Below are 49,655 nucleotides of genomic sequence, written 5' to 3' on the forward strand. Positions count from 1 at the left end.
GCCGTGGGAGGGGTCGGGGGGGAGGGGGAAACGGTCATGACTTTCATGATCGGGGGTGCCTGGAAAAGTCATGACCGTTGGCGTCGGGAAGTTCGTGCAATCCCCAGGGTCAGCGCCGTACCGACCAGGATGATGGCCCCGCCAAGCAGCATCGGCGGCGTCACGACTTCGCCGAGGAAGATTCCGCCCCAGCCAGCCGCAAACACCGGAATCAGGAAGGTGACCGTCGACGCCCGCTGTCCGCCCAGATGGGCAATCAGCCGGAAATACAGGATGTAGGCCAGCGCCGTCGAAAGCGTCGCCAGCAGGATCAGCGCCAGCCAGGCGTATCCCGACGGGGTCGCCGTCGGCCAGAAGGCCAGGGTCAGCGGTGCCAGTGCGATGGCTGCACAGGTCTGACTGCCGGTGGCGATGGCCAGCGGCGCGACGCCGGCCAGCGTTTGCCTGGCGAAGTGACTGGAAAAACCGTAGGACAGTGTCGCGAGCAATCCGGCCATGATCGCCAGAGCGCTGCCGCCCTCCCGGAAAGTCACTTTCCCCCAGGTCAGCACCGCCATGCCGATGACGCCGAGCAGCAGGCCGATCCACTGCCTCGGCGTCAGGCGGTCACGCAGCCAGAGCATGCCGACGAGCGCGGCCCACAAGGGCACCGTCGCATTGATCAGGGCGGTGAACCCGGCGGTCAGGGAAAGCGACGCATAGGCCAGAAGAACGAAAGGTAAGGCCGAGTTGCAGATTCCGACCGTCGCCATCGGCAACGCATGGCGACGCAGCGAGGCCGCCTCCGAACTGGCCAGCCACAAGGGCCACAAGCACAGCGCCGCAATCGCCACCCGCAGGCCGATCAGGGCAATCGGACCGAACTGTGGTGCGCCGACGCGCATGAACAGAAACGAGGCGCCCCAGAGCATGGCGAGCAGGACGAAATCGCCGAGGTCACGGGTTTTCAGGGTTGCCTCCCCGCGGTGGCCGCGCCGACACGCAGGCTGCGGCGGGTCAGGGGCGCGATCAAGCGGCGCCCTCTTCGAGTCGCAACAGCCATGCCTTGTTGTGCAGCCCGCCGGCGTAACCCGTCAAGGCGCCGTTCGCCGCGATCACGCGGTGACACGGTACGACGATGGCGATCGGGTTGCGGCCGTTGGCGGCAGCGACCGCGCGAACCGCCGCCGGTCTGCCGATCGCTGCCGCCTGCTGGCCATAGCTGCGCGTCTGTCCGTACGGAATCCGGGTCAGCGCGAGCCATGCCGCTTGCTGGAAGTCGCTCCCCGCGGGCGCCAGTCTGAGCTCGAACCTTCGTCGCTGACCGGCGAAGTATTCGCTCAGTTCCTGCCGCAACTGCAGGAACACCGGCAGTCGAGGCGAATCGAGCCAGGGCTCGGCGGGCACTGGCGGATGCTTGCCGCCCAGGATATGCAGGGCAATGATCGCGTCGTTGGCGGCCAGGGCCAGCAGGCGGCCGACCGGCGAGTCGAAATGCGTCGAATGAGTCGTCATGCGGTTTTCTCCCGAGAGTTCCACAGGTGCATCAGCGCATAGCTGCGCCAGGGTCGCCACGGCTCGGCGATCGCTTCGGCTGCGCGCCAGCCGCGGGCGGTGTTCGGCAGGCCGAGCGCCTTGAGCAATCCGGCATCGTGCGGCGGCCACGCATCCGGCCAGGACAGCGCCCGCATCGCGATGTAGTGCGCCGTCCACGGGCCGATGCCCTTGATCGATTGCAAGGCGGCGCAGCTCGACTCGAGGTTCGCGGCGGGCGACAGGTCGAGTTCACCGGCGACCATCTTTTGCGCCAGGGCAATCAGCGCCTGCGCACGCGCGGCCACGATGCCCAGGCGGATGAGTTCGGCCGGCATCAGCGCCGCCACCCGACTGGCCGTGGGAAAAGCCACACTCAGGTCGGTGAAGGGTGGCGTGACCTCGAATTCGATCGGCTCGGCGAAAGCGGCCACGAAGCGCGTCGCCAGCGTGCGTGCCGCGGCGACCGTGATCTGCTGCCCGAGGACGGCTCGCACCGCGAGTTCGAAGCCATCGAAGGCCCCAGGCAGGCGCAGGCCGCGCGATCCCTGCGCGAGCCGGCCGAGCGCCGCGCCGATTTCCCAGGGGTCGGCGTGCACATCGAAGACGCGTCTGACCTGGCTCAGCACACCTGCGATCACCGGCGCGAAGGCGGGCGACAGCGTCACTTGCAGCGCATTCCTGTGTGCCTGGTCGGCCACTTGCAGCCAACTGCAGATGGCCTGCCCATCGCGGCTTCGCACATGACGCAGGATGCGTCGATACCTGCCGTCGCTGACGGCCTCGACGCCCGCGATGGCGCGCTGCTCAAGAAAGGCGAGCAGCGCCGGCCAGTCCAAGGGGGCGCGATACGCCAGGCTGAAGGTGAAGCAGCGCGCATTTTCGGCGACGGCCGCGCTCGCCCCACCCGCCTCGGCCAGGATGTGACGCAAGCGCGTCGGCGCAAATCCATAGCGCTCCGAAAACAGCGCATTCATGCGTCGGACACTGGAAAAACCGCTGGCGAAAGCCACCTCGGCAACCGGCAAGGCCGTATCGGTCAGCAATCGCTTGGCCAGCAGCAGGCGATGCGTTTGCGCATACTGCACCGGCGACACGCCGAACTCGGCCTGAAAAATCCGCCGCAAGTGCCGATCGCTCACTCCGACGCGCGCGGCAATGGCGCTCAAAGGGTGATCCGCATCGCACTTGGCTGCTCCACCGATCCCCGCGATGGCGTCTTCGATGAAGCGCGCCGCGGTCTGTGCCAGCTTCGCACTCGCCTCGCTGGCGGCGAATCCGGGCGCGAGTTCCGGCCGGCACTTCAGACAAGGCCGATAGCCGGCTGCTTCAGCGGCCGCTGCGCTGACGTAGAAACTGCAATTCTCGAAGCGCGGCAACTTCACCCGGCAGATCGGCCGGCAATAGATGCGCGTCGAGGAAACGCCGACAAAGAATCGGCCATCGAAGCGTATGTCATGCGCCTTCATTGCCTGGTAGCAGGCAGCCGGGGTGAACCGGCCAGCAGGGGCTGGCATCGTTACGGGAGGGTCGTTGGCTTCAGGCATGCTGCCAGTCTAGCGGCAAGCGTTCGACAGAGCTGGCCGTTTTCGGACATTCAATTACCCGGTCGGAACAGACTGCGTGCAACGGGCAGGCCGGGCAGGCCGTCACTTCGATACAATGGCAGCCTCCAACTTTCTCCAGCAGGGACCGCCATGACTCAGGATGAACTCAAGAAAGCCGTCGCTCGCGCGGCGATCGCGCAGGTGATCGAGGGAGAAATCGTCGGCGTCGGCACGGGCTCGACCGCCAACTGCTTCATCGATGAGCTGGCCCGGATTCGGGACCGGATCCGGGGAGCGGTGGCAAGTTCGGAGGCGACGAGAAAGCGACTGGAAGGCCACGGCATCGTCGTCTTCGAACTCAACGACGTGGCCTACCTGCCGGTCTACGTGGACGGCGCCGACGAGATCAACACGGCGATGCAGATGATCAAGGGCGGGGGTGGCGCTCTGACGCGCGAGAAGATCGTCGCTGCCGTGGCACAAAAATTCGTCTGTATCGCCGATGCCTCGAAACTGGTGCCGGTACTTGGCGCTTTCCCGCTGCCCGTCGAGGTCATCCCGATGGCGCTTGGCCATGTCCGACGCGAACTCGCCCGGATCGGTGGCAAACCGCAACTGCGCGAAGGTTTCGTGACCGACAACGGCAACCTGATCCTGGACCTCGGCGGACTCGTGATGGCCGACCCGGTTGAACTGGAAAGCCGCATCAACCAGATCGTCGGCGTGGTCAGCAACGGCCTGTTCGCCCGTCGTCCGGCGGATATCTGCCTGCTCGGTACGGCTGCCGGAGTGAAGATGCTGACCGCCGACCGAACGGTCGAAACCGAAGCGCACGGGCCGGCGGCTGTTCAGCCGCCGTCAAGCAGCGCGACCTCTCAGGCGCGAGGCGGCACGTAGCCCTGCACCTTGTCGGCGCCGCTACCGAAGAAATGCCGCTCCATCTGCTCGGTCAGATATTTGCGATGCGCGGCATCGGCCAGGTTGAGGCGGTTCTCGTTGATGATCATGGTCTGCATGCGCACCCATTGCTGCCATGCTTCCTTGGCGACCGATTCATAAATCCGCTTGCCCAGCTCACCGGGAACCGGGGGAAAATCAAGACCTTCAGCCTCGCGACCGAGCTTGACACAATTGACCATTCTTGCCATTCAAAACACTCCTTAACTTCTTGGGAAATTCCGCCGAGGCGAACCCGAATGTGAAAGTCGCTGCAGCGCCTCACGAATCCGACCCGCTGCCGGCAGCCTTACAGTTCCTTCATCAATACGATCGAGCGGCGTTGCAGGTTATACACCAGCCGCTTTTCGGCCGGTAACTCGTCAATCGGGCGGACGCTGAAACCGCGTTCCTTGAACCACTGCGAAGTCGCCGTGGTGAGGACAAACAGACGCTTGACGCCGGCTGCACGCGCTTGCGTCTCGATCCGCTTCATCAGCAGCGCACCATAGCCCCAGCGACGATAGTGCGGATGCACGGCCAGGCAGGCCAGTTCGGCCTGGTCCTCGCCGTAGGGGTATAGCGCGGCACAGCCGACAATCACGCCGTCGTGTTCAACCACCGAGAATCGTGTGATCTCGCGTTCGAGCAACTCGCGCGAGCGACGTACCAGTGTGCCATCCTCTTCGAGGGGCTCGATCAGCGCCACCAGGCCGCCGATATCGTCTGGCCCGGCGTCATGCATCTGCTCTAGCGATTTCTGGGTGATCACCGTGCCCACGCCGTCGTGCGTGAAGAGTTCACGCAGCAGCGTGCCATCCTCGTCGTAACCGATCAGGTGCACGCGCCCGACGCCGGCCCGGCTGGCCCGGACCGCGCAGGGAAGGTAGCGCTTGAGGTCGGTCGACAACCAGTCGCCGAGACTGATCAGCCTTTCGGCGGCCTCGACGGTCAGTTCATCGAGCAGGGCGCCGTCGATATCGGTGGCGCCTCGGCTATCGCTCAGAAAGATCAGCTTGTCGACAAGCAGCGAGGTGGCCACCGCCTCGGCCACCTCCTCCATCGCCAGGTTGAAGATTTCCCCGGTCGGGCTCGAACCGATGCACGAAAGCAGGACGATGTTGCCCAGGCCGAGCTGCGCACGGATGCCCTCGGCGTCGAGCTTGCGCACCTGCCCCGAGTATTGCAGATCGACGCCATCGACGACCCCGACCGGCTTGGCGGTAATGAAATTGCCGCCAACGACGCGAATCGTGCTGTTGGCCATGGGCGTATCGGCAAGACCCTGCGAAAGCAGGGCCTCGATTTCGACATAGATGCTGCCCACCGCGTCGATCACGCAGGCGATCGCCTTGGCATCGGTAATGCGATAGTTGCCATGGTAGACCGACTGCAGGCCACGCTCGCGCATCAACTTCTCGATCTGCGGCCGTGCGCCGTGCACCAGTACCAGGCGCACACCGAGCGCGGCCAGCAGATTCACGTCATAGGCCAGCGTACGTGCCAGTTGTCCGGCGATCGCCTTGCCGCCGAAGGCGATGAGAAAGGTCTTGCCGCGAAAGAGATTGACGTACGGCGCAACCGATCGGAACCAGGCGACGAACTGGCCAGCGCTCAAGTCCTTGGACATTTCAAACGGCAGGTCTGTCCTTGTCCTCGGTCTCGACGACAGCTTTCGCCTCTTTGGCAGACCTCGCCTTCCCGGCTCTCGACGCGTGCGCCGGTCGGGTTTTTGACTGCTTGGCCTGCTCGGACTTCGACGCGTGTTCGTGCTCTTCCTTGACTTCCCTGGCGTCTGCTTCCTTCGTCACCTCGGTCTTGGGCGCTTTTGCAACCAGGACCCTGGGCTCTTTCATCGGCTCGACCTTGAGTTCTTTCTCCAGACGCTCGCAGATCGTCCGCAGAACCTTGATCCGGGCAAACAACTTGTCGTTGGATTCGACGATCGTCCACGGCGCGGTGCCGGAACTGGTGCGATCGATCATGTCGCAGACCGCTTCATGGTAGGCCCCGGCCTTCTCGCGGTTGCGCCAGTCTTCCTCGGTAATCTTGAAGCGCTTGTGCTCGACCTTGGCGCGTTCATCGAAGCGTTTGAGCTGCTCATCGTCGCTGATCTGCAGCCAGAACTTGATGACGATTCCGCCAGCATGCCAGAGGTCATGCTCGAAATCGTTGATCTCGGAATAGGCACGCAACCAGTCTGCCTCGCTGCAGAATCTCTCGACCCGTTCGACAAGCACGCGCCCATACCAGGTGCGGTCAAATATGACCACGCGTCCGAGCCGCGGCATGTGCCGCCAGAATCGCCACAGATAGGGTTGGACACGCTCCTCTTCGGTCGGAGCAGCAATCGGGATGATCTGATACTGGCGTGCATCCATCGCCGACATCACCCGCCGGATGGCACCGCCCTTGCCGGCCGCGTCCGAACCTTCAAAGGCGAGGATCAGGGCCCGCTTTTTGAACTCGGGGTGGCGCATCAGCTCTGCCAGACGCCCCTGCCAGGTCGCCAGCTCGGTCTCGTACACCTTTTTCGTCAGGCTTTGCGTCATGTCCAGCGAACTCAGCACGTCGAGACGGTCGATCCGTGGCGAGAAGGGCGGGGCCACCGGCGAATTCTGGTCGCGCTTGTCAGCCAGTCGCTTCTGCACCGAATCGAGAATCGTCTTGCCAACGGTCAGCGAACGATAACGATCGTCGGTTCCCTCGACGATGATCCACGGCGCCCAGGGGGTATTCGTCGTGCGCAACAGGTGGCCGGCTACTTCCTGCATCTTGTCGTAGGTCTTCAGGCGATCCCAGCTGGTCTTGGTGACCCGCCAGCGGGTCAGCGGGTTTGCCTCGATCGCCTTCAGGCGCTCGCGCTGCGCGTCCTTGGAAAGGTGTATCCAAAACTTGAGCACCAGCGCACCCTCGTTGACCAACATCGCCTCGAAGCGGTTGAGCTGGTCCATGCGCTGATCGAAATCGGATCGCGACAGGTCGTTGCTAATCCGCTCGGCGATTGGATGCGAATACCATGAACCGGCGAAGATCCCCATTCGCCCTTTAGGTGGTAGCGCCCGCCAGTAACGCCACATCGAGGGGTGAGCGCGCTCTTCGGCAGTCGGCGCATAAAAAGCGTGTGTCGACAGGTAACGGGGATCCATCCATTCGTAGAGAACGTTGATGGTTTCCCCTTTTCCGGACCCGTCGACGCCGCTGATCAGGATGATTACCGGAAAGCTGCCGTTCTCGCGCAGCAGTTGCTGCGTTTCGAGCAGCGCCGCGCGCAGCTTGGGCTCCTCTGCCTTGAACGTTTCCTTGTCGATCTTGTGTCCCAACTCTGCTGATTCAAACATCCGTCGTCTCCTCTTTCAAGTCACCCCATAAAAACTGGATTGCTGCCAGAGCAGCCAGACCAGCGGTTTCGGTACGCAGGATGCGCGGCCCAAAATGCACCGGCAAAAAACCGGTCAGGGACGCCAACTGCGCTTCCTCGGGCGTGAGACCGCCCTCGGCACCGATCAACAGCTCAACCCACCCACCCGCCGGCGGTCCCGGCAACGTGGCCAGTGAACGCCGCGCGCCTGGCGCCAGCAGGAGGCGAAGGACACCTGCCGCGGGTTCCCGGGCCAGCCAGTGTTCAAGGCTTTCCGGAACCGTCACTTCCGGCAGCCGGTTGCGCCCGCATTGTTCGCAGGCTGCGGCTGCGACGCCGCGCCAGTGCTCAAGCCGGCGTAATGCGCGTTCGCCTTCGAGGCGCAGCACACTGCGTTTCGAAACGACCGGAACGATGCGCCGGACACCCAGCTCGACGGCCTTCTGTACCGTCCAGTCCATTTTTTCGCTGGCCTGCAACGCCTGCACCAAGGTGACCGACAAGGGCGATTCACGCTCGTGGCCGACCCACTCCAGGACATCGACGCTGACCCGCGCCCGTTCAATGCCAACGATCCGGGCAGGATATTCCCCGCCGGCACCATTGAAGAGGGTCAAGTCATCGCCAGTGCGCAGGCGCAAGACCCTGATCGCATGCTGCGCTACCCGTTCAGGCAAATCGACGCACGCGCCGGCCACCAGCGGCATCGGGCAATGAAAGCGGGGACCATTCACCGTGGTATTATAAGAGTTTCCTTGCTTGATGGTCGTTGTTTGGAGGCAGCCCCCTGTATGGCGCTCAATACCCCTGTTTGTGACTTTGGCTGGCAAGCGCCTGACTTCGAGCTCGAGGATACCCACGGTTCCCGGCAGACGCTCGCCAGCCTGCGCGGACCGAATGGCCTGTTGCTGATGTTTATCTGTAACCACTGCCCCTATGTCAAGGCGATCATCGACCGCATTTGCCGCGACGCGCGCGAACTGCAGGCCCAGGGGATCGGCGTCGCGGCCATCATGAGCAACGATCCGGCCGAATACCCCGAGGACTCCGTTGAAAACATGCAACGCGTGGCCCGGGATCTGAATTTTTCGTTTCCTTATCTGCATGACTCCACCCAGGGGGTGGCACGCCGTTACGGTGCGGTGTGTACGCCGGACTTCTTCGGCTTCAACCGCGACCTGCAATTACAGTACCGCGGACGTCTCGACGCCAGCGGCCGCATGCCGGCTCCCCCCGATGCCCGACGCGAGCTGGTCGAAGCCATGCGCCTGGTCGCCGAAACCGGTTGTGGCCCACACGAGCAGACCGCCAGCATGGGTTGCTCGATCAAGTGGCGCGACTGATCCAGAATGCGCAACGAAGAAGGCGCGGGTACGCCGGCGATCACTGACGCCCATCTGAAGCGCATGCTCGACGCCAGCATCGCGGTGGTCCGCGAGGTTGCGCAGCGAGAAATCACTCCGCGCTTCCTGCGGGTCAGCCATGGAGAACGCAAGGACGACGGTTCACTGTGCTCGGAAGCCGATCTCGCGGCGCAGCAGTTTCTTGTCGGGCGCCTGACCGAGATCCTTGCCTGCCCGATCATCGGTGAAGAAATGTCCCCGGCAATGCAACGCGCCGGCTGGCACGAGGGCAGCACCGACGAACACGGTCTGTGGTGTATCGACCCGATTGACGGCACCACCAATTTCATCAACGGGCTGCCCTGCTTTGCCATTTCCATCGCCTGGATGAGTGCGCGGCGAGCACGCCTGGCGGTGACCTACAACCCGATCACCGACGAAATGTTCTATGCCCGCGAAGGCAATGGCGCCTACCTCAATGGCCGCCGCCTGCCCTTGCGCCAGGTGACCGCGGATATCCGCCGTGCCGTCGGCGGCGTCGATTTCAAACGGATCCCGAAGCCGCTGGCTGACCGAATCGCCGTCAGCCCGCCTTTCTACTCGCAGCGCAATTACGGCAGTTCGACGCTCGACTGGTGCAACCTCGCCGCGGGCCGACTCGACCTCTACCTGCACGGTGGCCAGATGCTCTGGGATTACGCCGCCGGCAGCCTGATCCTGCGCGAGGCCGGCGGCCAGATGTGCACCCTGACAGAGGATGACTACGACGCCGATGACGTCTGGCGGCGCCCGGTCATCGCGGCCTTGCACCCGGCCGTTTTTGCTGCCTGGCGGGACTGGGTTCGACAGTCTCGCCAGCCGGAAAGCGTCTGACCAAACTAGATGACGCAGCTATCCACTACAGGAGCTTTTCACCATGGCAGTAACGACTGAAGCCGTACAGGCGGCACTCAAGGAATTGATCGATCCCAATACCCAAAAGGATTATGTCTCGACACGTTCCGTCAGGAACATCAGGATCGATGGCGCCGACCTCTCGCTCGATATCGAACTGGGCTATCCGGCAAGAACCCAGCTTGACGACATCCGTCGCGCGGTGATCACGAAACTCCGGGACCTCCCCGGAATCGGTAATGTCAGCGTCAATGTCACTGTCAGGATCGTCGCCCACACTGTCCAGCGCGGCCTGAAGCCACTGCCCGGTGTCAAGAACATCATCGCCATCGCCTCCGGCAAGGGGGGCGTCGGGAAGAGCACGACGGCGGTGAATCTGGCCCTGGCGCTGGTCCAGGAAGGGGCCACTGTGGGTCTGCTCGACGCCGATATCTATGGGCCTTCGCAGCCGCAGATGCTGGGCCTGGTCGGTCAGAAACCGGAATCGCAGGATGGTACGTCGATGGACCCGCTACAGGCGCATGGCCTGCAGGCGATGTCGATCGGTTTCATGATCGACATCGATTCACCGATGGTCTGGCGTGGGCCGATGGTCACCCAGGCGCTCGAGCAATTGCTCAAGCAGACCAACTGGCAGGATGTCGATTATCTGGTGGTTGACATGCCCCCCGGAACCGGCGACACGCAGCTGACGCTGGCGCAGAAGGTACCGGTCACCGGCGCGGTCATCGTCACCACCCCGCAGGACATCGCCCTGATCGACGCGCGCAAGGGACTGAAGATGTTCGAGAAGGTCGGCATCCCGATTCTCGGCTTGGTGGAAAACATGAGCATCCACATCTGCACGAAGTGTGGCCACGAGGAATACATTTTCGGCCAGGGCGGCGGCGAGCAGATGTGCCGGGATTACGACACCGAGTTCCTCGGTGCCCTGCCACTGGAACTCTCGATTCGCCAACTGACCGACTCCGGCAAGCCGACGGTGATCGGCGCACCGGAATCGCGCGCCGCCGAGATTTATCGGACGATTGCTCGCCGTCTGGCGATCAAGGTTGCCGAGCGTGCCAGGGACATGAGTGCCAAGTTTCCGAGCATCGTCGTCCAGAACACTTGAGACAGGCGGCTGCCTCTCGCTCTCGACGACGTACCGGATAGTTCCTTCCCTGGCCCGGACACCGTAGAATGGATGCCTTTCCTGCGCAAGCGGTGTTCGGATGACCGGCAATGTCAATCAAATCGGATAGGTGGATCCGCCGCATGGCGGCAGAGTACGGCATGATCGACCCTTTCGAGCCGAATCAGGTGCGCGAGATCGATGGCCGCCGCATCGTTTCCTACGGCACTTCCAGCTACGGCTACGACATTCGCTGTTCGAACGAATTCAAGCTGTTCACCAATCTGAACTCGACGATCGTTGACCCGAAGAACTTCGATCCGAATTCGTTCGTCGAGGTCAAGAACGATTTCTGCATCATTCCTCCGAATTCCTTCGCCCTGGCGCGCACCATCGAGTATTTCCGCATTCCGCGCAGCGTCCTGACGGTCTGCCTCGGGAAAAGTACTTATGCCCGTTGCTTCCGCGGCGATACCCGCGTAGCCCTGCTCGACGGCACGGCACCAACCCTGGAGGAGATGGCCCGCCGAGCGGAAGACGGTGAGTTGTTCTGGGGCTATGGGATCGGCCAGTTCGGCAGGATTGGCGCAGCAATGCTCGAAGCACCTCGCTTCATCGGACGGGATTCATTGCTGGAAATCACCCTCGACAATCGAACGGTCATCCACTGCACGCCCGACCACGAATTTGTCCTGCGCGATGGCAGGCTCATTCCCGCGTGTCAGTTGCGTCCGAACGATTCCTTGATGCCCCTCTATCGCCGCTTGGTGCGTGGTTACGAAGCTGTCTATCAACCCTTGAATGGCCATCTCTACCCCACTCACCGCCTTGCTGATGAATGGAATATTCGGCATGGTATCTATGAAGACATCCTGGCTACGCACCGGCACCACAAGGACTTCGACCGCCTCAACAACTCTCCGTGGAATATCGGGCGCATGCCGGCCGCCGAGCATATCCGCATGCACAATGCCAAAGGCTACGGGGCAGACTTCGACCCAGACGAGCACAGCTTGGCAATTCGGGAAGCCTTCGAGTGCTTACGAAGCAGCAGGCCGGGGTGGATTGAACACTTCTCAAAGGTCCAGCGCGAGCGCGCCAGACAATTCTGGAGCGACGAAAGGTACACACAGGCGCGCGCGCGCTTGCGTGAAAAGCAATCGGAAAACTGGACCGAGGAGCGCCGTCGCCAGCAGCGGGAGTCCATGGTACGACACTATTCGGATCCACATGCCAGGCAAGCACAGGGAAACAGTTCGCGCGAAGCTTGGGCAAGAGACACAGGCGAACGCCGACAACGCCAGGCGGAAGTCGCGCGGGACATCAATCGGCGTGGGGAGATCAACGCGGACCGGGTACGTTGGGCACTCGACAGCACCGGTTCGATCCGTGGCGCCGCACGTCTTCTGAAATGTGACCGATCGGTATTCCATCGCTTCCCGGAGGTTCTCGCCGCGTTTCGGGGACAAACACCGTATAACCACAAGGTTGCCGGTATCCGGGAATTGGCAGGAGACCACGACGTCTATTGCCTGACCGTGCCTGAAGCTGGAAACTTTGCCCTTGCCTCCGGGATATTCGTCAGCAACTGCGGCATCATCGTGAACGTCACGCCCTTTGAACCGGAGTGGGAAGGTCATGTGACGCTCGAGTTCTCGAATACGACACCTCTGCCCGCCAAGATTTACGCCAATGAAGGCATCGCGCAGGTTCTGTTCTTCGAATCCGACGAGGAATGTGAAACATCGTACAAGGATCGTGGCGGCAAGTATCAGGGCCAGATGGGCGTGACCTTGCCGAAGATCTGATGGGCATGCGAGGCCACACCCTTACCAGGTACCGAGGCAGGCAAATCAAGTACGCTGCGTGGGTCGCCGCACTCCCGCCCTCTCACTCTTGATACGGGATCCCTGAATGCATTTCAATTTTCCGGTCATCGTCATCGATAAGGACTACCGTTCGGAAAACACCGGCGGGCTCGGGATTCGCGCGCTGGCCAAGGCGATCGAGAAGAAGGGTTTTGAAGTCTTTGGAGTGACCAGCTATGGTGACCTGACTTCGTTTGCTCAGCAACAGAGCCGCGCCTCGGCCTTCATCCTGTCCATCGACGACGAAGACTTCAGGAACGGCAAGGCCGACCAGACCGTCGGCAGCCTGCGCGCCTTCGTCAAGGAAATTCGCTGTCGCAACGAGGATATCCCGATCTTCCTGTACGGCGAGACGCGTACTTCGCGCCACATCCCGAACGACGTGCTACGAGAGTTGCATGGCTTCATCCACATGTTCGAGGATACCGCCGAATTCATCGGCCGGTATGTGGTGCGCGAGGCCAAAGCCTACCTGGAAAGCCTGGCGCCGCCCTTCTTCCGCGCCCTGACACACTATGCCGAGGATGGGTCGTATTCGTGGCACTGCCCCGGTCACTCGGGCGGCGTCGCTTTCCTGAAGAGTCCGGTCGGGCGAATGTTCCACCAGTTCTTCGGCGAGAACATGCTGCGCGCCGATGTCTGCAATGCCGTCGAGGAACTTGGCCAGCTACTCGACCATACCGGCCCGGTTGCTGCCTCGGAGCGCAACGCGGCCCGCATCTTCAATGCCGATCACCTTTTCTTCGTCACCAACGGCACCTCGACCTCGAACAAGATCGTCTGGCATTCGACCGTCGCGCCGGGCGATGTCGTCGTCGTCGATCGGAATTGTCACAAATCGATACTCCATTCGATCATCATGACCGGCGCCATCCCCGTTTTCCTGATGCCGACCCGCAACCACTATGGGATCATCGGGCCGATCCCGAAAGAAGAGTTCCGCTGGGCGAACATCCAGAAGAAGATTGCGGCGCATCCTTTCGCGCGCGCGGTCGCCGCCAGACCGCGCGTACTCACCATCACCCAGAGTACCTACGACGGGATTCTCTACAACGTCGAAGAAATCAAGGAAATGCTCGATGGCGTGATCGATACCCTGCACTTCGACGAGGCCTGGCTGCCACACGCGGCTTTTCACGATTTCTACGGCGATTACCATGCCATCGGCGCCGACCGCCCGCGCTGCAAGGATGCGGTGATTTTTTCGACGCAGTCGACGCACAAGCTGCTGGCCGGTCTCTCGCAAGCCTCGCAGATTCTCGTTCAGGATTCCGAAGGGCGCAGGCTCGACCGCGATGTCTTCAACGAAGCTTACCTGATGCACACCTCGACCTCGCCGCAGTACGCGATCATCGCCTCCTGCGACGTCGCGGCAGCGATGATGGAGGCTCCCGGCGGCACCGCACTGGTTGACGAGTCTATTGCCGAAGCGCTCAACTTCCGCAGCACCATGCGCAAGGTCGAAAAGGAATGGGGGGCCGATTGGTGGTTCAAGGTCTGGGGCCCGGAAGACCTTTCGGGAGAAGGCCTCGCAGACCGCTCGGCGTGGATCCTCAAGCCCGGCGAACGTTGGCACGGCTTCGGCATGCTCGCCGAAGGCTTCAACATGCTCGACCCAATCAAGGCGACGGTCATTACGCCGGGTCTCGATGTCGACGGAGACTTCGCCGATTGGGGAATTCCGGCGGCAATCGTCACCAAGTACCTGGCTGAGCACGGCATCATCGTCGAGAAGTGTGGTCTCTATTCCTTTTTCATCATGTTCACCATCGGCATCACCAAGGGTCGCTGGAACACGCTGGTCACCGAACTGCAGCAGTTCAAGGATGGCTACGACCAGAACATGCCGTTATGGAAGGTGATGCCGGAGTTCCTGGCCAAGAATCCGCGCTACGAGAAGCTCGGGCTGAAAGACCTCTGCAAGCAGATCCACGGCATCTACGCGGCCAACGATGTCGCGCATCTGACCACCCGCATGTACCTCTCGGACATGGAGCCGGCGATGAAGCCGACCGATGCTTTTGCCCGCATGGCGCATCGCGAGATCGACCGCGTTCCGATCGATGATCTGGAGGGACGGATCACCAGCACCCTGCTGACTCCTTACCCACCGGGAATTCCCCTGCTGATCCCGGGCGAGCGCTTCAACGCCACGATCGTCCGCTACCTGCAGTTCGCGCGCGACTTCAACGAACACTTCCCTGGCTTCGAAAACGACGTCCATGGCCTGGTCAAGGCAATCGTCGATGGCAAGCCAGTCTACTCGGTCGATTGCGTTCGCTAACGGTCATGACTTTTCCAGGCACCTCCCGATCATGAAAGTCATGACCGTTTCCCTCCCTTGCAGGGCGCATTCCAGCTTGCATACCGCGGAGCATCGTTCGATGGGCACAGAGCATGCTCTGCGAATTCCCCATCTCATCCCCCGACCCCTCCCCACGGCCCGCGCTGCATCGCGGGCCGGCTACGGCGGCGCGGAGTAGTGCTCCGGGAGACCCCGCCTGCGCCCCCGCAACAAGTGGGGGGGAGATTCGTGAGTCCCTGACGCGACTATCACATTAGCAGCAGCGTGTCGGAAGCGCCGCGAGGCGCCCTGGCAAGCCGCCGCTAGCGCGTTGTGTGCGACTCTTCGGCGGAAGGTGCATTGATATCTGCTGCCGAAGAGTTTTCGACGAGGCGCACGACCCCATCCTCTCCGACGGCGGTATCTTCGAACTTCAAAAGGGTGATCCGATGGTTATCCATCTCGAGCACCGTCAGTTGCCCGCCATCCAGTTTGACGGTATCGCCGACCTTCGGTACGCTGCCGTGCTTCTTGTAGAACAGTCCCGCCAGGGTGACGTAATCGTCATCGGTCGGGAACGGAAAATCAAGCAGGACGTCGAGGTCGGAAACCCGCATCGAGGCGTCGATCTCGTACTGACTGCCAATCAGTTTCCTGACTCGCCTCGCCTGACGAGTGAATTCGTCCTCGTAATCGCCCACGATTTCCTCGAGGATGTCTTCGAGCGTGATGATCCCCTCGGTTCCGCCATACTCGTCGATCACCACCGCCATCTGCTGCCGGGTACGCTTGAAGTCCTTGAGCAGGTCGCTCAGCAATTTGCTGTTGGGAACCACGTACGGCGCCTGCACGAAATCGGCGACTGGACGGTGACTGACTTCCTGGAGCGTCTGGCCGGGGCTCTCGGCCATCGCTGTCAGCAGTTCCTTGATTGCCACCACGCCAGTGATCCGGTCCAGGCTCTTGTCGTACACCGGAAAGCGCGCGTGCGGCACGTCGCGAAAAACACGCAAGGCGTCGGCCAGGGTATCTTCCTGCGCCAACGCCCGGATGCGCGTGCGCGGGATCATGGCCTCGCGCACCGTGTGCTCGTCGAGTTTGAACACCCCGCGGATCATCTCCGTTTCCTCCGGCGCCAGCGTCCCGTCCTTCTCGCTCGCCGAGAGAATCATGCGGATTTCCTCGACCGACATCGTGAAGTGGCTGTGACCCTCGCCTTCGAGATTCCGCTGCCCGAAAAGCCGCAGCAAGGCGTCCGAAGACATCTTCATGATGAAGATCAGCGGCCGGAAGGTGAGGTAGAGAAGGTTGATCATGCCGCCCACCGCCATGCTCATCTGCTCGGCCTTGTGGAAGGCCAGCACCTTGGGCGCCAGTTCGCCGGCAACCACATGCAGAAACGAAATGACGACAAAGGCGAAGACATACGAGACCGTGTGTGCCGCCTTGAGGAGTGCTTCGCTGTCGCCGAACAGGGCAAAGATCGACACGAAGGTCGAATCCGTCAGCGTGCTGATGGTCTCCATACCGACGGCGCCAAGTCCGAGCGAAACCAGCGTGATGCCGACCTGGGTCACCGAGTAGAAGCGTTCCGGCTCATTGTGCAGCATCTCGACCCGCGCTGCGCGCTTGTCGCCTTCCTCGGCCAGCTGCTTGATACGGCTGCGGCGTGCCGAGGAGATGGCGATCTCCGAACCGACAAAGAAGGCATTGCCGGCAACAAAAGCCAGGATCAGACCAAGGTTGATGTAAAGATACGGGTGCTCCATCTGTGTGCTCCTCCTGTATTTTTCGTCGGCCATGAACCCCGCTTGCTCTCGGGAGAGAGACAACCAGAACCAGCGCCATGGTGACCGCGTACGCTTGATCACTCTTGCTTTTCTGCAGGTTTTCCCTCTGCTTTGGCCGCGGCGCCCGAATAATACGCCATTTATGCCCAAACTCTAGCACTTCGTCGTGACACAACACGCTTCGGGAAGGCGGTGAACCGCAGCTTGCCCAGCCTTGCCGCGCCGGACGACGCATGCGTGGACCGCCGCAGCAGCCTCATTGCGGTAGAATGCGGGCTTTGTCGCGCAGGGAAAAGGTCGTGAACGGCATCACCATTGCTCTATCGAAAGGCCGGATATTTGACGAAACCCTGCCACTGCTGGCCGCCGCCGGGATCGAGCCGCTTGAGGATCCCGAAACCTCTCGTCGCTTGATCATTCCAACGAATCGGGAAAACGTTCGTGTGGTCATCGTCCGCGCGACCGATACCCCAACCTATGTGCAATACGGGGCGGCTGACCTCGGTGTCGCCGGCAAGGACATTCTCCTGGAACACGGCAGTGAGGGCCTTTACCAGCCGATCGACCTGAAGATTGCCAAGTGCAGGATGATGGTCGCCGTTCCCGCCGGTTTCGACTACGCGTACGCGGTGCGCCAGGGCGCGCGTCTCAAGGTGGCGACCAAGTACGTCAATATTGCCCGCGAACACTTCGCGGCCAAGGGTGTGCATGTCGACCTGATCAAACTCTACGGATCAATGGAACTCGCGCCACTGGCCGGCCTCGCCGACGCCATCGTCGACCTGGTATCCACCGGCAGTACGCTGAAAGCCAACCATCTGCTCGCCTGTGAGCACATCATGGACATCTCGTCGCGATTGATCGTCAATCAGGCCGCGCTCAAGCTGAAACGCGAATTGCTGGCACCGATTCTCGAAGCCATCGCCGGAGTGGTGGCCTCATGATCGCAATCAAACGCCTTTCCAGCACCGATCCCGACTTCAATGAGCGACTCGATGCCCTGCTAGCCTTCGAAGCCGCGCAGGACGCCTGCGTCGAACAAGCTGTCGCCGACATTCTTTCCGAAGTGAAGGCACGTGGCGATGCCGCGGTGATCGAGTACACCCGGCGTTTCGATGCCTTGAGCGCCAACTCGATGGCTGAACTCGAACTCTCGCAAAGCGAACTGCAACAGGCACTCGCCGCTCTGCCGCCGACGCAACGGCAGGCACTCGAAGCCGCCGCCGAGCGGGTGCGCAGCTACCACCAGCGACAGCCGCTACAGAGCTGGCAATACGAAGACGAAGGCGAGAAGACGCACGGCACGATGCTGGGCCAGAAAGTGACCCCCCTTGATCGCGTCGGCCTCTACGTTCCCGGCGGCAAGGCGTCATACCCCTCGTCGGTGCTGATGAACGCGATTCCGGCGCGTGTCGCCGGAGTCAGGGAACTGATCATGGTCGTACCGACGCCAGCCGGCGAGCACAACCCGCTGGTTCTCGCCGCCGCCGCGCTGGCTGGCGTCGATCGCCTATTCACCATCGGCGGTGCGCAGGCGATCGCCGCGCTGGCCTACGGCACACAGACCATTCCGCAGGTGGACAAGATCGTCGGCCCCGGCAATGCCTATGTCGCTGCCGCCAAGCGCCGTGTCTATGGGGTCGTCGGTATTGACATGGTTGCCGGTCCGTCGGAGATCCTCGTCATTTGCGACGGGCAGACCAACCCCGACTGGGTGGCCATGGATCTTTTCTCGCAGGCTGAACACGATGAACTCGCGCAGTCGATCCTGATCTGTCCGGATACTGCCTATATCGAACGCGTTGCCGCTGCGCTCGACGACTTGCTGCCGACGATGCCGCGTCGACGGGTCATTCGGGCCGCACTTGAAAATCGCGGCGCGCTGATCCAGGTGCGCGATCTCGACGAGGCCTGCCATATCGCCAACCGCATCGCCCCCGAACACCTCGAACTGTCGATGGCCGATGCCGAAACCTGGGTGGACAAGATTCGGCACGCCGGCGCGATCTTCATCGGCCCTTACACCTCGGAGGCGCTCGGCGACTACTGTGCCGGCCCCAACCATGTCCTGCCGACGTCCGGAAGCGCCCGCTTCTCTTCACCGCTGGGGGTCTACGACTTTCAGAAACGGACCAGCCTGATCCGGGTATCGCAGGCCGGTTCGCAGACCCTCGGACGCATCGCGGCAACGCTGGCTTATGGCGAGGGTCTGCCGGCGCATGCGCGATCCGCCGAGTATCGGGTCGAAAGTTGAGCCGACCTTTGAAAGTTGAGCCGACCTTTATATCCAGTCAGACAGCGCGAGCCTTCTGCTCCCGATTCTCTATCGCCTCCGAGCGCCTGAGCGTAAGCCGGAAGCCCTCCTGCGGGCGAATCATCTCCGCCGTGTCGTCAATGAAGAGGTCGCGGAGCAGGAAATTGACCTTGGCGAGCATGAAGGGAGAAAGCGCCTCACATTGTTCGAGAATCAACTCCTCGCCACCTTTCATGGCCAGTGCCAGTGGACCGTAATGAAAACACAGGTGTTGCCCGCTCCAGTATTGGTTACCGATCAATTCGTCGAGATCGGTTCGCTCGGTGCAGATGTGCATCATGAGATTTCTCCGCAAAGTGAAGCTCTTGCATTGATTAACGGCTTGCTATCGATCCAGGTTGAGTGATTTTTGTGGTTCTGTGGTGAGAAAACAGCGATGTGGGTTTGCGCCCCTGCCGCAATCCGCAGGAGTACCCCGGCAGGCGGCATCTCCGCGCGCCTTGAGTCAAGCACAAAAAGGACAAAACGGCAGAACCTACAGCACTTTGGGCTTCTGCACATGGCATTTCCGGGTGAGCGCATCAGTCTTCCCCTTCCCTGTCGTTGACCCCATACTCCCGGTCGAGATGGTTCATGTAGCGGGCGTACCACCAGATGATCAGCACGTAGATCACCGGCGCACCCTGGGCTCCCATGTAGAAACCGAGCGGCAGACCCAGCAGGGAGATATCTGCCAGGTCGCGCGCGAAGTAACTGACGACAAAGGTCACGACAAACCAGATGGCCAGCAGCAAGGCCGTCATCCTGAGGTTGCACCGCCAGTACTCCTGCTGCTTTCGTCCGCGTTGCACGTATCGCTCCGTGGTTACGGAAGACTGCCCCGGACCCCGGCGAACTCGTTGCGGGTCGCCCCATGAGCAGTGATCAACAATGGTCAAATTCCGGGTAACGGACACTTTCGACAAAATCCTGGGTTTCCTGGCTGGGCGGCCGTCCACACAGACTGACCACGATGATCGTCAGAAAGCCGGCAGCGACGCCCCATACGCCGGCCGCAGTTGACTGAATCCCCAGCCAGGGTTCCATGCCGATACCGTGGATTCCCAGCCACGGAATGGCATCGAAATGGACGCGCACCATGTAATAAATGGTTACCAGCAGGCCAACCACCATACCACTGACCGCGCCTGACGATGTCGCCCGCCGCCAGAAGATGCCGAGAATCAATGCCGGGAAAAAAGCTGATCCTGCCAGCGAGAACGCCCAGGCGACCATGAACAGGATGGTCGCCGGTTTCTGCGAGGCAACGCTGGCCGCCAGGACTGCAACCACCAGCAGCAGTGACTTGGAAACCACCAGCCGCCATTGCGTACTCGCCTGAGGGCGAAAAATCTTGTAATAGACGTCGTGCGCCAGAGCACTGGCAATCGTCAGCAGCAACCCGTCTGCGGTGGACAGCGCAGCGGCGAGCGCACCGGCGGCCACCAGACCGGAAATGACGTAGGGCAGACCGGCAATTTCCGGGGTTGCCAGCAGAATCACGTCGGGATTGAGTGACAGCTCGGCAAGTTGCAGGATGCCATCGCCGTTGATGTCTTCGATCGAAACCATGCCGATCTTGCCCCATGAATTGACCCACACCGGCAGTTGCGCCATCGATGAACCCACCAGACTCGTATAAATCTCATACTTGGCAAAAGCCGCGTAGGCCGGGGCGGTGAGATACAGGGCCAGGATGAACAACAGCGACCAGAATACCGAATTGCGCGCTTCGCGTACGCTGGGTGTCGTGTAGTAACGCATCAGCACATGCGGCAGGGCCGCCGTGCCGACCATCAGGCAGAACACCAGACTCAGGAAGTTCACGCGCGCACCGTCGTTCACCGCCTCGCCTTGCCCGGGATAGGGGGTCAGATGGTGATCGGGAGCTGTGCCACGCTGCGCTGCCTGATGCATCAGGCCCTCCCAATAACTGCGCGCCTCATCGCTGCTCTTGGGCAACTCCCGGCGCTGCCGCTCGAGAGTCGCCACCTCGCGCATTTGCGCGTTGCTGCCTTTCAGATCGTCGATACGCACGCTCAGGCTGCGCTGCTCTTCCTCTAGTGAGTCCGGCAGCGCCAGGATGCGGTCGTGGTAGCCATCGGCACGTTCGCGGAAGCGGTGGCGGGCGTCGATTTCGGCCGGGTCATCGAAGATCCTTTCCTCCATTTCCTGCACTTTCTGCAGCACCTGGCCGTAGGTCAACTGCGGCACTGGAATTCCGCTGACCTGGTACGAAAGAATGGTCACCGGCACCAGATAGGCGACAATCAGGATGGCGTATTGGGCCACCTGCGTCCAGGTGACCGCGCGCATGCCACCCAGAAAGGAACAGACCAGGATGCCGGCCAGGCCGACAAATACCCCGACTTCGAACTGCAGGCCCACAAAGCGGCTGGTAATCAAGCCGACGCCATATATCTGCGCAACCACATAAACAAAGGACGCCAGGATGGTCGCAAAGACACCGACCAGCCTCGCCAGATTGCCACCATAACGCGCGGCGAGGAAGTCCGGGATCGTATATTGGCCAAATCGTCGCAGGTAAGGCGCCAGTAGCAGGGCCACCAGAACGTAGCCGCCGGTCCAGCCCATCACGTAGGCCAGGCCCTGATACCCCGTCAGGTAGAGCGTGCCGGCCAGACCCATGAACGAGGCCGCACTCATCCAGTCGGAGCCGGTGGCCATGCCATTGAATACCGCCGGCACACGCCGGCCGGCAACGTAATACTCGGAAACGCTGGCGGTTCGCGCCAGCACGCCAATCGTTGCGTACAGGAAGATGGTCAGGAAAAGAAAGGAATAACCGATCCAGCGCGGCGGCATGCCATGCTGCTCGAGTACCGCCAGAGTCCCGATGAAAATGAAGAAACCAACCGTGTAGTAAGCGTAATAGCGACGCAACTGGACAGGGTAGTCGGCCATCGTTCAGTGCCCGCCTACGCGCTCTGGTGCAAGTGGCGACGCGCCTTCTCAAGCTCGAGCAGGCTGGCTGGTGTCATGAAGCCTTTGCGCGCGCCGCTGGCAATCGTGATCTGCAACAACTGAGCCGTCGCATAAGCATCAGAAACGGCGTGGTGACGACGGATGCTGGCAATGGAGAAGTGGTCCAGCCAGGCGTCGAGCCCTCCCCCCGTATGCTCGACATCGCGAAAAAGATCGGGCATCACCCACGCCAGATCGATCCACGCCAGCCCCCACTCGATACCGAGGCATTCTGTCAGCGTACGTTCGATCATCGCGGCAACAAACGGCACATTGTATGCAATCAGTGGCGCCTTGCCGACAAAGTGCAGGAAGGAGATCAACGCGTCGACCGACGAATGACCGGCTGCCGACTCCGAATGCGGGCGCACCGGCGAGCCGGGCACAGGATCGGTACTAAGCTCGGCAGGTCCTAAGAGCAGATGGCAGGCATCCTTGAAGCCGATCTGCCCGTCGACCACGGCCAAAGCCCCTATTGCGTAGAGGTGATCGGTCTTGACGTTGATGCCCGTCGTTTCGACGTCGACGACCACATAGCGACAACGATAGTGCGAACACTGCAAGTCCGGCGCAGGCAATTGGCGCCAGGCGGCGATCAACTGCTGTTGTCCGGCGGTCAATGCCGGGTTAGGCGTTTCCTGGCCACTGAACAATCTGGAAAACCAGGCCATGGTCAGAGCTGATAATCGAGTTTAAGGCGTGCCTGCAGCTTGCGCGCCTGTCGGAAAGCTTCTTTGAGAATGCGCCGTTCAATCTCGTTGAGTTCATCGGGCCGGATGAGATTGTCGCCCTCGCGTCCATGTTCCTGCTCAAAATGCTGGTGCCGCAAGCGCAGCAACTGGATGAAATTGAACCCTTCGAGGCTTGCAGCCACCTCCTCTGGAGAAAGGTTCATCAGGACGCCAGCGCGTTTGATGCGCGTCGCCGTATTCGTTGCCTCGACCTGACGGGCCAGTGCAAAAACCCGTGCTGCATCGGTGAACAGGCGGACTCCATACTTCTTGAGGTCGATGCTTCCCGGATGCTCGGGATCGTCGCTGGTCACAAAGTCACGTATCCTGCCCAGCGGTGGCGACACGCTGAGTGCGTTCTGCGCCAGCATGCGCAGGAACAGCGGATTGCCGCTAGTCTGCCGGAACAGTGACAGACGCATCCTGTGCGCCAGATTGAAGCGTCCGTAGAGCGGTCGAAAATCGAAGAAAATCGTGGCGTTGAGCAAAGCCTGCGGTTCCGGTGTGCGTACCCACTGGGCGAATCTTTCCTCCCACTCCTCGAGCGTCAGGCACAGGCTGGGGTTGCTGGCCATGATGTTGCCCTTGCATAGCGGAAAACCGCAGGTGTCCAGGTCAGCATTGACGTCGCGAGCGAAATCGAGAAAACGCAACTGTGTCTGCTCGCGATCCATGATGTCGGTACAGATATAGACGATGCCGTTGTCCTGATCGGAAATGAAGGTCTGTTCGTCACGCCCCTCCGATCCGAACGACAGCCACGCCCAGTCAATGCCATAGAGGTCATGCCGCTCCAGATTCATTTCGATGATGCGGCGAGTCACGGTATCGTTGAGGGTCGAGATGAACTGCGTGATCTCCTGCCCGCCGACCCCTTCGGCAAGCATTGTCAGCGACAATTGTCGGATATCCTCACGGGCATGCTGCAGCACATCGAGACTGCTCGCCGCGTCGATCGCGTGCCGGATCTGCCGCAGTCCGGCACCCTGCAGTTTGAATAGATCACGCTCTGAAACCACGCCTCTGAGTCGTCCGCCTTCGTCCACCGCCAGCACATGGCGGATGCCGTGCATGGCCATGGCCAATGCCGCATCGTGGGCGTTGGCCGCCAGCGGCAAGGTCTGTGGAGTGACCGACATGACCGAGGAGATCGGTTGCTCCAGCGAGGTACCCGGCAAGACAATCCGCTTCAGCACATCGGAAAGCGTAAAGATGCCCACCGGTTGATCACCATCATCAACGACCACCATCGAACCCAGGTGGCGATCAGCCATCAAGGCAACAACCTGGCGAATCGACGTATCCGGTGCCACCGATACCGGTTCCCGCTTGACAATCATTGCAAGCGGCGAATTCATGGTCTTCTGCTCGGCGGCGCGTTGTGCAAACTGCAGTTGCAACTGCTGCTGCGACTGCCTGAGCAGGCCGGCGATGTACTGGCTGCAGAAGAGGTTGAAAACGGTACTCTTCTGGGTCAGGGTAAAGAAGTCGTCGGCCGGCAATTCGTAGCAAAAAACCTCTTCGCGTGCCACGTAGGCACTCGAAGTCGGTCGCTGCGCCATCAGCGCCGAAATCGCGAAAATCTGCCCCGGACCGAGCGTGTTTGGCGCAGGCTCGACATTGCTACTGGCCGCGCCACTGGCCCGGACTTGCACCTTGCCATGCTGCAGAATGTAGAGGGTACGCGCAACCCCCATCTCGCTCGAAAGGATCCGCGCACCCTTGGGGTAATGGGCCAGCCGGACATGTTCTGTGAGAAAGCGCAGCGCCTCCGCCTCCATTCTATCAAAGGGCGGATGGGCCTGCAGGAACTGGAGGCAGGCCGCAACCAGCATCTCCGTTGCACTGTTGCTCATACCCGCTCCTCGATCACAACAATTCAACAGGCCGGCACCTCCTGGCGCCGGCCTGGAAGCCTGCTTTACGACCGGGCGCTCAAGCGCGGCGCCAAGTCAGCTGTGGGTGTCCGTCTGTCTCGATCAACCGCGGAGTTGCTCCAAAATCGCCGGGTTCTCGAGCGTCGAGACATCCTGCGCGGTCGTTTCGCCTCTGGCGAGAGAGCGCAGCAGACGACGCATGATCTTGCCTGAACGTGTTTTTGGCAGGTTTTCGCCGAAGCGCAGATCCTTCGGCTTGGCAATCGGACCGATCTCGCGGCCGACGTGGTCCTGCAACTCCTTGACCATCTTCCTCGCCGCTTCGCCGGTCGGCCGCGCGCCCTTCAGCACCACAAAGGCACAGATCGCTTCGCCGGTCAGATCATCAGGGCGACCGACCACAGCCGCTTCCGCCACCATCGGGTGCGAGACCAGGGCAGACTCGATCTCCATGGTCCCCATGCGGTGACCGGAAACATTCAGCACATCGTCGATACGACCGGTGATCGTGAAATAGCCAGTGTTGATATCGCGGATCGAACCGTCACCAGCGAGGTAGAGCTTGCCGGCGAAATCATCGGGGTAATACGATTTCTTGAAACGCTCAGGATCACCCCAGATGTTGCGAATCATTGCCGGCCAGGGCCTTTTCACGACCAGCAGCCCCCCCTTGCCCCAGTCGAGTTCGGTCCCGGTTTCGTCGACGACGGCCGCCTCGATCCCCGGGAAGGGCAAGGTGCAGGAACCCGGCACCAACGGAGTCGCACCCGGCAGCGGCGTAATCATGTGGCCACCGGTCTCTGTTTGCCAGAAGGTGTCAACAATCGGGCAACGAGCACCGCCAACACTGTCGTAGTACCACTGCCAGGCCGCCGGGTTGATCGGTTCGCCAACGGTACCGAGCAGGCGCAGCGACGACAGGTCGTACTGGGTCGGCGCAACCGACGGATTGGTATCGGCCGCCTTGATCAGCGAGCGGATGGCGGTCGGTGCGGTGTAGAAAATGTTGACTTTGTGGTCCTGGATCATCTTCCAGAAACGGCCGGCATCCGGATAGGTCGGGATGCCTTCGAAAACCATCTCGGTGCCGCCGCAGGCCAGGGGGCCATAGGTGATATAGGTGTGGCCGGTCACCCAGCCGATGTCTGCAGTGCACCAGAAAAGATCGTTCGGCTTGAGGTCGAAGGTCCACTTCATGGTCAGAATGGCATGCAGCAGGTACCCGCCTGTCGAGTGCTGCACCCCCTTCGGCTTGCCGGTCGAACCCGAGGTATAAAGGAGGAACAAGGGGTGCTCGGCACCGACCCACTCCGGTTCGCAAACGTCGGACTGTCCGGCGATCACGTCGTGCCACCAGATGTCTCGGCCGGCAACCATATGGCAGGCACCGCCGGTACGCTGAAAGACGATCACGTCCTTGACCGACTCGCACCCACCCAGCGCAATGCCCTCGTCGACGGCCGGCTTGAGCGGGATCTTCTTGCCGCCTCGGCATTGCTCGTCGGCGGTAATCACCGCTACGGCACCGGCGTCGTTGATCCGGTCGCGTACCGACTGTGCCGAAAAACCACCGAAAACGACCGAGTGAATGGCGCCGATGCGCGCACAGGCCTGCATCGCGACGATGCCCTCAACGCCCATTGACATGTAGATCAGCACCCGGTCGCCCTTCTTGATGCCACGCGCGCGAAGCCCGTTGGCAAACTGGCTTACCCGTGACAGCAGCTCATGGTAGGTTACCCGCTTGACTTCGCCGTCATCGGATTCGAAAACGATCGCCACCTTGTCGCCGAGACCGGCCTCGATGTTGCGATCGAGGCAGTTGTACGAAACATTCAGCGTGCCATCGGCAAACCACTTGAAGAAGGGCGCATTGGAATCGTCAAGCACCTGCGTAAACGGCGTTCTCCAGGATACATGCTCGCGGGCCAGGCGGCCCCAGTAACCGGTGTAATCGCTTGCCGCCTCGGCGCACAGCGCCCGGTAGGCATCCATGCCCGAAATCGTGGCCTGCTTGACAAATTCAGCAGAGGGCTCAAAAAAATTTACGGCCTCGTTCAATGACATGTCCGGTCTCCTGTTTAGGTATTGGTAGAGAATTAAAGAAAGCGATGCTACAAGTCACGAAAAACTCGTTGTTCGCGCCCCCCGCCTAGCGAAAGGCAGATCTAGATCTTATAAGCAGCTGCTCCTCTCTCTATAAGCGGCTGCTCCTGCCTCTTGTCACGCCAAGTGGGCCAGATTAGACGCTGCCAATCTTACATACCACTTACGGCATGGCCGCAACACAACGGAAACAGGCCTTGATGCTAGAATCTCGCTTCCTCCCTCTTCATCGTGAAGCAAATGGCCTCCCTGAAACCCGCTGTTGACAAACTCGAGATGTTCATCTTCTGGAGCCGCTGGCTGCAGGCACCGCTCTATCTGGGTCTGATCATTGCTCAGGGCGCGTATGTGTATCTGTTCATGATCGAGTTGTCACACCTGATTCATAACCTCTTTTTCAGCAGCACACGGATTAGCGAGACCGAGGTGATGCTCGTCGTCCTCGGCCTGATCGACGTGGTGATGATCGCCAACCTGCTGATCATGGTGATCATCGGCGGCTACGAAACCTTTGTCTCCCGACTCGACCTCGAAGGCCACCCCGACCAGCCAGAATGGCTCTCGCACGTCAATGCCGGGGTGCTCAAGATCAAACTGTCGACGGCGATCATCGGCATCTCGTCGATCCATCTGCTGAAGACCTTCATCAACGCAGCGAATTTGAGCGAGCATACGATCATGTGGCAAGTCATGATCCATGCCCTTTTTCTGTGCTCGGCGCTGGCCATGGCCTGGGTAGACCGCATCATGACCCAGACCATCCTGCTCGGAAAGTCACCGCACGCCGCGCGGCACTGAACAGAGACCCGCCGCGGGGAAGGGCCCCGCGGGCCACCCACGAGAGAGAAGCTGAAATGACCACGATCAAGCAGGAAGATTTCATCCAGAGCATAGCCGACGCATTCCAGTACATCAGTTACTACCATCCGCTTGACTACATCAAGGCGCTCGGCGCCGCTTACGAGCGCGAGCAGAGCCCGGCCGCCAGGGATGCGATTGCCCAGATCCTGACCAACAGTCGCCTGTGTGCCGAGGGACACCGCCCGATCTGCCAGGACACGGGGATCGCGGTGATCTTCCTCAAGGTCGGCATGGACGTCAAATGGGAAACCACCCTGTCGGTCCAGGAAATGTGCGACGAGGGCGTGCGCCGCGCCTACAACCATCCGGACAACAAGCTGCGGGCCTCGGTGCTGCTCGACCCGGCCGGCGCACGCAAGAACTCGCGCGACAATACGCCCGCAGTCGTGCATTATGAGGTCGTTCCCGGACATCATCTCGAGGTCATCTGCGCCGCCAAGGGCGGTGGTTCGGAAAACAAGTCCAAGTTCTACGCGCTCAACCCCTCGGACTCGATCGTCGACTGGGTTCTCAAGACCGTACCGACGATGGGTGCCGGCTGGTGTCCACCGGGAATCCTGGGCATCGGCATTGGCGGCACACCCGAGAAGGCCATGCTGCTGGCCAAGGAATCGCTGATGGCGCCGGTCGACATGCACGAGCTAATCGCCCGTGGCGCGCGCAATCGCGTCGAGGAACTGCGCCTGGAGCTTTACGAAAAAGTCAATGCGCTGGGAATCGGCGCGCAGGGCCTCGGCGGACTGACCACTGTCCTCGATGTCAAGATCCTCGACTACCCGACGCATGCGGCCAGCCTGCCAGTGGCGATGATTCCCAATTGTGCCGCGACGCGGCACGCGCACTTCCATCTCGACGGTTCCGGGCCAGCCATTCTGATACCACCGGACCTCAGTGAGTGGCCCGAGGTCAACTGGACGCCCAATACCGAGACCTCGACGCAGGTCAACCTCGACACCCTGACACCGGCCGAGGTTGCCTCCTGGAAGCCCGGTCAAACCCTGCTCCTCAACGGCAAGATGCTGACCGGCCGCGACGCCGCCCACAAACGCATTCAGGACATGTTGGCCAAAGGCGAAAAGCTGCCGGTTGACTTCACCAACCGCGTCATTTACTACGTTGGTCCGGTTGATCCGGTTCGCGACGAGGTCGTTGGCCCGGCCGGCCCAACGACCGCCACGCGGATGGACAAATTCACCGAGATGATGCTGGCCCAGACCGGACTGATCTCGATGGTCGGCAAAGCAGAGCGTGGCCCGACCGCGATCGAAGCGATCCGGAAACACCAGTCGGCGTATCTGATGGCCGTCGGTGGGGCAGCGTACCTGGTCGCGAAAGCGATCAAGACCGCCAGGGTGGTCGGTTTCGCCGATCTCGGCATGGAAGCGATTTACGAGTTCGATGTCAGGAACATGCCGGTCACTGTCGCCGTCGATTCGACCGGGACATCGGTACACCATACGGGACCGAAGGAATGGCAGGCCAGGATCGGCAAGATTCCGGTAGCCGTTGCCTGAATTTCCGGGAGATCACGGGGTCACAGGCGGGGTGCCGGTTCCGGACCGGTTTTACGGGGAATAAAGCATGGCGATAGAGCGACCGATCGAGCGATATGGAACGACCCAGCGGTATTCAGATGTTTGCGCCCATGGGAATACCATCTATCTTGTCGAAACGCCGCAGACGCTTGACAGTAACGCTGCCACGCAAACACGCGAGGTACTGGCCGGCGTCGAAAAGCTTCTGGAACAGGCTGGGAGCGACAAGACACGCCTGCTGCTGGTCACCATTTACCTGCGCGACATCGACGATTTGATCGCCGTCAACGCAGTCTGGGACCGCTGGATTCCGCACGGGACCGCGCCGGTGAGAGTCTGCGTCGAAGCCAGGCTGGCCCATCCCGATTTCCTCATCGAAGTTGCCGTTGTTGCTGCCCGCTAGTTGCCTGGCGAACCGGCTCGCCGACAGCAGCCGGACATGCGAGCCAGCGAGCCGGGGCTTCCTGAGGCCTTCCGCGCAAGTCCCGGCCTGACCCGATGATTGGCATTTTCGATAGCGGCATCGGTGGACTCTCGGTGTTGGCCGCCATCGCGCGTGCGCTACCGCACGCCGACCTGGTTTACCTCGCCGATACGGCTCATCTTCCCTATGGTGACAAGGACGACGCCTACATCCGCAGGCGTGTGCTGACGATTGGCAACCATCTGGTCGACCGGGGCTGCGGGGTCATCGTCGTGGCCTGTAATACCGCGACCGCGGCCGCAGTCGAGGCTTTTCGTGAGACCTTTCCGAAGCTTCCCGTGGTCGGCGTCGAGCCCGGCGTCAAGCCGGCCGCAGCCATGTCACGCAGTGGTCGTATCGCCGTCCTGGCGACGCTGTCGACGGCGCGCAGCGAACGTCTGGCACAGTTGATCCGGCAACACGCGGGCAGCGTCCAGGTCGAGGTAGAGGCCTGTCCCGGCTGGGCCACCCGCGTCGAAACCCTGTCCCTCGACGACCCGGATTTCGTCGAGGAAGCGCGTGGTCATCTGACACCCTTGCTGGCGACCGGCGTCGATCAGATCGTTCTCGGTTGTACCCATTACGCTTTCCTCAGCCCGGTGCTGGAACCCATCGTTGCCCACCAGGCAACGCTGGTCGATGTCGCCGACGCCGTCGCCCGCCAGTGCGTTCGCCTGGCCGGTACCGATGCACTCGGGGGCGGCCGACTGACGCTCCTGGCCACCGCGCAGCCGGAAAAACTGCAGGCTGCCTTGCCCGTTCTCGGCCTGCGCTGGCTCGACGACCGCCTGCACAGCGCCGCCCGCCTGGTCATCGCCTGAACATGGCCCCGCCAGCTCACCGCCTAACGGCCATGACATTTCCAGCCCACCCGATCATGAAAGTCATGACTGTTTCCCTCCCCCGCAAGTGGGGAGGGGAGATTCGTGAGTCGCATACGAGACTCTCACATTAAACAACTCCCATGGATCCACTCAAGAAATCGACCGTCAGCGAGTACGCGTCCTGGATCATGGCCTTGCTGGCGATGCTGCTGGTCATCGAGGTGCACCTGTTGCCGGCGCTGATTGCCGGCTTGCTGGTGTATGAACTGGTGCATGTGCTGGCGCCGTTCTTTGCCCGCCATCTCTCGAGCACGCGCGCCAAGGCCATGGCCGTTGGTCTGGTCGTGTTGTGGGTCCTCGGCGCGGTCACTGCGGCCGTGCTCGGACTGATGGTCTTCATGAACAGCGAGGGCGGCAGTTTCGCTGCCCTGCTCGCAAAAATGGCCGAGATCATCGAGACTTCCCGCTCGACGCTGCCGAACTGGCTCGCCGACTTGCTGCCGCGAGGCGGAGAGGCCATCCGCGAACGAGCCGGCCACTGGCTACGCGAACATTCGGCCGAATTGCAGATGATAGGCAAGGAGACCGGCCGCCTGCTCGCACACTTGCTGATCGGCATGGTCATCGGCGGCATGGTGTCCTTATCCGAGGCGGACACCGGCGAAAACATGGGGCCGCTGGCACGCGCGCTGGCCGAGCGGGTTTTTCGCCTCGGCGAAGCCTTCCGCCGGATTGTCTTCGCGCAGGTCCGGATCTCGGCGCTCAACACCGCCTTCACCACGCTCTACCTCGTCGTTGTGCTACCGCTCTTTGGCGTTCACCTGCCGCTCACCAAGACCATGATCGTCGTCACCTTCATGGCCGGCCTGCTGCCGGTCGTCGGCAACCTGATCTCCAATACCGTGATCTTCATCGTCAGCCTGGCACACTCACCCGGCGTGGCGATCTCGTCACTGGCCTTCCTGGTATTGGTCCACAAGCTCGAGTATTTTCTCAACGCGCGTATCGTCGGTGCCCAGATCCGGGCCAAGGCCTGGGAACTGCTGACCGCGATGCTGATCATGGAGAGCAGCTTCGGCCTCGCCGGTCTGGTGGCCGCGCCGATCTGTTACGCCTGGCTCAAGGACGAGCTGTCGAGTCGGGAACTGATCTGAGACGCCAGGCGAGGTGCTGGCCAGCACGGCAAGGACTTTGCCGTCTTCATCGCGGAAGTACGTAACGCGATGTGCAACTTTTAATGAGAGTGGTCCGAGATGGACATTGAACTCCATACCCCCTGACGCAAGAACATGGCGGACTCGCGCCCCCCAGCCCTGGTGGCTCTCATCGTCTCGGTGCGTCGCCGTGTCGAGACCGTCATCGGACAGCTGGCGGAACGTTTCTCCGCCGAACGGATCGGCGCACGCAAACTCTGGCAGTGGGTAACTCGTCTCTACCGGAAAGTCGCCGCCCATACCTTGTGCGTCCTGATCAACCCGTCCTTGGGGCGACCCTTGCCGGATTTCGAAGGGCTGGTCACGGAGTAAAAGTTGCACATCGCGTAGTCATACCAATGCCCGGTAGAAGGATTGAAGACGGGAGCAGAAACCGCGCTCGATACCGCGCCCAAGGCAGGCAGACCCCAGCCAGTAATTTCTCTGCAAATCTCATGTGAGCAACGCCGAAGCACTGCACCCACCCGACGAACTGGACGCGCGCCCTATCGGAGGGCATCCGAACACAGCCCTTTCTGTCCGCTGTGAATTGCCCACCGGGCCACCGGGACCCGCTCCCGCAATCTTTGCAGACCTTCCCCGGATTCGACCACCAATACCACCGAGCGACCCTGCCGCAATATCTGCTGCAGGCGACTTGGCCATTGCCCGACCGGAAATCCCATTCGGGCACCGCGACGGGTCGGCCGCATGGTTTTCAGTTCAAGTCCGGCAGCCGGAGCATCGGTCTTGCGGACAGCGTAGAACTCGCAGAACGCACCGACCTGCATGAAGACCACGTCATCGGGAAACTGCTCCCGGAAATGACGATACTGCTGCGCCACCCGATGGAAATCCCGGCGCCGCTTGCGGCGCACCCGTGTGCGCATGGTCAGGGGATCAAGAGCCAGGTACTCGGCGAGGAAAGGGAAGCGCCGCCATAGTGAGCGGCACAGCCGCCGAGCACTGGCCTTGCCGAAATGCCCGAGGTAGGACGCCACCGTCGCGGCGAGCGCGTCAACCGCTTCGGCATCGAATGAATACCGCGTGGCCATCTGACCCACTTTCACCAGTCGCCGCTCGAAGTGGTGCAGCCTTTCCTTGCAATTACCCAGCACGCGCCGCCTGACCAGCCGGTAATCGCCACGCACGATGTAGCCGAGGAAATCGACGCCGTCGCTGACCGGCCGCAGCCGTTCGCGGCCGTCGTTCAGTTCCAGCCGCAGCCGCTCACGCAGAAAGCCGCGGATGCGTTCCCGCCAGTCGAGAAGCTGTTGGCGACTTTCGGCGAGCAGCACGAAATCGTCGCAATAGCGCAGGTAATGGCGGCACTTGAGTTCGTGTTTCACGAACTGGTCGAGCCCGTTGAGGTAGACATTGGCGAAGAACTGGCTGTTCAGGTTGCCGATCGGCAGTCCCTTGCCTGGCCCGCTACCGAAAAGCGTCTTGTGGGCGGGAATGCGAGACAGGGTTTTCGCATCCCCCTTGAGAACATAATCGCGAGTGCAGTCGTGGAAGACCAACAGCCGGGTCAGCCAGCGCGCGTCGTCATTCGCAATGCGCGGTGCCAGCAGATCGAACAGCACCTGCTTGTCGATGCTCATGAAGTAATTGCGGATATCGAGCTGCAGGTACCACGCCGGGCGGGTGCCATTGGCCGTCACCCGGCGGAGGAAGGTCTGCAGGCGGTCCACGCCGGCATGTACGCCTTTTCCCTTGCGGCAGGCGTAGGAGTCGTGGATGAACAGCGGCTCCCAGATGCTTTCCAGGTGCTCGACCAAAACGTGATGCACCACGCGGTCGCGGAAATCGGCGGCAAAGACTTCCCGCAGTTTGGGTTTCCTGACAAAAAAACAGACAGAACGCGACGGGGAATACGAACGATCTTCCAACGCCGTCTGCAGTTCCCGCAGGTTCAATTCCTGCCGGGCCTCAAACTTCAGTGCGTTGGCGGTGTGGCGTTTGTTGCGCCGGCAGGCAAGATACTGCCGGTAGAGATTATCGTACGAGAACAGCACAGGGCATCATCCTCCGGGGCGAACCGCCCAGGCAAACAACTCATTGTTCTGGTGGTTGTTGTTCTGGTTGCCATTGTTGGTGTTGAAGTTCCAGGCGTTGCTGGCCGGATCGGGCGCGTACGCCGTACCGGACCAGTAATCGTCGGACTGCACCTTGCCCACCCACTTCCCCCGCCGGCCAGACACCGCAGTGGCGGGGCCACCGGTTGGGAATCCCTCGCGGGTATCCCGCCCTGAATCGACATGCCTGCGGACCCTGAGGGGCCAACAGGCGGGATGGGCGCACGATGATGTTTCTTGGCACGCTCGCCGCGCCCACGGGCGCGGCGATTCTGGCCCCTACGCATTCGAGCAACACGCGAGTTCACCGCTTTTCCGTACTCTTGATCCAGCCTTCGTTCTGTCTGCAAACCGACGACACCTGCTCCACCATATGGGCATAGGCCTTGAAACCCTTGAACGCGCGAACTTCCATCGCCAGGCGCATGGTCAGCAGCAGCGAGTCGAGCCGCTCGCGCAGGACCAGCAGCTCGGGCAGCCGTTCCCGCGCGCCGTTGGCGCGCACCACCTGCTCCAGCACGCGGCGGCTGCCGTTGCGCAGTTCGCTGCCGAGCGTGTATTTGTGATAGCGCGAAAACCCGACCACCAGCTTCTCGAAACCCACCGCCACGTCGAGCGCTGCCTTGTAGATCGGGAGATGTTCGTAACGTGCCATGCCGACTTACCGATGTAACCATTTGACATTGGATCAACGCCGCAGGGGGCGACCGCCCCCTGCACCCCCGCAAGGATCGAAGCCTACGAAGCGCCCAAGGGCCGACGCCGCCGCCCCAGCGCCAAGCCGGCCCATCCCGCCCCGAGGAGGGCAAGCGACATCGGCTCCGGCACCGCCCCAGCGGCGGCGACATCGCCGGGGCGAACCGCCCAGGCAAACAACTCATAGCCCTGGTGGAAGCTGCCCTGGATGCCATAGTAGGCGCCGAAGAGCCAGGCGAGGCTGGCCGGAACGGGCGCGTACGCCGTACCGGACCAGTAAACGTCGGACTGCAGATTGTCGAAGGGAGCAGTGTGGGCAAGGCCCCAGCCGGCCTGCTCGACGCACGACGTCGGGTTCCCATTATCCGGTGTGCAGTACCCCAGATTGCCGAGGTTGACGTAGTACATGTAGGCCATTTCGGAGTTTTGGCTGGTATTGCCGTAGCCCACATCCGTTGTCCCGTTGTTGCTGAAACCGTAATCGAAAACGGCGCCCACCGGGCCCACCGTCGGCAGACGCCAGTCGGTCCAGGTGACGCTGCGCACGCTGTCGAAGTAGCTGAGACCGGCGGCCCAGGCGTTGGCCGCAGTCCAGTTCATCAGGCCATCCGCGTCGTAACCACTAGTCTTCGCGTAGTTGGCATCCTTGAGCCAGGTAATGTTGAGTACATCGTCGTAAATCAAGCCGCCGCCGCGGTCCCACAAAGTTGCCTGCGCTGCACCGCTGGCCAGCAGGCCAATCCCCGCGAGAATCGCGGCCATTTTCTTCATTCCGAACATGATTTTCTCCCTGAATCAGGTTAACAATTGGTTGCCGTAGAATATAAGCAAGAATCATGCCATAAAGCGCAACCCATTGATTTTCAAGGCAAGGCAAGGCAAGGCAGCAAGTGTAAAATTTTCCGACACTTTGGCGCCATCGGCAGGCGACCTTGCCGCCCCCTGTCGGAGGACCGCCTATCCGCTCCCCGCGCCGCCGGATGACGCATGCTGACGGATTGCCGGCATGAGCACGCTTCTCGGGCGGGCCTCGCTGGTCGGGCGGGTGTTGAGGATTGCTTTCGCCAGGCGTAGGGAGTGGCCGATCAGAGAAGCTCACAACGCGCATGACCTTACACCTGTTACGCGATGTGCAACTTTGACTCCGTGACCAGCCCTTCGAAATCCAGCAGTGGTCGCCCCAAGGACGGGTTGATCAGGACGCACAAGGTATGGGCAGCGATTTTCCGGTAGAGACGAGTCACCCACTGCCAGAGTTGGCGTGCGCCGATCCATTCGGCGGAGAAACGTTCCGCCAGCTGTCCGATGACGGTCTCGACACGGCGGCGCACCAAGACGAGGAGAGCCACCAGGGATGGAGGGCGCGAGTCCGCCCTGTTCTTGCGCAAGGGGGGATGGGGCTCAATGTCCATCTCGGACCACTCCTCGGTCAGGAGAGGACGGATGAACCCCTTGTCGCTGAGCAACGCTCCGCGAATGCGCTCCAAGAGGGCGTCACGCTCATCGACGTTGGCCGCCGTCAGTGCCACGCCCGCTATGACGCCGTCCACCGTGGTGAGCACGAGGCCAGGGAAGCCAAAGTCATCCTCCTCTTTAGCGGCGCAGAAGCCCCCATCCGCTTCGCCCCGAAAGGGAGTATGGTGATTCACCCGCTTGGGAGGACACACGGGGATCGGGAATCCCTCCACGAGATGCCCTTGCGCTCCCCCAGCCTCCTGGCCCAGTGCCGATGCAGAAGGGCTTTGACGTGACCGAGGTTGGCCAGTTGTCGGACAAAGGTCGAACGGTCGCCCAGAGGGGGAAACCCTGTGGCCCCATGCCGGCGGAAGGACTCCCAAACGGCCTTGTCGCTGCGGTAGCCGAGGACGCTGCCGATGAACGCCATCGTCAGGGCCTCAGCATCCGACAATTTTGGCGGGAACCCTCGCTTGCGCGGGTTCCCGCCCGGAATACCGCTTGCAGGGCTCCACAAACATGGCCATAAACGACAACCAGGAAGGTTTCGAGGGGCATGGCCAACTCCGGTTTGTGAAAACCGGTAGGGCAGGACAAGCTCAGTAAAAGTTGCACATCGCGTTACGTATAACTGGCGAACGTCCGCATGTCGCTGCGCAGGAAATCGGCAACTGGCCAGTCCTCTCAGAAATACCGCCACCAGACGTAAACGTTGCAGATCGCGACATGGATCAGCATCAGCGGAAAGGCGATCCTGGTGTAGGTCATGAAGCGAAACGGAATGCCGTTGCGCTCGGCGATGCCGGCGACGGTCAGGTTGGCGCTGGCGCCGATCAGCGTGCCGTTGCCGCCGAGACAGGCCCCCAGAGAAAGGCACCACCAGAGCGGCATCAGCGCGTCCGCGCCGCCGAATGCAGGCGCCATCGACTTGATCAGGGGAATCATCGTGGCCACGAAGGGGATATTGTCGACAATCGCCGACAGGAACGCCGATGACCAGAGGATGCTGTAGCCCGTGACCTTGAAATCGCCGCCAGTCGCTGCGAGCAACTGGTCGGCGAGCAGGCGTAGCAGACCGGCATGCTCGACACCGGCAATCACGATGAACAACCCGACGAAGAAAAAGATCGTGATCCACTCGATCTCGTTGTATACCTTGACGACATTCTCCGACTGGTGCTCGGCCGACTTGCCGAGGTTGTCGAGCATCAACAGCAGCGCCGCCCCCGCCATGCCGATGGTGCCCGATTCCAGCCCCAGCGACCGCGCCATGACGAAAGCCACGATCACCAGGGCCAGCACCAGCGAGGCCCGCTTCAGCAGTCGTGAATCGGTGATCGCCTCGCTTTCGTCGAAGGCCATGACTCGCGCGCGCAGTTCGGCCGTTGAGGCCATGCTGCGTCCCCAGATGAGGTGAATCGAGATGACATGCACGACGAGGATCACAGCGATTACCGGCGAGAGGTGAATCACGAAGTCGTTGAACGACAAACCGACCTGGCCGCCGATCAGGATATTCGGTGGGTCGCCGATCAGCGTCGCCGTACCCCCGATGTTCGACGCCAGGATCTGCGAGAACAGGAAGGGATAGGGATTGACTTTCAGCGCTTCGGTGATGACCAGCGTCACCGGAACGACGAGGAGCACGGTGGTGACGTTGTCGAGCAGCGCGGAAACGACGGCGGTGACCACGGCCAGCATGGCGAGAATGCCGGCCGGGTTGGCCTTCACCAGTTTTGCCGACCAGATCGCCAGATACTCGAAAACACCCGACTTGCGGGTAATCGAGACGATGACCATCATCCCGACGAGCAGGCCGATCGTGTTGAAATCGACGCCGGAGACCGCCTGCTCCTGCGTCAGCAGACCGAACATGACCATCAGCATGGCCCCGAGCAGCGCGATGATCGAGCGGTTCAGCCGCTCGCTGATGATCACGCCATAGGTGACGATCATCACCACGGTCGCCAGCCACAGGGGATTGAGGCCCAACAGGACCCCGGAAGCAGCAGCATGCATTACTTGACCCTCCCGATGCGGGCGAGAACATCCCACACCGAAACGATGCCGAGCAGTTTCCCGTTCTCGACGACGGGCAGGACGTTGCGCTGCCGGTAGAGGAAAAGCAGTGCATTCATCAACGGAGTGTCCAGTGAAAGCACCGGCTCCTCTCCATCAAGATACTTGCTGACCGGGTCATTGGCGGCGGCCGCCATTCGTTCCTGCAAGTCGGTCAGCGAGTCCCGGATGAAGCCGACTTGCAGGAGGCGTGCCAAGGGTTGCTGGTCGGTATCGTGCGACAGAACCCGCGGCATGGCCAGTGCGACCAGCCGGCTGCGTGGCAATATGCCGACGTAGCGGCCATCCGTATCAACCACCGGCAGCGCCGGCAAGCGCTCCCGGACCATCGTCTGCAGGGCAACCGATACCGAGTCGGTCGGCTTGAGCACGGCCGGCGGATCCGACATGATCGACCGGCACAAGGATTCTTGATCGTGTTTCATGAAGCTCCTCTGGAGTCACCGCGAAGGCCGCGAATGCTCTTCGGAGTATTCCGGAGAGGCGAAAAATTCGACGGCTGTCCGGAGTATGCCGAATCGTGCGAGCCGCTGTCAATCGCCAAGCTGCCGCCGACAAGTCCCTGTTTTTTCTGGAGTGACGGTCCCGCGACGGAATTTTCGCACTTTCCCGGAAGACCGCGGAAAGTCTCCCGTTTTGCCCATGAAAAGCGATGAAACATGACTTTTACATGAATTGTGGAGCCTGCCCTCCAGCTTCAACCCCGTTGTGACCGCAAGGCTTCCGAGGATTCCTCGGAAGGTGGTCAGGGTTTTGCTGCACGCAGCGCGCGATCGCGGCATCTGGAAGGACATCCAGAAGGAGCACCCCGGAGTACCCGGGCGGTCAAGGAAGCGCTTGTCTGATCGGCCGTGAAGCCGACACTTGCCTGGTAGGGTCTCCCGGCCACACGAACGAATTGGTCATGGAACCGGTCCACCGTGTCGAGTGGCGGGAATCAATCGCCCGTTCGACTGCCAACCGCCGATTCACTCACAAACGGTGACGGCCAGCGGAGCCATCTCCTTATAGAGCAGCCCGAGCGGCGGCTTGCGGGAGACGGCGATGATCCGGGTACCCGGCGGATAGATCAGATGATAGGCAAGAAACATGTGCGCCTCCTCGCTGCCGAGCAGCAGTTCGCGCAAAGCGGCATAGCCGGGATGGCCCAGAACCTCGACTTCGTCGTAGTGGTGACGGTTGAGCCGTATGGAGCGCCGATGGAACTCGATTTCGGGATGGTTCTCGCCAAGCAGTTCGTGCATCAAGCGATAGCGAATCTCCGGCAGGACGATTACTCCAACGCTATCGGCACCCACCAGCCACTCGACGGCCCTGGCTTCTCCGACCGGGTCCGGTTCGTGGTCGCCAAATGCCTGGCACCAGCGCGGAAAGTACGCCGAGTAACGACGAATGATCTTTTCCATCACCGGATGCCGCTAGCGGCCGCTGGTGGCGCGGTCGATCAGATGACTCACCACGTCGGTATCCGAGACGAAGCCCTGCAACTCGTTGTTGTCGATGACCAGCACGCTCTTGACCGAGTATTGGACCATCAAGCGCGCCAGATAGCGGATCTCGAGGTGCTGCGAAACCTGCAGCGCCGGCTTCTGGGCGATGTCATAGACATTGAGGAGGTCGATGTCGCCGTCCTCGGCAATCACCGCCCGGGCGACATCGCGGTAGGCAATCAGACCGTAGGCATCGCCCGAATGGCGTTTCTCGACCACCAGCGACTTGACGCCGCGTTCCTTCATCATCAGCAGCGCCTCCCGGACAGTGGCCAGCGGACTGATGGTGACGATTTTCTTCTTCATGATTCCGGCAACCAGCATGACAAACACTCCTTCAGTCAATGATCTTGATCAGCAAGCGGGCAGGCCCATATCCGCATGCGCTCACAGTTCCTCCTCGACTTCGCGCCGGAAAGCCTGCATTTGCGCCAGGCCGATGCCGACCACGCTGCCCAGCGGCAACGAAAAAGCCAATCCTCCCCCCGGCAGGTCCATCTTCATCTGCATCTTGACCGTTCTCAGAATGCGCATCGCGAGCTGCTTCTCGACCACACACAGCAGCAACGACTCCTTGCGCTCCAGACCCAGCCCGAGGAAGGTCTTGCGCTCGTTGTGCCGCAGGCCCTTGCCCTTGAGGATGGTGATGCCGGTCGCACCGGCCTCCTTGAGAATTTCGACCGCCCGGTTCTCGTCTTCATCCGGAACGATCAGCAGCACAGCAGAGAATTTCATGGACCGATCTCCTTGACAGGTTTCCTCGATCGCAGCCACCAGTTGGCCAGCATGCCATAGGACATGACGATGATCATCGGCAGCAGCGAGGCGAAAGCAATCAGGCCGAAACCGTCGATCATCGGGTCGCGACCCGGCGTTCGCTCGGCCAGCCCGACACCGAGTGCGGTCACCAGCGGCACGGTCACCGTCGAGGTGGTCACGCCACCGCAGTCATAGGCGATCGGCACGATGAAGTCGGGGGCAAATCTGGTCATCGCCAGCACCAGCAAATAGCCGGGAATCAGCCAGTAGGCGATGTTCGTGCCGTCGATGATGCGTGCGCAGCCGATGACGATGCCGATGCCCACCCCCACCGAGACCAGAAAGCGTAGCCAGAACCCCTTGAGCTGCCCGAGGCTGACCTCATCGGCCTTGATCGACAGTGCGATCAGCGCCGGCTCGGCCATGGTCGTTGCAAAACCGATCAGGAAGCCGTAGAGGTAGACCGCCCACATCGGTACGCCGTCGCGCATCAGACCACGGGTCATCTCGTCGCCCAACGGAAAGAGACCGACCTGCAGCCCCTCGTCGAACATGAACAGGCCGACAGCCACCAGCACCATGCCGACCGCCAGGCCCCTGGGATCGGCCAGCGGGCGACGCAGGATGACGAAACTCGAGAACAGCACGACGGCGATGATCGGCAGCAGGTTCCTGACCATGATCCCGAAATCGATCAGCATTTCGAGCGCCGCATACTGATGCTGATCGTCGCTCGGCATCATCACCACCGACGTGCCGGCCGCTGCGGGAACAAAGAACAGGATGCCGTAGAGCTGAATGATGATCATCGGCGCCAGCGCACCGAAAGCGATCAGACCAAAACCGTCGAGCAGCGGATTGCGTCCGCGGATGCTGGTCGCCAGACCCACCCCAAGCGCGGTCAGCAGCGGTGCGGTGACCGTCGAGGCGACGACGCCGCCGGAATCGAAGGCCAGGCCGACCAATTGCGGCGGCGAGAAAACGGTCAGCACGATGACCAGCAGATAACCCGGAATCAGGTAGTTGCCGATCGAGTGGCCGAGGACGATGCGCCAGACACCGACCACTACCGCGATGCCCACACCGAGCGCCGCCACCATGCGCAGCGTCAGCGCGCCCATGCTGCCTCCCGAGACCGCCTCCGCCTTGTAGGCGACGGCCATCAGCGCCGGTTCGGCGGCCACCGAGGCAAAACTGACGAAGAAGGCAAAGAAGACGAGCCAGAGAAACGAGCCGCGCCGGGCGAAATCGAAAGCCATCGTCTCGCCGGCCGGAAAGATCGCCGCGTCGAGCCCCTTGACGAAAAGCGCCAGGCCGAGAAGGACGACGGAAAAGCCACCGATCAACGCAGCCGGGTTGTCGGGCATGCGCTGGATGAAAAACACCTGGAACAGGACGACCACGATCAGTGTGGGTGCCAGGTCGCGTGCCGCCTCGTGCAGGAGCTCGCGGATGACGCGAAACAGCGAGCCGAGCCCCATCCTAACTCCGGCAACCGGCACGACGAGGCGCACAAGCCGGCATGTCCGAGAGCGCCGATCGCCAAGTCATCGGTTGCGCAACATCGAGCGGATCAGTCGTTCTGGGCATGGACCCGGATGATGCCGCAAGTTCGCCGGTGCCGCAAGTCCCTGCAAAAAAATCACTCCGACATGGCGCGCGAGCACAGTTGCTCGCGCACCGCCGGTCGTCAACCGTCGCCGGAGGACGGCAGCGCTGCCACAAGGCCGCCACAGGCATGCCATGGCGTCCCGCGCGACCGGTTCCCGATTGACGGTGGCAGACCGGAAAGGCCATACTCCTGTCCGCATCATCAACGGTTCTCGCGCTGCAGGCGTACGGCCCCGGATCGCGGGCCTGCGGTTGTGCTGCACTTGTCGCCGACGTCGACGATCGCAGCTGGCGTTGCTGCGCTGCCGGTCCCGCAGCCGGAACCACGTTCTGTCGTTCTTCACGGCAAGGCCTGTCCATGATCGACCGCTTCGCGCCCGTGGTCTACATTCTCGGCATCCTGATCGTCGGCTTCGGCGTGCTGATGCTGCTCCCGCTCGGCCTGTCGTGGGTGGCCGATGACGGCGCGCACAGTGCCTACGACGAGGCCGTCCTGATCACCATTGCCACCGGTGGCGCGCTGACCTTCGCCGTGCGCCACCGGCGACGCGAGATGCGTGTGCGCGAGAGCTTCCTGCTGGTCGCGCTGATCTGGTCGCTGCTGCCGGCTTTCGGCGCCCTGCCGCTGTACCTGCACATCCGCGAACTGTCCTGGACCGACGCCTACTTCGAAGCCGTTTCGGGATTGACGGCAACCGGCGCGACGGTTCTTTCCGGTCTCGACCACTTGCCACTGTCGATCAATTTCTGGCGTACCTTCATGCACTGGGTCGGCGGGCTCGGCGTCGTCGTTTTGGCGGTGGCGATCCTGCCGCTGCTCGGCTTCGGTGGCCGCAGCATGCTCAAGGCGGAAACGCCAGGCCCGATGAAGGAGAACAAGATCACACCGCGCCTGACCGAAACCGCCAAGGGCCTGTGGGTGGTGTATGTGATCCTGACGGTCGCCTGCGGCCTCAGCCTGTACCACGCCGGGATGATGCCGTGGGACGCGATGATGCACGCCTTCTCGGTCATGGGCCTCGGCGGCTTCTCGACCAAGGATGCCAGCCTCGGCCACTTCGACAGTCTCAAGATCGAAGTCGTCGTCATCTTCTTCGCGCTGCTCGCCGGCATTAACTACAGCACGCACTTCCTTGCGCTGGCGAAGAGATCGCTGCGCGTGTATCGCTTCGACGTCGAAGCGCACTATTTCCTTGGCTTCCTCGCGCTCAGCAGCCTCGGGCTGACGCTTTACCTACTACCGGACGACATCTACGGCGATTTTCTGACCACTTTCCGCTATGTCGCCTTCCACTCGGTATCGCTCGCCACCTCGCTCGGCTTCGCCACCACCGATTATGCGCAGTGGCCGCTGTTCGCACAGTTGTGGATCCTCTTCCTCGGCAGCTTTGTCGCCTGCTCGGGATCGGCCGGTGGCGGCATCAAGATGATCCGCGCGGTGATTCTCTACAAACAGGTGTTCCGCGAACTGGTGCGGGCGATGCACCCGCGCAGCCTGCAAAGCGTGCGCTTTGGGACGGGCGTCGTATCCGACCATGTGCTGCACTCGATCCTTGGCTTCTTCTTCATCTACGTCGTGTCGATCGTCGTGTTGACGCTGCTGATGATCGCCACCCGGCTCGACGTCATCACCGCCTTCTCGGCCGTCGTCGCCTGCATCAACAACACCGGTCCCGGCCTCAACCTCGTCGGCCCGGCGACGACCTATGCCGTGCTCAGCGACTTCCAGACCTGGATCTGTACTTGGGCGATGCTGCTCGGCCGGCTCGAGATCTTCACGCTGCTGGTCCTGCTGATGCCGGCTTTCTGGCGGCCTTGAGAAGGCGTGGCAAAGCGGCCCGGCGCTCTTGCTGGCCAGCGCGTAGCGCGTCGGGCGGATGCAGGGATCGATCGGCGCTGATTGGCCTGCGACCAATAGACCCATGCTGTTCAGCACGCCGATCACCCGGTCGATGCGTCCATTCTGGTTTCGCAGGATGCGGCCGGATGCTCCCAGGCACGTTCCAGGTCGGCTCTCAACGTCAGGCCAGGAGCTGGACAATCCACCGGCAACAACCTGACCTTTCCCGCGAAGCGGGCGCGACCTTCAGCCCGCCTGTGAAGCTTCCGCCGCCAGGTGGCGAAACGCCTGCGCAGTACTCAGGAAGACCTGCCCGCTGAGTTCCTTGCCGAGAAAATCACTTTGCTGCAGGCGGTCCATCACCGGGCCCTTGACTTCCGTCAGATGCAGTTTGGTCCCCTGCGCCCGCAGGCTGCGGCTGATCTCGGTCAGCGCATACAGGCCGGTGGTATCGATCAGGCTCACCGCCGACATGACCAGTACCACGTGGCAGGTGACCCGACCCTGCGTCGCTCGCGCCTTCAGCAAGCTCTCGAGGCGGTCGACGACCGCGTCGACATTGCCAAAGTACAGGTCGGCGTCGACGCGCAGCATCAACACCGCGGGCAGTGTTTCCACGTCGTGCCGTTCGACATTGCGGAAGTGCTCGCTGCCCGCGATCCTGCCGATGACGGCAATATGCGGCCGACTGGTGCGCCAGATCAGGGTGGCGAGCGATAGCACGACGCCGAGGATCACGCCCTCTTCGACGCCAAGCAGCAACACGCCGGCGACGGTGGCCAGCAGCGCTCCGGCGTCGCCGCGGTCATAGCGCCAGGAATCCCGCAGAGTCGTCAGGTCGATCATCCCGAGCACGGCCAGGATGATGGTTGCCGCCAGCGCCGGCAACGGCAGCAGCGACACCCAGGGCGTCGGCACCACCAGGATGAGCACGACCAGGGCGGCCGAAATCATGCTCGCCAGGGGCGTGTTGGCGCCGGCCGAGTAGTTCACCGCAGACCGCGAGATGCTGCCGGTGACCGGCAAGCCCCCGGATAGCGCGCTGGCCACATTGGCGGCGCCGAGGCCCAGCAGTTCGCGGTTGGTCGTGATGCGTTCACCGCGCTTCTGCGCCAAAGATTGCGCCGCCGACTGACTCGAGAGAAAGATCATGAAAGCGACCAGCACGCCGGGCACCAGCAAGGCTCGCCAGTGTTCGGCCGACACGCTCAGGGCGATTCCGGGGATCCCAGAAGGAATCTCGCCAACCGCCTTCACCCCGCCTTGCGCCAGGCCCAGAACACCGACCACGGCCGTCGCCACGACGAGAACCGCCACCGGCGCCAGTCTGGCCAGCGTCTCGGCGACGCGCGTCGACAGTCCCAAGGCACGCAGCGCCTTGGCCAGATACTGCTTCGCCGCCCACAGGGTCAGCAGCGAACTGACGCCGATGATCGCGCTCGGCAGATGGATGGCCGCTGGTGGCCCACCGAGGAGCGGCTCCATCTGGCCGCCGGTGATCAGCAAGGCCGCGCCGGTGGTGAAACCGCTCATCACCGGCCGGCTGAGAAAGCCGGCGAGGAAACCAAGGCGGAAGACGCCGCTCAGGAACAGAACCACGCCGGCGATCAGCGCCATCTGCCCCGCCAGAACGACGCTCAGCGCCGAACCGGGCGGCGCGAAAGCCGCCAGTGAAGCGCCCGTCATCAGCGAGGTGATCGCCATCGGCCCCACCGATTGAACCATGCTGCTGCCGAAAACCGCATAGGCGATCGGTGGCAGAATGCTTGCATACAGCCCGGCGACTGGCGGCAAGCCGGCGACCATGGCATAGGCCATGCCCTGGGGAATCAGCATGAGCGCGACGATGACGCCGGCAGCGAGGTCGCCGGCCAGCAGTTCACGGCGATAATGTTTCAGCCAGAATGGCATGACTACTGTCTCCCGATTGTTCACCAGGGGCGATGGAACGCGACGAACATGGTACGCGTCATGCCGCTGTCGCTCTATAGGTACTGCGTACCAACGGTGGCAAATCGGCTGCCCAGCTACTCGCCGAAGCCACCACCGCTGGCGGGCAGGCGGGCCGTACGCTCGGGCCTGGCCCGAGCGTCGTCTTCCCGGCATACCTTGCCGGCTCCGTCGGAAGCACCACCGTCTTGCGCAGAGCGTAAGTATTACCGCCCTCGCAACGACCAAGCCCCATCGTAAGTCGTGGAGGCTTCCATGTCCTGGCATTCTCTGGCAAGTCCGCTGCTCCTCGCCGTCGCTTGCGGCGCCGCCGACGCCGCTCCTGCGGCCGCCTGCCAGCGCAGCAGCCCGCCGCATACGGTGGCGCTGGTCGAACTGTTCACCTCGGAAGGCTGCAGCAGTTGCCCGCCTGCCGACCGCTGGCTGAGTACGCTGGCGACGCGCTACGGGTCCGAGCAACTCGTGCCGCTGTCGCTGCATGTCGACTATTGGAATTACCTCGGCTGGCAGGACCGCTTTGCACAGGCGCAGTTCAGCGAACGCCAGCGCCAGCTCGCACAGCGCTCGGCCAGTCCTGTGGCCTACACCCCGGAGGTGTTTGTTGGCATGCGCGAACTGCGTAGCTGGCACGATGCAGCCAGCTTCGAGCAGCGGCTGCGCCAGATCAATCGCCAGCCGGCCCGGGCAGACATCAGCCTGGCGATGCAGGGAGGCGAAACCGGAACACTCGCCGCCGAGGCCCAGTTCCGTGCGCCAGCCACCGAAAATGGCCGGAACAGCCTGCAAGGCGTGCTGGTGCTCTACGAAGACCGTCTCGAATCGAGCGTGCGCCGCGGCGAAAACCGCGGCGCGACGCTGCGCCACGACCATGTCGTGCGCTACTGGTCGCCGCCCTTCCCGCTGCGCCCCGACGGTACGCCGCAGACAGTCCGCCGCACGCTGGAGCTTGGCGCCGAATGGAACAGGACGAAATTGGGCCTCGCTGCCTTTGTCCATGACAGCCGCACGGGCGAAGTGTTGCAGGCGATCTCGCTGCCGGTCTGCGTCGCGGCAGCGAGGTGAACGAGCAGCTTGTGGGCATGCATCACCAAGATCGCCGGTTGCTCACCGTTCTTGATGGGCACGAAGCGCCTGTTGGGCCGCCCCCCCGCTTCGCCTCTGCCCCCCTCTGCTACCAGCGAATCTGGACCTCCTGGATCACTTGCGGCGTCGCACGCTGAATGGTGAACTTGATGCCCTCGACTTCGATCGTCGTGCCGGGCGCGGGAATCTCGCGCGCATACTCGAGCAGGAAGCCCGAGAGCGTGTCGTAGTCGCCCTCGCGGGGCAGCTTCAGGCCCAGTGTTTCGTTGAGCATCGCCGGGTTGGCGCGTGCGCTGACCAGGTAGTCATGGTGGCCAAGTTTCTTCAGCCATTCGGCTGGTTTTTCCTGCCGGTCGTATTCGTCCTGGATGTCCTCGACCACCTCTTCGATGATGTCCTCGATGGTGACGATCCCCTCGGCGCCGCCAAACTCGTCCATCACCACGGCCATCGCATCACCATCCTTGCGCAGTTCGACGAGCATCGCCTCGGCGCTCTTGCTGGCCGGTACATAGCGCGTCGGGCTGATGAAGGGCTCGATCGACGCGGATTCGTCGACGCCCAACAGATCCATGCTGTTCAGCACACCGATCACCCGGTCGATACGTCCATCATAGACCGGCAGGCGGACATGCGAGCACTGTACCGCCAGGCGCACCGCATCTCCGACCGTTGCTCGCTTCTCGATGGCATTCACGTCGATCAACGGCACCATCACCTTGTAGACCGTCGTTTCGGAAAAATTGAACATGCGCCGGATCATCGTCTTTTCGATCTGCTGGATGTCGCCCCCTTCCTGCGGCGGCATCTGTACCATGCTCTGGATCTGCTCGCGCAGGGTGAAGGGGTTATGCTCTTCTCTCGCGCCGGCGAGGCGCGAGAGAAGCTTTGAAAGGGTCACGAAGACGATCAGGATCGGCCAGAATACGATCGAAAAGAAGCGCAGGATGTAAATCACGTAAGGCGTGATCGTATCGGCGCGCTGCTGAAAGACGCTTTTCGGAACGATCTCGCCAAACACCCAGATCAGCGGCGCAACCAGGATGACCGCCAGCCAGCTTCCCGCCTCACCGAACAGTTCGATCATCAGCGCGGTGGCGATCGTCGAGTTGGTCACCACCGCGATATTGGTGCCGACCAGCGTCGTAGACAGCAACCATTCCGGCCGCTTTTCCAGCATTTCGAGCGCCAGACGCGCGCCACGCGAGCCTTTGGCGGCGTCGTGTCGCAGCTTCATTCGGTCGGCGCTGACGACGCCGAGTTCTGAACCCGAGAAGAAACCCTCGGCAACCAGGCAAACGATCATCAACAGGACAGTGATCCAGATCTCCATCTATGCATCCTCCCGCTTGCTGAACACCGGAGCGGGCGACCCGGCACTCGCTGGACCGCCCTCGCCGGCCGGCGGCACGACTTGTGCCGACGCGCCATGTACAAATTCGTCACCGGCATCCGTTTCCGGTCTGTCGACCACGTCGGGGAGCCGTTCAACCAGGGCGTGTGTGATGCGATTATGCTCGATCCTTTCAACGGTGAACTTCAGGCCGCAGAGATCGATCACCGCACCCACGGCCGGCAGTTCGCCAAAAGCGTCCAGCAGCACGCCAGCCAGGGTTTCGGCCTCCTCGCGCTCGATCGCGACGCCAAATTCCTGATAAAAGTCCTGATAAAAGTCTTCGACCGACATGCTGGCATCGATCAGACGGCTGCCATCAGCCAGTTCGCGCACCGGGTGTCTACTCACCGCTTCTCTGTCGGAAGGGCTGGCAATCTCGCCGAAGACGCATTCAAGCAGGTCTTCCATCGTCACCAGCCCGGTGACGCCCCCGTACTCGTCGACGATCAAGGCAAAGGACAGCTTGCGCTGGCGGAAGGTATGAAACAGCTCCACCGCCGGTTTCGATTCGGGAAAGAAGTTTGCCTGGCGCAGCAGTTTGCGAACCCCCTGCGGATCGCGCTCGAGACGGGCAAGATCAACGCCGAGGAGGTCGCGCGCGTGCAGGATGCCGACGATGCTGTCGCGGTGCCCCTTGAATACCGGATAACGGGACTGGCGGCTGGCCTTGATCTGCGCCAGCAATTCCACCACTGGCAGATCGGCCGACAGAAAATGGATGTCCGAACGCGGACGCATGAGGTCGCGCAGGGTCTTGCTGCCGAAGTCGAAGATCTTCTCGATATACTGCGCTTCCTGGCTGTCAAGGGCGCCTTCGCCGACGGCATCGTGCACTAGCGTGCGAATCATGTCCTCGGTGACCAGGTTGCCCTGCGAGCGCTGCCTGCCGACGATCAGGGTGATGAAGAAATCGGCGATGTAGCGGATCACCTCGCGCAGCGGCGTGATCAGGCGAGCGACGAGGGCGATCGGACGACACTCGGCGCTGGCGAAGGCGACGTTGTTGCGGATCGCCAGCACCTTCGGCGTGATCTCGCCAAACAGCAGCAGGATCGGCACCATTACCAGCAGGTTGATCATCTCGTTCTCGGCGCCGAACAGGTGGATGATCATCGCCGCCGAGATCACCGAGGCCGAAACATTGACGAATTCGTTGCCGATCAGTATGGTGACAATCAACCGTCGCGGTTCGCTGCGTAGGCGTTCAATCAGTTCGATGCGCGGATTCTTCGCCGTGCGCATCTGGTCGAGCTGGAACTGGCTGAGCGAGAACAGTGACGTTTCAGTGCTCGAGAAGAAACCCGAGAAACCCAGCAGGACGACAAAGACGATCAGTTCGATCCATAGGGCAGGATCCATGGTTCACACCTTCCTCCAGTAAGAGATCACAACAAGACAAGACATCATCCCCCTTTCGGCGGCCAGAGGATTGCGCAACAGGCCGGCGGCAGCCCCACTGGCACCGGTGCCGGCCAACCGGGCAGCCCATGGGCAGCCCTTCGCCAGCGGACATCCATCGGCGACGGTCACAACAGAATGGAGGGGTATCTTGGCACCGGCAAATGCTCGCGCAACGACCGCTCTTCCTGCCACGAAACGGGTGTCCGCCGACAGGCGGGAGAGGAGAAACATGCCGCTGGCAGCTTCACTGCGGCGATAGGGCAGGCGTAAAATGGGGAATTAAGGTGATTTCCTCATTTT

General features: G+C 61.9%; 44 protein-coding genes. 16 read left to right on the forward strand and 28 right to left on the reverse strand.

All coding sequences use genetic code 11. The features are described 5' to 3' along the window. Positions 1-68: 68 nt before the first annotated feature. From AW06_RS05120 to AW06_RS05130, 3 genes are all read right to left on the reverse strand, one after another. Complete coding sequence (locus AW06_RS05120; protein ID WP_273704399.1) at positions 69-911, reverse strand: DMT family transporter; 843 nt, start codon at positions 909-911, stop codon at positions 69-71. A gap of 97 nt (positions 912-1,008) precedes the next feature. Next, positions 1,009-1,494: a methylated-DNA--[protein]-cysteine S-methyltransferase gene (locus AW06_RS05125; RefSeq protein WP_034946643.1), complete on the reverse strand. Its 486-nt coding sequence runs from the start codon at positions 1,492-1,494 to the stop codon at positions 1,009-1,011. Continuing rightward, entirely contained in the window at positions 1,491-3,059 is a 1,569-nt protein-coding gene (locus tag AW06_RS05130) for an AlkA N-terminal domain-containing protein (RefSeq protein WP_246148383.1), read from the reverse strand. The genes AW06_RS05125 and AW06_RS05130 overlap by 4 nt, the downstream gene beginning before the upstream one ends. A gap of 150 nt (positions 3,060-3,209) precedes the next feature. On the opposite strand from AW06_RS05130, the gene rpiA reads away from it, so the two are divergent. Then, positions 3,210-3,956, forward strand: a complete 747-nt coding sequence (rpiA, locus tag AW06_RS05135) for a ribose-5-phosphate isomerase RpiA (protein WP_138677528.1) — start codon at positions 3,210-3,212, stop codon at positions 3,954-3,956. On the opposite strand, the gene AW06_RS05140 is transcribed toward rpiA, so the two are convergent. The 4 genes from AW06_RS05140 to AW06_RS05155 all read right to left on the reverse strand — a co-directional run bounded on the left by AW06_RS05140 (position 3,935) and on the right by AW06_RS05155 (position 8,090). Beyond that, complete coding sequence (locus AW06_RS05140) at positions 3,935-4,207, reverse strand: oxidative damage protection protein (RefSeq protein WP_034946651.1); 273 nt, start codon at positions 4,205-4,207, stop codon at positions 3,935-3,937. The genes rpiA and AW06_RS05140 overlap by 22 nt on opposite strands. Before the next feature lie 98 nt (positions 4,208-4,305). Next, positions 4,306-5,625, reverse strand: a complete 1,320-nt coding sequence (gene argA / locus AW06_RS05145) for an amino-acid N-acetyltransferase (protein ID WP_034946654.1) — start codon at positions 5,623-5,625, stop codon at positions 4,306-4,308. A 1-nt stretch (position 5,626) separates the two neighbouring features. Next, a complete protein-coding gene (pap, locus tag AW06_RS05150; protein ID WP_034946656.1) occupies positions 5,627-7,336 on the reverse strand; it encodes a polyphosphate:AMP phosphotransferase in 1,710 nt (569 codons plus the stop codon). Beyond that, positions 7,329-8,090, reverse strand: a complete 762-nt coding sequence (locus tag AW06_RS05155) for a 16S rRNA (uracil(1498)-N(3))-methyltransferase (RefSeq protein ID WP_034946658.1) — start codon at positions 8,088-8,090, stop codon at positions 7,329-7,331. Before AW06_RS05155 ends, pap begins: the two co-directional genes overlap by 8 nt. Before the next feature lie 57 nt (positions 8,091-8,147). Between AW06_RS05155 and AW06_RS05160 the strand changes: the two genes are divergently transcribed. The 5 genes from AW06_RS05160 to AW06_RS05180 all read left to right on the forward strand — a co-directional run bounded on the left by AW06_RS05160 (position 8,148) and on the right by AW06_RS05180 (position 14,859). Continuing rightward, on the forward strand, positions 8,148-8,699 hold the full coding sequence (locus AW06_RS05160; RefSeq protein WP_034946661.1) for a thioredoxin family protein: 552 nt from the start codon (positions 8,148-8,150) through the stop codon (positions 8,697-8,699). 63 nt (positions 8,700-8,762) lie between these two features. Continuing rightward, positions 8,763-9,572, forward strand: coding sequence for an inositol monophosphatase family protein (locus AW06_RS05165; protein ID WP_034946749.1), 810 nt, complete (start codon positions 8,763-8,765; stop codon positions 9,570-9,572). Positions 9,573-9,615: 43 nt separating this feature from the next. Further along, positions 9,616-10,707 carry an iron-sulfur cluster carrier protein ApbC gene (gene apbC, locus AW06_RS05170; RefSeq protein ID WP_034946664.1) on the forward strand — a complete coding sequence of 364 codons (1,092 nt, stop codon included), beginning with the start codon at positions 9,616-9,618 and terminating at the stop codon, positions 10,705-10,707. 110 nt (positions 10,708-10,817) lie between these two features. Continuing rightward, the gene (locus tag AW06_RS05175) at positions 10,818-12,515 is read left to right on the forward strand and encodes a dCTP deaminase (protein WP_034946666.1); all 1,698 of its coding nucleotides are present in this window, start codon (positions 10,818-10,820) and stop codon (positions 12,513-12,515) included. A gap of 106 nt (positions 12,516-12,621) precedes the next feature. Next, positions 12,622-14,859, forward strand: a complete 2,238-nt coding sequence (locus AW06_RS05180; RefSeq protein ID WP_034946670.1) for an arginine/lysine/ornithine decarboxylase — start codon at positions 12,622-12,624, stop codon at positions 14,857-14,859. A gap of 323 nt (positions 14,860-15,182) precedes the next feature. On the opposite strand, the gene AW06_RS05185 is transcribed toward AW06_RS05180, so the two are convergent. Beyond that, positions 15,183-16,628: a hemolysin family protein gene (locus tag AW06_RS05185; protein ID WP_034946673.1), complete on the reverse strand. Its 1,446-nt coding sequence runs from the start codon at positions 16,626-16,628 to the stop codon at positions 15,183-15,185. A gap of 320 nt (positions 16,629-16,948) precedes the next feature. Here AW06_RS05185 and hisG point away from each other — a divergent pair, with 320 nt between their 5' ends. Together hisG and hisD are read left to right on the forward strand one after the other, a co-directional pair. Beyond that, entirely contained in the window at positions 16,949-17,593 is a 645-nt protein-coding gene (gene hisG, locus AW06_RS05190; RefSeq protein ID WP_034946752.1) for an ATP phosphoribosyltransferase, read from the forward strand. Further along, positions 17,590-18,903, forward strand: coding sequence for a histidinol dehydrogenase (gene hisD / locus AW06_RS05195; RefSeq protein WP_034946676.1), 1,314 nt, complete (start codon positions 17,590-17,592; stop codon positions 18,901-18,903). Before hisG ends, hisD begins: the two co-directional genes overlap by 4 nt. A 37-nt stretch (positions 18,904-18,940) precedes the next feature. Here hisD and AW06_RS05200 read toward each other — a convergent pair whose 3' ends face one another. The 6 genes from AW06_RS05200 to acs form a co-directional block, all read right to left on the reverse strand. After that, on the reverse strand, positions 18,941-19,243 hold the full coding sequence (locus AW06_RS05200) for a hypothetical protein (protein WP_034946679.1): 303 nt from the start codon (positions 19,241-19,243) through the stop codon (positions 18,941-18,943). Between the two features lie 241 nt (positions 19,244-19,484). Then, on the reverse strand, positions 19,485-19,754 hold the full coding sequence (locus tag AW06_RS05205; protein ID WP_034946682.1) for a DUF4212 domain-containing protein: 270 nt from the start codon (positions 19,752-19,754) through the stop codon (positions 19,485-19,487). Positions 19,755-19,827: 73 nt separating this feature from the next. Further along, positions 19,828-21,867, reverse strand: coding sequence for a sodium:solute symporter family protein (locus AW06_RS05210; protein ID WP_034946685.1), 2,040 nt, complete (start codon positions 21,865-21,867; stop codon positions 19,828-19,830). 14 nt (positions 21,868-21,881) lie between these two features. Beyond that, positions 21,882-22,526, reverse strand: coding sequence for a 3'-5' exonuclease (locus AW06_RS05215; protein ID WP_273704400.1), 645 nt, complete (start codon positions 22,524-22,526; stop codon positions 21,882-21,884). A 74-nt stretch (positions 22,527-22,600) separates the two neighbouring features. Further along, positions 22,601-24,514, reverse strand: coding sequence for a putative nucleotidyltransferase substrate binding domain-containing protein (locus AW06_RS05220; RefSeq protein ID WP_034946688.1), 1,914 nt, complete (start codon positions 24,512-24,514; stop codon positions 22,601-22,603). A 123-nt stretch (positions 24,515-24,637) separates the two neighbouring features. After that, positions 24,638-26,602, reverse strand: coding sequence for an acetate--CoA ligase (acs, locus tag AW06_RS05225; RefSeq protein WP_034946691.1), 1,965 nt, complete (start codon positions 26,600-26,602; stop codon positions 24,638-24,640). Between the two features lie 279 nt (positions 26,603-26,881). Between acs and AW06_RS05230 the strand changes: the two genes are divergently transcribed. From AW06_RS05230 to AW06_RS05255, 6 genes are all read left to right on the forward strand, one after another. Beyond that, complete coding sequence (locus AW06_RS05230) at positions 26,882-27,439, forward strand: TIGR00645 family protein (protein WP_034946694.1); 558 nt, start codon at positions 26,882-26,884, stop codon at positions 27,437-27,439. A gap of 56 nt (positions 27,440-27,495) precedes the next feature. Continuing rightward, positions 27,496-29,016, forward strand: coding sequence for a fumarate hydratase (locus AW06_RS05235; protein ID WP_034946697.1), 1,521 nt, complete (start codon positions 27,496-27,498; stop codon positions 29,014-29,016). 67 nt (positions 29,017-29,083) lie between these two features. Beyond that, on the forward strand, positions 29,084-29,440 hold the full coding sequence (locus AW06_RS05240) for a RidA family protein (protein WP_034946700.1): 357 nt from the start codon (positions 29,084-29,086) through the stop codon (positions 29,438-29,440). Between the two features lie 95 nt (positions 29,441-29,535). Beyond that, positions 29,536-30,321: a glutamate racemase gene (murI, locus tag AW06_RS05245; protein ID WP_034946703.1), complete on the forward strand. Its 786-nt coding sequence runs from the start codon at positions 29,536-29,538 to the stop codon at positions 30,319-30,321. 143 nt (positions 30,322-30,464) lie between these two features. Beyond that, complete coding sequence (locus tag AW06_RS05250) at positions 30,465-31,478, forward strand: membrane protein (protein ID WP_034946707.1); 1,014 nt, start codon at positions 30,465-30,467, stop codon at positions 31,476-31,478. Between the two features lie 135 nt (positions 31,479-31,613). Beyond that, positions 31,614-31,850: a hypothetical protein gene (locus AW06_RS05255; protein ID WP_034946710.1), complete on the forward strand. Its 237-nt coding sequence runs from the start codon at positions 31,614-31,616 to the stop codon at positions 31,848-31,850. Between the two features lie 173 nt (positions 31,851-32,023). Here AW06_RS05255 and AW06_RS19930 read toward each other — a convergent pair whose 3' ends face one another. The 11 genes from AW06_RS19930 to AW06_RS05305 form a co-directional block, all read right to left on the reverse strand. Further along, on the reverse strand, positions 32,024-33,535 hold the full coding sequence (locus tag AW06_RS19930) for a reverse transcriptase/maturase family protein (protein WP_273704401.1): 1,512 nt from the start codon (positions 33,533-33,535) through the stop codon (positions 32,024-32,026). Positions 33,536-33,541: 6 nt separating this feature from the next. Further along, entirely contained in the window at positions 33,542-33,697 is a 156-nt protein-coding gene (locus AW06_RS19935) for a hypothetical protein (RefSeq protein ID WP_273704402.1), read from the reverse strand. A 202-nt stretch (positions 33,698-33,899) separates the two neighbouring features. Then, positions 33,900-34,250: a four helix bundle protein gene (locus tag AW06_RS05265; RefSeq protein WP_034946713.1), complete on the reverse strand. Its 351-nt coding sequence runs from the start codon at positions 34,248-34,250 to the stop codon at positions 33,900-33,902. An 83-nt stretch (positions 34,251-34,333) separates the two neighbouring features. After that, positions 34,334-35,071, reverse strand: a complete 738-nt coding sequence (locus AW06_RS05270) for a PEP-CTERM sorting domain-containing protein (RefSeq protein WP_034946716.1) — start codon at positions 35,069-35,071, stop codon at positions 34,334-34,336. Positions 35,072-35,412: 341 nt separating this feature from the next. After that, positions 35,413-35,979 (reverse strand): transposase, encoded by a 567-nt coding sequence (locus tag AW06_RS05275; protein WP_273704403.1) that lies wholly within the window; start codon positions 35,977-35,979, stop codon positions 35,413-35,415. 451 nt (positions 35,980-36,430) lie between these two features. Beyond that, positions 36,431-37,765, reverse strand: coding sequence for an ArsB/NhaD family transporter (locus tag AW06_RS05280; RefSeq protein WP_034946719.1), 1,335 nt, complete (start codon positions 37,763-37,765; stop codon positions 36,431-36,433). Continuing rightward, the gene (locus AW06_RS05285; protein ID WP_034946722.1) at positions 37,765-38,250 is read right to left on the reverse strand and encodes a CBS domain-containing protein; all 486 of its coding nucleotides are present in this window, start codon (positions 38,248-38,250) and stop codon (positions 37,765-37,767) included. Before AW06_RS05285 ends, AW06_RS05280 begins: the two co-directional genes overlap by 1 nt. Positions 38,251-38,793: 543 nt before the next feature. Beyond that, the gene (locus AW06_RS05290) at positions 38,794-39,231 is read right to left on the reverse strand and encodes a hypothetical protein (RefSeq protein ID WP_034946725.1); all 438 of its coding nucleotides are present in this window, start codon (positions 39,229-39,231) and stop codon (positions 38,794-38,796) included. Between the two features lie 12 nt (positions 39,232-39,243). Further along, positions 39,244-39,639, reverse strand: coding sequence for a CBS domain-containing protein (locus AW06_RS05295; RefSeq protein WP_034946728.1), 396 nt, complete (start codon positions 39,637-39,639; stop codon positions 39,244-39,246). A gap of 63 nt (positions 39,640-39,702) precedes the next feature. Continuing rightward, positions 39,703-40,050: a hypothetical protein gene (locus tag AW06_RS05300; RefSeq protein ID WP_034925899.1), complete on the reverse strand. Its 348-nt coding sequence runs from the start codon at positions 40,048-40,050 to the stop codon at positions 39,703-39,705. Further along, positions 40,047-41,555, reverse strand: a complete 1,509-nt coding sequence (locus tag AW06_RS05305) for a DUF1538 domain-containing protein (RefSeq protein ID WP_046536260.1) — start codon at positions 41,553-41,555, stop codon at positions 40,047-40,049. The genes AW06_RS05300 and AW06_RS05305 overlap by 4 nt, the downstream gene beginning before the upstream one ends. Before the next feature lie 488 nt (positions 41,556-42,043). Between AW06_RS05305 and AW06_RS05310 the strand changes: the two genes are divergently transcribed. Then, entirely contained in the window at positions 42,044-43,504 is a 1,461-nt protein-coding gene (locus AW06_RS05310; protein ID WP_034946731.1) for a potassium transporter TrkG, read from the forward strand. Between the two features lie 267 nt (positions 43,505-43,771). Here AW06_RS05310 and AW06_RS05315 read toward each other — a convergent pair whose 3' ends face one another. Continuing rightward, positions 43,772-45,436, reverse strand: coding sequence for a SulP family inorganic anion transporter (locus AW06_RS05315; RefSeq protein WP_034946734.1), 1,665 nt, complete (start codon positions 45,434-45,436; stop codon positions 43,772-43,774). 294 nt (positions 45,437-45,730) lie between these two features. On the opposite strand from AW06_RS05315, the gene AW06_RS05320 reads away from it, so the two are divergent. Beyond that, on the forward strand, positions 45,731-46,537 hold the full coding sequence (locus AW06_RS05320) for a DUF1223 domain-containing protein (protein ID WP_034946737.1): 807 nt from the start codon (positions 45,731-45,733) through the stop codon (positions 46,535-46,537). 109 nt (positions 46,538-46,646) lie between these two features. On the opposite strand, the gene AW06_RS05325 is transcribed toward AW06_RS05320, so the two are convergent. Both AW06_RS05325 and AW06_RS05330 read right to left on the reverse strand, forming a co-directional pair. After that, positions 46,647-47,891: a hemolysin family protein gene (locus tag AW06_RS05325; RefSeq protein WP_034946740.1), complete on the reverse strand. Its 1,245-nt coding sequence runs from the start codon at positions 47,889-47,891 to the stop codon at positions 46,647-46,649. After that, the gene (locus AW06_RS05330; protein WP_034946743.1) at positions 47,892-49,313 is read right to left on the reverse strand and encodes a hemolysin family protein; all 1,422 of its coding nucleotides are present in this window, start codon (positions 49,311-49,313) and stop codon (positions 47,892-47,894) included. Positions 49,314-49,655 lie beyond the last annotated feature (342 nt).

The organism is Candidatus Accumulibacter cognatus, assembly GCF_000584975.1.
Lineage (GTDB): Bacteria > Pseudomonadota > Gammaproteobacteria > Burkholderiales > Rhodocyclaceae > Accumulibacter > Accumulibacter cognatus.

What these genes read in the sequence shown, in the direction of transcription:
- AW06_RS05240 (WP_034946700.1), top strand. Translation starts at nt 29,084, where the DNA reads ATGGCGATAGAGCGACCGATCGAGCGATATGGAACGACCCAGCGGTAT.
- rpiA (WP_138677528.1), top strand. Translation starts at nt 3,210, where the DNA reads ATGACTCAGGATGAACTCAAGAAAGCCGTCGCTCGCGCGGCGATCGCG.
- pap (WP_034946656.1), bottom strand. Translation starts at nt 7,336, where the DNA reads ATGTTTGAATCAGCAGAGTTGGGACACAAGATCGACAAGGAAACGTTC.
- AW06_RS05320 (WP_034946737.1), top strand. Translation starts at nt 45,731, where the DNA reads ATGTCCTGGCATTCTCTGGCAAGTCCGCTGCTCCTCGCCGTCGCTTGC.
- AW06_RS05165 (WP_034946749.1), top strand. Translation starts at nt 8,763, where the DNA reads ATGCTCGACGCCAGCATCGCGGTGGTCCGCGAGGTTGCGCAGCGAGAA.
- AW06_RS05300 (WP_034925899.1), bottom strand. Translation starts at nt 40,050, where the DNA reads ATGAAATTCTCTGCTGTGCTGCTGATCGTTCCGGATGAAGACGAGAAC.
- AW06_RS05235 (WP_034946697.1), top strand. Translation starts at nt 27,496, where the DNA reads ATGACCACGATCAAGCAGGAAGATTTCATCCAGAGCATAGCCGACGCA.
- AW06_RS05185 (WP_034946673.1), bottom strand. Translation starts at nt 16,628, where the DNA reads ATGGAGCACCCGTATCTTTACATCAACCTTGGTCTGATCCTGGCTTTT.
- AW06_RS05285 (WP_034946722.1), bottom strand. Translation starts at nt 38,250, where the DNA reads ATGAAACACGATCAAGAATCCTTGTGCCGGTCGATCATGTCGGATCCG.
- AW06_RS05130 (WP_246148383.1), bottom strand. Translation starts at nt 3,059, where the DNA reads ATGCCTGAAGCCAACGACCCTCCCGTAACGATGCCAGCCCCTGCTGGC.
- argA (WP_034946654.1), bottom strand. Translation starts at nt 5,625, where the DNA reads ATGTCCAAGGACTTGAGCGCTGGCCAGTTCGTCGCCTGGTTCCGATCG.
- AW06_RS05210 (WP_034946685.1), bottom strand. Translation starts at nt 21,867, where the DNA reads ATGGCCGACTACCCTGTCCAGTTGCGTCGCTATTACGCTTACTACACG.
- AW06_RS05325 (WP_034946740.1), bottom strand. Translation starts at nt 47,891, where the DNA reads ATGGAGATCTGGATCACTGTCCTGTTGATGATCGTTTGCCTGGTTGCC.
- AW06_RS05310 (WP_034946731.1), top strand. Translation starts at nt 42,044, where the DNA reads ATGATCGACCGCTTCGCGCCCGTGGTCTACATTCTCGGCATCCTGATC.
- AW06_RS05200 (WP_034946679.1), bottom strand. Translation starts at nt 19,243, where the DNA reads ATGATGCACATCTGCACCGAGCGAACCGATCTCGACGAATTGATCGGT.
- hisD (WP_034946676.1), top strand. Translation starts at nt 17,590, where the DNA reads ATGATCGCAATCAAACGCCTTTCCAGCACCGATCCCGACTTCAATGAG.
- acs (WP_034946691.1), bottom strand. Translation starts at nt 26,602, where the DNA reads ATGTCATTGAACGAGGCCGTAAATTTTTTTGAGCCCTCTGCTGAATTT.
- AW06_RS05315 (WP_034946734.1), bottom strand. Translation starts at nt 45,436, where the DNA reads ATGCCATTCTGGCTGAAACATTATCGCCGTGAACTGCTGGCCGGCGAC.
- AW06_RS05290 (WP_034946725.1), bottom strand. Translation starts at nt 39,231, where the DNA reads ATGGAAAAGATCATTCGTCGTTACTCGGCGTACTTTCCGCGCTGGTGC.
- AW06_RS05220 (WP_034946688.1), bottom strand. Translation starts at nt 24,514, where the DNA reads ATGAGCAACAGTGCAACGGAGATGCTGGTTGCGGCCTGCCTCCAGTTC.
- AW06_RS05305 (WP_046536260.1), bottom strand. Translation starts at nt 41,555, where the DNA reads ATGGGGCTCGGCTCGCTGTTTCGCGTCATCCGCGAGCTCCTGCACGAG.
- AW06_RS05230 (WP_034946694.1), top strand. Translation starts at nt 26,882, where the DNA reads ATGGCCTCCCTGAAACCCGCTGTTGACAAACTCGAGATGTTCATCTTC.
- AW06_RS05295 (WP_034946728.1), bottom strand. Translation starts at nt 39,639, where the DNA reads ATGCTGGTTGCCGGAATCATGAAGAAGAAAATCGTCACCATCAGTCCG.
- AW06_RS05255 (WP_034946710.1), top strand. Translation starts at nt 31,614, where the DNA reads ATGGCGGACTCGCGCCCCCCAGCCCTGGTGGCTCTCATCGTCTCGGTG.
- AW06_RS05330 (WP_034946743.1), bottom strand. Translation starts at nt 49,313, where the DNA reads ATGGATCCTGCCCTATGGATCGAACTGATCGTCTTTGTCGTCCTGCTG.
- AW06_RS05280 (WP_034946719.1), bottom strand. Translation starts at nt 37,765, where the DNA reads ATGCATGCTGCTGCTTCCGGGGTCCTGTTGGGCCTCAATCCCCTGTGG.
- AW06_RS05180 (WP_034946670.1), top strand. Translation starts at nt 12,622, where the DNA reads ATGCATTTCAATTTTCCGGTCATCGTCATCGATAAGGACTACCGTTCG.
- AW06_RS05160 (WP_034946661.1), top strand. Translation starts at nt 8,148, where the DNA reads ATGGCGCTCAATACCCCTGTTTGTGACTTTGGCTGGCAAGCGCCTGAC.
- AW06_RS05265 (WP_034946713.1), bottom strand. Translation starts at nt 34,250, where the DNA reads ATGGCACGTTACGAACATCTCCCGATCTACAAGGCAGCGCTCGACGTG.
- AW06_RS05175 (WP_034946666.1), top strand. Translation starts at nt 10,818, where the DNA reads ATGTCAATCAAATCGGATAGGTGGATCCGCCGCATGGCGGCAGAGTAC.
- apbC (WP_034946664.1), top strand. Translation starts at nt 9,616, where the DNA reads ATGGCAGTAACGACTGAAGCCGTACAGGCGGCACTCAAGGAATTGATC.
- AW06_RS05140 (WP_034946651.1), bottom strand. Translation starts at nt 4,207, where the DNA reads ATGGCAAGAATGGTCAATTGTGTCAAGCTCGGTCGCGAGGCTGAAGGT.
- AW06_RS05250 (WP_034946707.1), top strand. Translation starts at nt 30,465, where the DNA reads ATGGATCCACTCAAGAAATCGACCGTCAGCGAGTACGCGTCCTGGATC.
- AW06_RS05270 (WP_034946716.1), bottom strand. Translation starts at nt 35,071, where the DNA reads ATGTTCGGAATGAAGAAAATGGCCGCGATTCTCGCGGGGATTGGCCTG.
- murI (WP_034946703.1), top strand. Translation starts at nt 29,536, where the DNA reads ATGATTGGCATTTTCGATAGCGGCATCGGTGGACTCTCGGTGTTGGCC.
- AW06_RS05120 (WP_273704399.1), bottom strand. Translation starts at nt 911, where the DNA reads ATGCTCTGGGGCGCCTCGTTTCTGTTCATGCGCGTCGGCGCACCACAG.
- AW06_RS05125 (WP_034946643.1), bottom strand. Translation starts at nt 1,494, where the DNA reads ATGACGACTCATTCGACGCATTTCGACTCGCCGGTCGGCCGCCTGCTG.